This is a genomic window from Collimonas sp. GW821-FHT07E08 (assembly GCF_059418905.1).
This window is the reverse complement of record NZ_JBWKQR010000008.1, coordinates 136,940-193,431: the sequence shown is the minus strand read 5'-3', so window position 1 is coordinate 193,431 and position 56,492 is coordinate 136,940. Positions and strand designations below refer to the sequence as shown.

General features: G+C 60.6%; 53 protein-coding genes and 1 pseudogene (1 of these 54 cut by a window edge). 30 read left to right on the top strand and 24 right to left on the bottom strand.

Going from position 1 to position 56,492, the window contains the following annotated elements:
* The 3 genes in view from AC07RZ_RS12510 to AC07RZ_RS12500 are tightly spaced (at most 18 nt apart) and all read left to right on the top strand, a layout consistent with a single transcriptional unit that may run on beyond the window.
* Positions 1-1,304: the 3' portion of a sensor histidine kinase gene (locus tag AC07RZ_RS12510; protein ID WP_494668125.1), read on the top strand. The gene continues 247 nt to the left of window position 1, outside the view; the window shows 1,304 of its 1,551 coding nt (coding positions 248-1,551); the start codon falls outside the window, past its left edge; its stop codon occupies positions 1,302-1,304.
* Between the two features lie 18 nt (positions 1,305-1,322).
* Complete coding sequence (locus AC07RZ_RS12505) at positions 1,323-1,595, top strand: DUF4212 domain-containing protein (protein WP_494668124.1); 273 nt, start codon at positions 1,323-1,325, stop codon at positions 1,593-1,595.
* A complete protein-coding gene (locus tag AC07RZ_RS12500) occupies positions 1,592-3,631 on the top strand; it encodes a sodium:solute symporter family protein (RefSeq protein WP_494668123.1) in 2,040 nt (679 codons plus the stop codon). The genes AC07RZ_RS12505 and AC07RZ_RS12500 overlap by 4 nt, the downstream gene beginning before the upstream one ends.
* Positions 3,632-3,683: 52 nt before the next feature.
* Here the strand turns inward: AC07RZ_RS12500 and AC07RZ_RS12495 are convergent, their stop codons facing one another.
* From AC07RZ_RS12495 to AC07RZ_RS12475, 5 genes are all read right to left on the bottom strand, one after another.
* A complete protein-coding gene (locus AC07RZ_RS12495; RefSeq protein WP_494668174.1) occupies positions 3,684-5,195 on the bottom strand; it encodes a M20/M25/M40 family metallo-hydrolase in 1,512 nt (503 codons plus the stop codon).
* 87 nt (positions 5,196-5,282) lie between these two features.
* Positions 5,283-6,218, bottom strand: coding sequence for a transglutaminase family protein (locus AC07RZ_RS12490; protein WP_494668122.1), 936 nt, complete (start codon positions 6,216-6,218; stop codon positions 5,283-5,285).
* A complete protein-coding gene (locus AC07RZ_RS12485) occupies positions 6,215-8,761 on the bottom strand; it encodes a circularly permuted type 2 ATP-grasp protein (RefSeq protein ID WP_494668121.1) in 2,547 nt (848 codons plus the stop codon). Before AC07RZ_RS12485 ends, AC07RZ_RS12490 begins: the two co-directional genes overlap by 4 nt.
* Positions 8,762-8,887: 126 nt before the next feature.
* Positions 8,888-12,259 (bottom strand): transglutaminase family protein, encoded by a 3,372-nt coding sequence (locus tag AC07RZ_RS12480; RefSeq protein ID WP_494668120.1) that lies wholly within the window; start codon positions 12,257-12,259, stop codon positions 8,888-8,890.
* An 82-nt stretch (positions 12,260-12,341) separates the two neighbouring features.
* The gene (locus tag AC07RZ_RS12475) at positions 12,342-13,574 is read right to left on the bottom strand and encodes a polyhydroxyalkanoate depolymerase (RefSeq protein WP_494668119.1); all 1,233 of its coding nucleotides are present in this window, start codon (positions 13,572-13,574) and stop codon (positions 12,342-12,344) included.
* 142 nt (positions 13,575-13,716) lie between these two features.
* On the opposite strand from AC07RZ_RS12475, the gene AC07RZ_RS12470 reads away from it, so the two are divergent.
* The 6 genes from AC07RZ_RS12470 to AC07RZ_RS12445 all read left to right on the top strand — a co-directional run bounded on the left by AC07RZ_RS12470 (position 13,717) and on the right by AC07RZ_RS12445 (position 19,308).
* Positions 13,717-14,370, top strand: coding sequence for a glutathione S-transferase family protein (locus AC07RZ_RS12470; RefSeq protein WP_092396895.1), 654 nt, complete (start codon positions 13,717-13,719; stop codon positions 14,368-14,370).
* A 35-nt stretch (positions 14,371-14,405) separates the two neighbouring features.
* Positions 14,406-14,849 (top strand): cupin domain-containing protein, encoded by a 444-nt coding sequence (locus AC07RZ_RS12465; RefSeq protein WP_144739334.1) that lies wholly within the window; start codon positions 14,406-14,408, stop codon positions 14,847-14,849.
* Positions 14,850-15,087: 238 nt separating this feature from the next.
* Entirely contained in the window at positions 15,088-16,503 is a 1,416-nt protein-coding gene (locus tag AC07RZ_RS12460) for a circularly permuted type 2 ATP-grasp protein (RefSeq protein ID WP_342829978.1), read from the top strand.
* A 1-nt stretch (position 16,504) separates the two neighbouring features.
* The gene (locus tag AC07RZ_RS12455) at positions 16,505-17,500 is read left to right on the top strand and encodes an alpha-E domain-containing protein (RefSeq protein WP_144739336.1); all 996 of its coding nucleotides are present in this window, start codon (positions 16,505-16,507) and stop codon (positions 17,498-17,500) included.
* Positions 17,501-17,508: 8 nt separating this feature from the next.
* On the top strand, positions 17,509-18,321 hold the full coding sequence (locus tag AC07RZ_RS12450) for a transglutaminase-like domain-containing protein (protein ID WP_144739337.1): 813 nt from the start codon (positions 17,509-17,511) through the stop codon (positions 18,319-18,321).
* A 114-nt stretch (positions 18,322-18,435) separates the two neighbouring features.
* Positions 18,436-19,308 (top strand): Ntn hydrolase family protein, encoded by an 873-nt coding sequence (locus AC07RZ_RS12445; protein ID WP_144739338.1) that lies wholly within the window; start codon positions 18,436-18,438, stop codon positions 19,306-19,308.
* Between the two features lie 84 nt (positions 19,309-19,392).
* Here AC07RZ_RS12445 and panB read toward each other — a convergent pair whose 3' ends face one another.
* The 7 genes from panB to AC07RZ_RS12410 form a co-directional block, all read right to left on the bottom strand.
* Positions 19,393-20,223, bottom strand: a complete 831-nt coding sequence (panB, locus tag AC07RZ_RS12440) for a 3-methyl-2-oxobutanoate hydroxymethyltransferase (protein ID WP_494668118.1) — start codon at positions 20,221-20,223, stop codon at positions 19,393-19,395.
* A gap of 2 nt (positions 20,224-20,225) precedes the next feature.
* Complete coding sequence (locus tag AC07RZ_RS12435) at positions 20,226-20,873, bottom strand: deoxynucleoside kinase (RefSeq protein WP_342829981.1); 648 nt, start codon at positions 20,871-20,873, stop codon at positions 20,226-20,228.
* Between the two features lie 84 nt (positions 20,874-20,957).
* Entirely contained in the window at positions 20,958-21,458 is a 501-nt protein-coding gene (gene folK / locus AC07RZ_RS12430) for a 2-amino-4-hydroxy-6-hydroxymethyldihydropteridine diphosphokinase (protein WP_494668117.1), read from the bottom strand.
* Entirely contained in the window at positions 21,455-22,846 is a 1,392-nt protein-coding gene (gene pcnB, locus AC07RZ_RS12425; protein ID WP_494668116.1) for a polynucleotide adenylyltransferase PcnB, read from the bottom strand. The genes folK and pcnB overlap by 4 nt, the downstream gene beginning before the upstream one ends.
* A complete protein-coding gene (locus tag AC07RZ_RS12420; RefSeq protein WP_494668115.1) occupies positions 22,843-23,517 on the bottom strand; it encodes a histidinol-phosphatase in 675 nt (224 codons plus the stop codon). The genes pcnB and AC07RZ_RS12420 overlap by 4 nt, the downstream gene beginning before the upstream one ends.
* Positions 23,514-24,215, bottom strand: a complete 702-nt coding sequence (gene hda / locus AC07RZ_RS12415) for a DnaA regulatory inactivator Hda (protein ID WP_144739344.1) — start codon at positions 24,213-24,215, stop codon at positions 23,514-23,516. Before hda ends, AC07RZ_RS12420 begins: the two co-directional genes overlap by 4 nt.
* Before the next feature lie 52 nt (positions 24,216-24,267).
* Positions 24,268-25,350 carry an AI-2E family transporter gene (locus tag AC07RZ_RS12410; RefSeq protein ID WP_494668114.1) on the bottom strand — a complete coding sequence of 361 codons (1,083 nt, stop codon included), beginning with the start codon at positions 25,348-25,350 and terminating at the stop codon, positions 24,268-24,270.
* A gap of 263 nt (positions 25,351-25,613) precedes the next feature.
* On the opposite strand from AC07RZ_RS12410, the gene purM reads away from it, so the two are divergent.
* Positions 25,614-26,666: a phosphoribosylformylglycinamidine cyclo-ligase gene (gene purM / locus AC07RZ_RS12405; protein ID WP_342829986.1), complete on the top strand. Its 1,053-nt coding sequence runs from the start codon at positions 25,614-25,616 to the stop codon at positions 26,664-26,666.
* A gap of 97 nt (positions 26,667-26,763) precedes the next feature.
* On the opposite strand, the gene can is transcribed toward purM, so the two are convergent.
* From can to AC07RZ_RS12365, 8 genes are all read right to left on the bottom strand, one after another.
* On the bottom strand, positions 26,764-27,432 hold the full coding sequence (can, locus tag AC07RZ_RS12400; protein WP_092396921.1) for a carbonate dehydratase: 669 nt from the start codon (positions 27,430-27,432) through the stop codon (positions 26,764-26,766).
* Positions 27,433-27,566: 134 nt separating this feature from the next.
* Entirely contained in the window at positions 27,567-28,166 is a 600-nt protein-coding gene (locus AC07RZ_RS12395) for a chalcone isomerase family protein (protein ID WP_092396923.1), read from the bottom strand.
* Between the two features lie 227 nt (positions 28,167-28,393).
* Positions 28,394-29,518, bottom strand: coding sequence for a molecular chaperone DnaJ (gene dnaJ / locus AC07RZ_RS12390; protein ID WP_494668113.1), 1,125 nt, complete (start codon positions 29,516-29,518; stop codon positions 28,394-28,396).
* A 117-nt stretch (positions 29,519-29,635) separates the two neighbouring features.
* A complete protein-coding gene (dnaK, locus tag AC07RZ_RS12385; RefSeq protein ID WP_092396927.1) occupies positions 29,636-31,570 on the bottom strand; it encodes a molecular chaperone DnaK in 1,935 nt (644 codons plus the stop codon).
* Positions 31,571-31,676: 106 nt separating this feature from the next.
* Positions 31,677-32,216, bottom strand: a complete 540-nt coding sequence (gene grpE, locus AC07RZ_RS12380) for a nucleotide exchange factor GrpE (protein ID WP_144739350.1) — start codon at positions 32,214-32,216, stop codon at positions 31,677-31,679.
* Between the two features lie 494 nt (positions 32,217-32,710).
* Positions 32,711-33,811 carry a ferrochelatase gene (hemH, locus tag AC07RZ_RS12375; protein WP_494668112.1) on the bottom strand — a complete coding sequence of 367 codons (1,101 nt, stop codon included), beginning with the start codon at positions 33,809-33,811 and terminating at the stop codon, positions 32,711-32,713.
* Positions 33,812-33,834: 23 nt separating this feature from the next.
* A complete protein-coding gene (gene recN / locus AC07RZ_RS12370; protein WP_494668111.1) occupies positions 33,835-35,505 on the bottom strand; it encodes a DNA repair protein RecN in 1,671 nt (556 codons plus the stop codon).
* Between the two features lie 84 nt (positions 35,506-35,589).
* Positions 35,590-36,516 (bottom strand): NAD kinase, encoded by a 927-nt coding sequence (locus AC07RZ_RS12365; RefSeq protein ID WP_144739353.1) that lies wholly within the window; start codon positions 36,514-36,516, stop codon positions 35,590-35,592.
* A gap of 46 nt (positions 36,517-36,562) precedes the next feature.
* Between AC07RZ_RS12365 and AC07RZ_RS12360 the strand changes: the two genes are divergently transcribed.
* The 3 genes from AC07RZ_RS12360 (at position 36,563) to AC07RZ_RS12350 (ending at position 38,786) form a co-directional block, all read left to right on the top strand.
* Positions 36,563-37,312 (top strand): HAD family hydrolase, encoded by a 750-nt coding sequence (locus AC07RZ_RS12360; RefSeq protein ID WP_494668110.1) that lies wholly within the window; start codon positions 36,563-36,565, stop codon positions 37,310-37,312.
* 66 nt (positions 37,313-37,378) lie between these two features.
* Positions 37,379-38,401 (top strand): heat-inducible transcriptional repressor HrcA, encoded by a 1,023-nt coding sequence (gene hrcA, locus AC07RZ_RS12355; protein WP_494668109.1) that lies wholly within the window; start codon positions 37,379-37,381, stop codon positions 38,399-38,401.
* Between the two features lie 13 nt (positions 38,402-38,414).
* Complete coding sequence (locus tag AC07RZ_RS12350) at positions 38,415-38,786, top strand: TfoX/Sxy family protein (RefSeq protein WP_144739355.1); 372 nt, start codon at positions 38,415-38,417, stop codon at positions 38,784-38,786.
* Positions 38,787-38,795: 9 nt separating this feature from the next.
* Here the strand turns inward: AC07RZ_RS12350 and fur are convergent, their stop codons facing one another.
* Positions 38,796-39,221, bottom strand: coding sequence for a ferric iron uptake transcriptional regulator (gene fur / locus AC07RZ_RS12345; RefSeq protein ID WP_014007830.1), 426 nt, complete (start codon positions 39,219-39,221; stop codon positions 38,796-38,798).
* A gap of 131 nt (positions 39,222-39,352) precedes the next feature.
* Here fur and AC07RZ_RS12340 point away from each other — a divergent pair, with 131 nt between their 5' ends.
* From AC07RZ_RS12340 to bfr, 17 genes are all read left to right on the top strand, one after another.
* Positions 39,353-39,862: an outer membrane protein assembly factor BamE gene (locus AC07RZ_RS12340; RefSeq protein ID WP_494668108.1), complete on the top strand. Its 510-nt coding sequence runs from the start codon at positions 39,353-39,355 to the stop codon at positions 39,860-39,862.
* 31 nt (positions 39,863-39,893) lie between these two features.
* Positions 39,894-40,700 carry a 4-hydroxy-tetrahydrodipicolinate reductase gene (gene dapB, locus AC07RZ_RS12335; RefSeq protein WP_494668107.1) on the top strand — a complete coding sequence of 269 codons (807 nt, stop codon included), beginning with the start codon at positions 39,894-39,896 and terminating at the stop codon, positions 40,698-40,700.
* A 384-nt stretch (positions 40,701-41,084) separates the two neighbouring features.
* Positions 41,085-42,545 carry a DUF535 family protein gene (locus tag AC07RZ_RS12330; protein WP_494668106.1) on the top strand — a complete coding sequence of 487 codons (1,461 nt, stop codon included), beginning with the start codon at positions 41,085-41,087 and terminating at the stop codon, positions 42,543-42,545.
* A 246-nt stretch (positions 42,546-42,791) separates the two neighbouring features.
* The gene (gene leuS / locus AC07RZ_RS12325) at positions 42,792-45,437 is read left to right on the top strand and encodes a leucine--tRNA ligase (protein ID WP_494668105.1); all 2,646 of its coding nucleotides are present in this window, start codon (positions 42,792-42,794) and stop codon (positions 45,435-45,437) included.
* A gap of 83 nt (positions 45,438-45,520) precedes the next feature.
* Entirely contained in the window at positions 45,521-46,090 is a 570-nt protein-coding gene (locus tag AC07RZ_RS12320) for an LPS-assembly lipoprotein LptE (protein ID WP_494668104.1), read from the top strand.
* A 13-nt stretch (positions 46,091-46,103) separates the two neighbouring features.
* Positions 46,104-47,126 carry a DNA polymerase III subunit delta gene (gene holA, locus AC07RZ_RS12315; RefSeq protein ID WP_494668103.1) on the top strand — a complete coding sequence of 341 codons (1,023 nt, stop codon included), beginning with the start codon at positions 46,104-46,106 and terminating at the stop codon, positions 47,124-47,126.
* A gap of 84 nt (positions 47,127-47,210) precedes the next feature.
* The gene (locus tag AC07RZ_RS12310) at positions 47,211-48,476 is read left to right on the top strand and encodes a glutamate-5-semialdehyde dehydrogenase (protein WP_494668102.1); all 1,266 of its coding nucleotides are present in this window, start codon (positions 47,211-47,213) and stop codon (positions 48,474-48,476) included.
* A gap of 175 nt (positions 48,477-48,651) precedes the next feature.
* On the top strand, positions 48,652-49,074 hold the full coding sequence (locus AC07RZ_RS12305) for a CopD family protein (RefSeq protein ID WP_494668101.1): 423 nt from the start codon (positions 48,652-48,654) through the stop codon (positions 49,072-49,074).
* Positions 49,075-49,093: 19 nt separating this feature from the next.
* Positions 49,094-49,696: a 2-hydroxychromene-2-carboxylate isomerase gene (locus tag AC07RZ_RS12300; protein WP_144739364.1), complete on the top strand. Its 603-nt coding sequence runs from the start codon at positions 49,094-49,096 to the stop codon at positions 49,694-49,696.
* Positions 49,697-49,770: 74 nt separating this feature from the next.
* Positions 49,771-51,006: a THUMP domain-containing class I SAM-dependent RNA methyltransferase gene (locus tag AC07RZ_RS12295; protein WP_494668100.1), complete on the top strand. Its 1,236-nt coding sequence runs from the start codon at positions 49,771-49,773 to the stop codon at positions 51,004-51,006.
* Positions 51,007-51,290: 284 nt separating this feature from the next.
* A complete protein-coding gene (hemP, locus tag AC07RZ_RS12290; protein WP_061541685.1) occupies positions 51,291-51,488 on the top strand; it encodes a hemin uptake protein HemP in 198 nt (65 codons plus the stop codon).
* Between the two features lie 92 nt (positions 51,489-51,580).
* Positions 51,581-51,901, top strand: a complete 321-nt coding sequence (locus AC07RZ_RS12285; RefSeq protein ID WP_041742538.1) for a hypothetical protein — start codon at positions 51,581-51,583, stop codon at positions 51,899-51,901.
* A gap of 99 nt (positions 51,902-52,000) precedes the next feature.
* On the top strand, positions 52,001-52,231 hold the full coding sequence (locus AC07RZ_RS12280; protein WP_092397171.1) for a (2Fe-2S)-binding protein: 231 nt from the start codon (positions 52,001-52,003) through the stop codon (positions 52,229-52,231).
* Between the two features lie 23 nt (positions 52,232-52,254).
* Positions 52,255-52,935 carry an energy transducer TonB gene (locus AC07RZ_RS12275; RefSeq protein WP_494668099.1) on the top strand — a complete coding sequence of 227 codons (681 nt, stop codon included), beginning with the start codon at positions 52,255-52,257 and terminating at the stop codon, positions 52,933-52,935.
* A 67-nt stretch (positions 52,936-53,002) separates the two neighbouring features.
* The gene (locus tag AC07RZ_RS12270) at positions 53,003-53,743 is read left to right on the top strand and encodes a MotA/TolQ/ExbB proton channel family protein (protein WP_144739367.1); all 741 of its coding nucleotides are present in this window, start codon (positions 53,003-53,005) and stop codon (positions 53,741-53,743) included.
* Positions 53,743-54,159 carry an ExbD/TolR family protein gene (locus tag AC07RZ_RS12265; protein WP_144739512.1) on the top strand — a complete coding sequence of 139 codons (417 nt, stop codon included), beginning with the start codon at positions 53,743-53,745 and terminating at the stop codon, positions 54,157-54,159. The genes AC07RZ_RS12270 and AC07RZ_RS12265 overlap by 1 nt, the downstream gene beginning before the upstream one ends.
* Positions 54,160-54,453: 294 nt before the next feature.
* Positions 54,454-54,924, top strand: a complete 471-nt coding sequence (gene bfr, locus AC07RZ_RS12260; RefSeq protein ID WP_014007847.1) for a bacterioferritin — start codon at positions 54,454-54,456, stop codon at positions 54,922-54,924.
* Between the two features lie 73 nt (positions 54,925-54,997).
* Here the strand turns inward: bfr and AC07RZ_RS12255 are convergent, their stop codons facing one another.
* The 3 genes and pseudogenes from AC07RZ_RS12255 to AC07RZ_RS12245 all read right to left on the bottom strand — a co-directional run.
* Positions 54,998-55,318: a DUF167 domain-containing protein gene (locus AC07RZ_RS12255; RefSeq protein ID WP_494668098.1), complete on the bottom strand. Its 321-nt coding sequence runs from the start codon at positions 55,316-55,318 to the stop codon at positions 54,998-55,000.
* Entirely contained in the window at positions 55,315-55,857 is a 543-nt protein-coding gene (locus tag AC07RZ_RS12250) for a YggT family protein (RefSeq protein ID WP_092397173.1), read from the bottom strand. The genes AC07RZ_RS12255 and AC07RZ_RS12250 overlap by 4 nt, the downstream gene beginning before the upstream one ends.
* Positions 55,858-56,203: 346 nt before the next feature.
* A pseudogene (locus AC07RZ_RS12245) lies at positions 56,204-56,492 on the bottom strand (histone); the annotation flags it as partial.

Here is a 56,492-nt window from a genome sequence, read left to right as displayed (position 1 = left end):
GCAAGGTCGTCACGCGCCTGACCACGCCCTCCCGCGATTTCCTGCGCGCCGACGATGTCGACAATGTGTATTACCTGATCACCGGCCCGCACGGCGAATATATCGACGGCGACCGCGACATGCACGTGCCGGCCGCGGAAGACGAACCCGCGCATCCGGGCAAGGTGAAGTTCTGGGACAGCTCCCTGCATGGCAGCGATGTGCGGATTGCCTATACCTATGTCGACCTGCGCAGCGCGGTCGACGCCGGCCGCGCCGCCGACAAGCAGGAGCGGCCGCGGGTAGCGCTGGTGCAGGTCGGCGAAACGCTGGAAAAACGCGCCCGGCTGGCCAATGAAATCATCAAGGGCGTGATCTTGCCGCAATTCCTGATCCTGCCGATTGCATTGGCGCTGATCTGGTTTGCCCTGTCGCGCGGCCTCTCGCCCCTGTCTGAACTGCAGCAGCGGATCCGGGCCCGCCGTCCGGACGACCTGAGCCCGATCGATTCGGGCCAGGTGCCGGAGGAAATCTCGCCGCTGGTGCGCTCGCTCAACGACATGCTGTCGCGCCTGTCGCTGTCGATCCAGACCCAGAAGCGCTTCATCGCCGACGCCGCGCACCAGATGAAAACGCCGCTGGCCGGCATGCGCATGCAATCCGAACTGGCGTTGCGTCAGACCAGCCAGCATGACATCCATCGCTCGCTGGAGCAGCTGGCGAAGAGTTCGGAATCGGCGACCCGGCTGGTCAACCAGCTGCTGTCGCTGGCGCGGGCGGAAAACCAGTCGCAGGAAAGCGCGCCGTTTGTCGAAGCCGACCTGTCCGAATTCGCGCGCGCCGTGGTGCAGGACTGGGTCGAAGCCTCGTTCAGCCAGCGCATCGATTTCGGTTTCGAACAGGCCGACCGGCCGCTGCCGGTATTGTGCAATCCGCTCATGCTGCGCGAACTGCTGGGCAACCTGATCGACAATGCATTGCATTACACGCCGGTCGAAGGCCGGGTTACCGTCCGTGTGCGCGATGACGCCGCGGCAGGATTGGCAATCCTGGAAGTCGAAGATACCGGCCCGGGCATCCCGCCGGCCGAACGCGACCATGTGTTCCAGCGCTTTTACCGCATCCTCGACAGCGGCCGCGGCGGCAGCGGCCTGGGACTGGCGATCGTGCGCGAAATCGCGCAGCAGCATGACGCCCAGGTGACGATTTCCTATAATCCGCGCAGCAGCGAACCGGAATTGCCGGGCAGCCTGTTCCGCGTCGCATTCCGCTTGCTGGAAAAACCCGCGCTCGACATCAATTCCGACTTCCATTACCGCCCCTAACCAGTTACCGGACCAGACATGCGCATGCCGAAAACCCGTCCACATACTCCCCCCAGCCATTGGCAAAGCACCAGGCGGCTGACGCTGGGCCTGCTGCTGGCCTGGTTTATGCTGACCTTCGGCGTCATCTTCTTTGCACGTGAATTGTCCGGCATGCGCTGGTTCGGCTGGCCGCTGTCGTTTTACATGGCGGCGCAAGGACTGGCCCTGGCCTACCTGCTGATTGTCGCGGTGTACACCTGGCAAATGCGGAAAATAGACCGCCGCCAGCCGGACCGCGAGCAGCAATGAAGGACAGCTCTTTTTTCCGGCGCCTGGTCCGCTACTACGCCTGGTACACCGGCGGCTTCATCCTGTTGCTGGTGGTGCTGGCGATACTCGAACAAGAAGGCTTGCCGCGCAGCTGGATCGGCTACCTGTTCATGTTCGCCACCATCGTCCTGTACGCCGGCATCGGCATCATGAGCCGCACTTCGGACGTCTCCGAATATTACGTGGCGGGGCGGCGGGTGCCTGGCCTGTTCAACGGCATGGCCACCGCCGCCGACTGGATTTCGGCCGCCACTTTCATCAGCCTGGCCGGCGGCCTCTACCTGCAAGGCTTCGACGGCCTGGCTTATATCATCGGCTGGACCGGCGGCTACTGCCTGGTAGCCGTGCTGATCGCGCCGTATCTGCGCAAGTTCGGCCAGTACACGATCCCGGATTTCCTGGCGGCGCGCTACCGCGGCCGCACCAGCGGCAATCCGGTGCGGATACTGGCGGTGGCCGCCACGGTGGTGATTTCCTTCATTTACGTGGTGGCGCAAATTTATGGCGTCGGCCTGATCACCTCGCGCTTTACCGGCGTCGATTTTTCGGTCGGCATTTTCCTGGGCCTGGCCAGCATCCTGGTCTGCTCATTCCTGGGCGGCATGCGGGCGATCACCTGGACCCAGGTAGCGCAATACATCATCATCCTGTTTGCCTACCTGATTCCGGTGGTCTGGCTGTCGATGGAACATACGCACAGCCCGGTGGCGCAGGTTTCCTACGGCTCGGTGCTGGCGCAGATCAGCAGCATCGAGAAAAAGCTTGACGTCGATCCGAAAGAAATCGAAGTGCGGGCGATCTTCAAGGCCAATGCCGACGACTACGACGCACGCCTGCGCGACCTGCCGAAATCCTGGGAACAGGGCCGGATCGAAGCGCAGCAGCACCTGGAACTGCTGAAACGCAACAACAGCTCCCTGATCGAGATCCGCGCCGCCAACCGCGCCTTGAACAGCTATCCGAAAACGCCCGAGGAAGCCGAACGCAAATGGCAGCAGGACAAGGCCGGCAACCTGGCGCGCGCCGAACCGCCGCTGCCGCAGGCAACGCCGTTTCCCGGCGCCAACCGCGAGGCATCCGATATCAGGCGCAACAATTTCCTGGCGCTGGTGTTTTGCCTGATGATGGGCACCGCATCGCTGCCCCATATCCTGATGCGCTACTACACCACGCCGTCGGTGCAGGAATCGCGCAAGTCGGTGTTCTGGACGCTGTTTTTCATCTTGCTGATCTATCTCACCGTGCCGGCGCTGGCGGTGCTGGTGAAATACTATATCTACACCTCGCTGGTCGGCTCCGACTATGCGCACCTGCCGGAATGGGTCTCGTACTGGGCCAATATCGACAAGAGCAATCCGCTGGTCAGCATTACCGATTTCAACCATGACGGCCTGGTGCAATTGTCGGAGATCACCCTGGACGGCGACATGATCATGCTGGCGACGCCGGAGATCGCCGGCCTGCCCTATTTTGTTTCCGGGCTGGTGGCGGCCGGCGGGCTGGCGGCGGCATTGTCGACCGCGGACGGCTTGCTGCTGACGATTTCCAACGCCTTGTCGCACGATGTCTATTACAAGATGATCGACCCGCACGCTTCCACCGCCAAGCGCGTCACGGTGTCCAAGCTGCTGTTGCTGGTGGTGGCGCTGCTGGCGGCCTATACCGCTTCGCTGAAGCCGGGCGACATCCTGTCGATGGTGGGCGCCGCATTTTCACTGGCGGCTTCGACCCTGTTCCCGGTGCTGGCATTGGGGGTGTTCTGGAAACGCGGCAACCAGCAAGGCGCGATCGCGGCCATCGTGGTCGGCTTCGGCACGTGCATCTACTACATGCTGCATACCTATCCGGCGCTGGGCGGCTCGGCCGCCGGCCAGTGGTTCCACATCGCGCCGATGGCGGCCGGCATCTTCGGCGTGCCGGCCGGCTTGCTGGCGCTGGTCGCGGTCAGCCTGCTGACGCCGCCGCCAGACCCGCGCGCAATGAAGCTGGTAGATCAAATCCGCGCGCCTTCTTAGGACTGTTGAAGTTGCTTGAGGCGTTGCCAAATCCGGCGTGTGCCAGCCGGGTTCAGGGTTTGCCGCCAAAGGGCTCCGACAGAATACCTACAAGGCTGTTCACGCCAGTGACGTAATTTCCCAATCGCATATTCTCATTGGCGCTGTGCTGATTGTTATCGGCATTGACCAGCGGCACGATCACGAAAGGAACTTTCAGAGCATCGACTAGCGCGCCAGTCGGAACAGTGCCTCCCATCATTCTGATCTGCACCGGTTCCTTGCCGTAGGTCTTGGTCAAAGAGCGGCGCAGCCAATTACTGATTGGCGCATGCAGATCGGTACGAACGGCGCTGCTGGAAGCCGATGCCGACTCGAACTCAAGCGACGCCAGTTTAGGATAACGGGCGCGATCCGCATCGCTCGGTTCGCCATTGACCAGGTGAAAACCCTGCTTCTCCGCAAATCCCTTGAGTAAAGCTGCCAAGGCCGCCGGCTCGGTTTCAGGTACGGTGCGCAGATCCAGTTCGGCGACGGCCATCGCCGGCACGACAGTGCGGGCCTTCTCGCCGACATCTCCAGATTGCATGCCACGCACATTGAGCGACGGATATTGCATCGCTTCCTGATAATTCTGTCCGACCTTATCTGCCACCGCAATCCCGAGGCGCCGGCGCAGCGCCGCTTCGTCGTCCGGCACTGCGCGCATGACACGCAATGAATCGGCGTCCAGCTTGACGCTATCGTAATAACCGGGAACCGTAACCCGGCCCTCGTCATCTTTCATCGATGCCAGCAAACGCGCCATCAATTGCGCCGGGTTGGCGGCATAGTTGCCGTAGTGTCCGCTATGGCTATCTTGCTTCGGGCCATAAACCTTCAAAGTGCCGACAACGATTCCGCGATTGCCGAATACCAATGTCGGCTGATTGCTGGGGTGCATCGGACCGTCCAGCACGACCAGCATATCTGACTTCAACACATCCTGATTCCGCTTGATGACGCTGCCCAATGACGGCGATCCTTTTTCTTCTTCCGCGTCAAGAATGACCTTGAGGTTGATCGCCGGCGCCTTGCCGCCGGCTTTGAGTGCGTCGATCGCAGCCAGCAACATCATGATCGGCGCCTTGTCATCCGCTGAAGCCCTGGCGAACAAACGCCACTCTGGATCGACATCCTTGGCGAACAGCTTGTCCAGCGGCATGGCTTCCCACTGGCCTGCTGCATTGCGCTGCTTCAATACCGGCGTCCACGGGCTTTTCTGCTGCCATTCAGAAGGATTGACCGGCTGTCCATCCATGTGTCCATAAAACAGCACCGTGGGAAGACCGGGACCGCTCTTTGGAAACTCTGCAAACAGCAGCGGCTTGCCGTTATTGGGCAATTGCCTGGTATGGAAACCACGCCGCTGAAAAGCCTGTTCAAACCAGGCGGCATTGCGCTGGATATCGGCGGCTACCGCAGAGTCGTTGGGAATTGCCAGCACCTCGGCCCATTCCTTGAAACTTGCTTGTGCAGCATCCTGCACTTGTGGTGCGATCGGCGGTTCAGCCGCATAAAGAGACGGCGTCGAAAATATGGCCATGGCACAGGCGGCCGACTGGCAGTGCTGGAAGAATGTTTTCATATGTTTTTTTCAGGTGCGATCAAATGAGGTCAGGGTATGCATCGGTCAAACCGCGAATCCGAAGCCTGGCGCTTCATGGGCCGGCATGACGGTGACGGCGACATCCATGGTTTGCTGGCCGCCGCCGATCAGCACGCCGCGCAAGGGCGAAATGTCGAGAAAATCGCGGCCCCAGCCGAGCGTGATATGGCTGGTGTCGGGGAAGATGCCGTTGGTCGGATCGGCATCTATCCAGCTGCTGGCTTGTCCATTGAATCCCGGGCAATACACCGACACCCAGGCATGCGACGCATCGGCGCCGATCAGGCGCGGCTGTCCGGGCGGCGGTTCGGTCAGCAGGTAGCCGCTGACATAGCGCGCCGCCAGGCCGAGGGAGCGCAGGCAGGACAGCATGAAGTGGGCAAAATCCTGGCATACGCCGCGCCGGGTAGCGAATACCTCGGTGACCGGGGTAGAAACGGTGGTAGCCAGCGGGTCGAAGGTGAATTCCTGGAAAATCCGCGTCATCAAGGCATCGATCCCGGCCAGCAAAGGCAGCCCGGGCGTGAACGACTCGGCTGCATACGCCAGGAATTCACGCTTGATCCGCACATGCGCCGACTCAAACAGGTAGCGTGTGGCTTCCAGGTCGTCAGGCAATAAAAACTGGCCGGCCTGGTATGACAGCGCGGCGCGCGCCTGCTCCCAGGACGGCGTGGCCGGCGGCAGCTGGCGCGGCGTCAGCGTGACCCAGGATTCGGCCACGGCGCGCAGGTCGGTATGGTCGTTTTCCAGCGAAAACGATTGCAGCGGATTGCCGAAGCTGTCCAGGAACATGCGCAGGTTTTGCGGCTCCGGCATGATGCTGATGCCGTGCGAAGTGCAGGTTTGCCACGGCAGGGAACGCGGCGTCAGGCGCAGCATCTGGTGCGACAGGCGCACGGCTTGCGAATACGCGTAGTGGGTATCGTGGCGGATGTGATAGGTATGCTCGCTCATCATGACACTCCCTGGCTGACCGGCGCATTCAAGGGCGTAAAGAAATGCCGCGCCAGCTCGTCGGACAGCGAAAAGGCGCCGCCGATGGCGTCGCGCATCAATTGCACCAGGCGCGCATGGGCGTCGGCCACGAACAAGGAATCGTGGCCAAGGTCCTGCAATTCGAATTCGCGCAGCAAGGCCGACAGATGCGCCGGCGTGTCCATGTTCAGGGTGCCGAGCTGTTCCCCGATATCGCTTAAATAGCGCTCCAGCATATGGAACTGGAATGCGATGCCGTGCGGGTTGCTGACGTCGAATATCAGCAGGTGCAGCACCGGCAGCCATTCCGGCGCGCGCCGGTAGCGTACGCGGTAGGTGACCACGCTGTTGGCCGACTCCAGCAGCCACGGCAGCGTCCGGTTCTGGCGCTCCGCCGGCAGCAGCAGGAACTGGCTGAACAGGGCCGCCAGGTGCGTCATGCGTTCTATATGCCGGCCCAGCATCAGGAAATGCCAGCCTTCGTCGCGCGTCATGTCGTCCAGCGCGTGGCCGGCCAGGCCGACGCAAGCCTGGATGACATTGTTGAGCATGTACAGCGCGGCGGCGGGCGTCACGCCGCCGGGGCCGCTGCTGTCGGTCGTCAGGCCTGGCATGCGGTTGAGCGCCTGCCAGTTATCCAGCGATAGATGCTCGCGCACCTGGTAGCCGCAATGATGCAGGTGGCGCAGGTTGCCGGCAATGCCGACGCCGGCGGTGGGATCGGCGATGGCGGCAATCAGCGCCTGCTGCAGGGCGGCGACAGTCGGCCGCGCCGTCGCTGATGCGGCCGGCATGGCAATCCCGAGCCCGCGGCAGATTTCGCACAGCTGGTAGAAGGTTTCACGGGCTTCGCCCTGCAGGTCGGTGCTGCGTTGCAGGGTGGCGCGCAGCAGATGCGCCAGGTTGTCGCAGCGCTCGGCGTAACGCCCCATCCAGAACAGGTTTTCGCCGGCGTGCGATGAAATGTCGACCGTGCTGCGGATGAAATCCAGCGTGCGCTGCCGGCCGTCGCCATCCTCCAGCGGCGCCACCGCCGGCGCAACCGCATCGCCCGCATCGGCGCGCACCGGGCTCAGCACCCAGACATCCTTGCTGGCGCCGCCCTGCTGCATCGACACCACGTCCTTGCGCTGGCGCGGCGCGACCCGCGTCAAGCCGCCCGGCATCACATGGTAGCTGCCGTCGGCGGCGGCGACCACGAATACCCGCAGGCTGACCGCACGGCTCATCAAACGGTATTCGCCGCTGCGCGACAATACCGGCGCCTGCGACAGGCGCACCCATTCCTGCGCCACATAAGCATGCGGCTGTGCCAGCAGGCTCTCCACCAGGCGCTGGCGCGATTGCGCATTCAGGCTATGGCCATAGACCGGCTGCATGCGCATCGACGGGAACGCCGGCATGATCACCAGCTGCTCCAGGTTGGCCAAGGTGTAATCGAGCGCCGGTTTTTCGCCGCACCACCAGGATGCCACCGCCGGCAGCGCCAGCGGCTGGCCCAGCAAACGCTGGCAGATGGCCGGCAGGAAACCATGCAAGGCGCCTGACTCCAGCACGCCGCTGCCGAGCGAATTGGCGATCAGCACATTGCCGAGGCGCGCCGCCTGCACCAGCCCGGGAATGCCGAGCGCGGAATCGGCGCGCAATTCGAGCGGATCGCAATAATCGTCGTCCAGCCGCCGCAGGATCGCATGGACGCGCCGCAAGCCGCTCAGGGTCTTGAGATACACCATGTCGCCGCGCACCATCAGGTCGGCTCCTTCGACCAGCGGGAAACCCAGGGTATGCGCCAGGAACGCGTGTTCGGAATAGGTTTCGTTATACGGCCCCGGCGTCAGCAGCACCACCAGCGGCGTTTCGCCGGCGGCCGGCGCCAGTGCGTTCAGGCTGTCGTGCAGGGTATGGAAAAACTTCAGCAGCGATTGCACATGCATGTCGCGCACCGTCTCCGGCAATGCGCGCGACATGATCTGCCGGTTCTGCAAGGCGTAGCCGGCGCCGGACGGCCCCTGGGTGCGGTCCGACATGACCCACCAGTGGCCATCCGGCGAACGCGCCAGGTCGATCGCGTACAGGTGCAAGTGTATGCCGGCCGGCGGCTCGATGCCGCGGCAAGGCCACAGGTAGCCATGCTGGCCGAACACCAGCGCCGGCGGCAGCAGTCCTTCGGACAGCAGCGTTTGCGGGCCGTACAGGTCGGCCAGCACGGTATTGAGCAGGCGCGCACGCTGTACCACGGCAGCGGACAATATCTGCCATTCGTCGGCGGAAATGATTTGCGGCAACAGGTCCAGTTCCCAGGGCCGGTTGGCGCCCTGCGGATCGGCGTATACGTTGTAGGTCACGCCGTCGGCGGCAATCGCTTCGCGCACTTCGCGCGCGCGGCGGCGCAGGATCTCCGGCGACAACCCTTCGAGCTGGTCGATCAAGGTCCGCCAGTGCGGCCGCAGGCGGCCGCCCGCTTCAAGCATTTCGTCGTAACGATCCGCCTCTGCGGGATAACTCTCGAGTAAACGCCGGTACATAATTGATCGCTTGCATCACCTGGAACAATTTAAATGCAAACCCTGCCGACAGGGTGCCGAAAAACTGCAGCGCAAACCGGAAATAGTTGCGCTGCAGTTCCTTTGCACCGCGGCTGCCGAGCTTGATCAGAAGTGACGTAAGTCTAACGTAAATGGGAACTCGATGGATGCTATCGGTTGCGTTACCTGCATCGGTCCCGGGGTGTGGTTGAGGCGGAAATAACGCCCCAGGCGGCGGCTTTCCGCCTCGAAAGCATTGACCGGGAAGGTCTCGTAGCTGCGCCCGCCAGGGTGCACCACGTGATACTGGCACCCGCCCAGGCTGCGGCCGTTCCAGGTATCGACCAGGTCGAAGGTCAGCGGCGAGTCGATGCCGATGGTCGGATGCAGGGCCGACGGCGGCTGCCAGGCGCGGTAACGCACGCCGCTGACGAACTCGCCGACGCGTCCGGTCGGCTGCAGCGGCACCGGCACGCCGTTGCAGGTCAGCACATAACGATCCGGCGCCATGCCGTTCACCTTCACCTGCAAGCGCTCCAGCGAGGAATCGACGTAACGGGCGTTGCCGCCGGAACGGCTTTCCTCGCCCAGCACATGCCAGGGTTCCAGCGCGGTGCGCAATTCGAGCCCGATGCCGTTGATCGCAAAATCGCCGATTTTCGGGAACCTGAACTCGAAATGCGGCGCGAACCATTCCGCTTTGAGCGCGTAGCCGGCCTGCTGCATGTCGTCCATCACATCGCAGAAATCCTGCCAGATGAAGTGCGGCAGCAGGAAACGGTCGTGCAGCTCGGTGCCCCAGCGCACCAGGCGCCGCGGCTTGTACGGCGTCTTCCAGAAGCGCGCCACCAGCGCCCGCAACAGCAGCTGCTGGGTCAGGCTCATGCGTGCATGCGGCGGCATTTCAAACGCGCGCAATTCCAGCAGGCCAAGGCGACCGGTGCTGCTGTCGGGCGAATACAGCTTGTCGATGCAGAATTCGGCGCGATGGGTATTGCCGGTGACGTCGATCAGCAGGTTGCGCAGCAGCCGGTCCACCAGCCACGGTGCACATTCGCCGCCGGCCAGCTGGCGCTCCATTTCGGTAAACGCCAGTTCCAGTTCGACCACCGCATCGTTGCGCGCTTCGTCGACGCGCGGCGCCTGCGAAGTCGGGCCGATGAACATGCCGGAGAACAGGTAAGACAGCGCCGGATGGTTGTGCCAGTAGCTGATCAGGCTGCGCAGCAGGTCAGGCCGGCGCAGGAACGGCGAATCGCTGGTGGTGGCGCCGCCCAGCACCAGGTGGTTGCCGCCGCCGGTGCCGGAATGATGGCCGTCGAGCATGAATTTCTCGGTGGTGAGCCGGGTCTCGCGCGCCACGTCGTACAGGAAAGTGGTGTTGCTGACCAGTTCGCCCCAGCTGTGCATGGGCTGGATATTCACTTCGATCACGCCAGGATCGGGCGTGACGCTGAACTTGCCCAGGCGCGGATCGTGCGGCGGTTCATAACCTTCCAACAGCAACGGCTGCTCCAGGGCTTGCGCCGTCGCTTCGATCGCCGCCACCAGTTCCAGGTAATCCTCGAGCCGCGCCAGCGGCGGCATGAACAGGTACAGCACGCCCTGCCGCACTTCCGCGCACAAGGCGGTGCGGGCAATCTGGTCGGCCGATTCGAACGGCGCCGGCGCAGCTTGCGCTTCGCTGGCGAAAGCCGCGCTGTACGAGGTTGAGCTGTACGAGGTCGAGCTGTACTTGAGCGCATCCGCCGCGGTGGCCTTGCTAGTGGCGGCAGCCGGCGTCGCCAGTTGCTGGCGGATTTGTTGTGTTACCGGCAGCGGCTGGAATTCCTGGGTCGGGTCCTGCTGGTGCACAAAGGGGTAATCGGCTTTCTTGACCCATGGCTGCGAATCCAGCGGCAGGCGGTAGCCCAGGGGAGAATCGCCCGGCAGCAGGTAGCAATGTTCGCCGCGCAAATACCAGCTGCTGCTTTGCCAGCCGCGCTCATCATCGGAACGGACCAGCGGCAAAACGTAGCCGGCGACTTTGCGCAAGCCTTGCGAAAAGACCCGCGCCAGCCGCGCCCGTTCCTGCTTGTCGTCCAGCCGCGCATCGGAGGGATCGACATTGATCGCCAGGCGGCGTTCGCGCCACAGGTAGTAATAGATATCTTCATAGGCGGCGAACACATACTGCCGGTCCAGCATCAGGCGCGCTGCAACTCCCAGCAAGAAACGTTCGGCGATAGTGTCGTCGGTGGTTTGCTTCTTTGTTTCGTCGGCAATCAAGGCCGGCGTCGACCAGATCGGCTCGCCGTCGCGGCGCCAGTAGCAGTTGAGCGCCCAGCGCGGCAGCTGCTCGCCGGGATACCATTTGCCCTGGCCGAAATGCGGCAAGCCTTGTGCCGCATACTGCTGGCGCAGCCGGTGGTAGAGCTCGGCTGCCAGCGGCTTCTTGGTAGGCCCCATGGCGGCCGTGTTCCATTCCTCGCCTTCGGGATCGTCGAGCGCGACGAAAGTCGGCTCGCCGCCCATCGTCAGGCGCACGTCGAGTTCGTCCAGGTCGTCGTCGATGGCATGGCCCAGCTCTTCGATTTCCTCCCACTGCTGCTCGCTGTATGGCTTGGTGACGCGCGGCGATTCCCAGATGCGGCGCACGCTCATCGCATGCTCGAATTCGACTTCGCATGGCTCCACCATGCCGCTCACCGGCGCCGCCGACGACGGTTCCGGCGTACAGGACAGCGGGATGTGCCCTTCGCCGGCGAACAAACCGGAAGTAGGATCAAGGCCGATCCAGCCGGCGCCCGGCAGATAGACCTCGCACCAGGCGTGCAGGTCGGTGAAATCGGTTTGCGGGCCGGAAGGGCCGTCCAGCGATTTCTGGTCGGCCGTCAGCTGGATCAGGTAACCGGAGACGAAACGCGCCGCCAGCCCGAGATAGCGCAGTATCTGCACCAGCAGCCACGACGAATCGCGGCAGGAGCCGGAACCGAGGCTCAAGGTCTGCTCCGGCGTCTGCACGCCCGGCTCCATGCGGATGGTGTAGCTGATCAGTTGCGCCAGCTGCTGGTTCAGGCTGACCAGGAAATCCTCGGTGCGGATTCTTTCGCGCGGCACCTGGTCCAGGAATTTTTGCAGCAGCGGCGTCAGCGGCAGCTTCTTGCGGTACGGTTCCAGCTCGTTCTGCAGCTCAGGCGCGTAGGAAAACGGCACTTTCTCGGCATACGGCTCAAGAAAGAAATCGAAGGGGTTGAGCACGGACATTTCCGCCACCAGGTCGACCTCGATGCGGAATTCGCTGGCCTTTTCCGGAAACACCAGGCGCGCCAGGTAATTGGCTTGCGGGTCCTGCTGCCAGTTGATGAAATGCGGCTCCGGCAGTATCCGCAGCGAATAGCTGAGGATGCGGGTGCGGCAATGCGGCGCCGGCCGCAGGCGGATGATCTGCGGGCCCAGGCTGATCGGACGCTCATAACGATAGGTGGTGAGATGATTGAGTGCTACGTGAATTGACATGGATATCCTCTGCGACAATCAATAATCATTCAGTGCATGAACTTCTGCAGCTGCCACAAAACCAGAATTACTGGTACTGATATTACTGGTACTGATGATGGCTGTGGATGAAATCACGCAAGCGCGGATAGATTTCATTGTCCCAGCGGCGGCCGTTGAAGACGCCGTAGTGGCCGACGCCGGTCTGCACATGGTGCGATTTCATGTACGGCCGTATGCCGCTGCACATGTCCTGGGCCGCCACGGTCTGGCCTACTGCGCAAATGTCATCCTTTTCTCCCTCCACGGTAAACAATGCGGTACGCCGGATTGCCGCCGGCTCTATCGTACGCCCTAATGCCTGCATTTCACCAAGCGGCAATGCATGATCCTGGAACACGCTTTGCACGGTTTCCAGGTAGAACTCCGCGGCCAGGTCCGACATGGCGAAATATTCGGCGTAAAACGTCTTGATGGCGTTGGCTTTTTCGTCTTCGCCATCGACCAGGTAGTTGTACAGGTTCTGGAAAGCCTTGAGGTGACGTTCCAGGTTCATGCTCATGAATGCATTGAGCTGCAGGAAACCGGGGTAAACCTGGCGCTGGCTGCCGGCGAAACGGCCGGGCACGGTGCTCACCAGGTTTTTCTCGAACCAGTCGATCGGCTTGCTTTTGGCCAGCTGGTTGACCGCGGTCGGATTGATGCGGGTATCGATCGGCCCCGCCATCAGGGTCATGCTGGCAGGTTGCGCCGGGTGCTTGTCAGCCGCCATCAGCGACACCGCCACCAGCGCCGCCACGGTCGGCTGGCAGACTGCCACTACATGCGCGCCGGGGCCGATCTTCTCGATGAAACGGATCAGGTGGGCGACATATTCGTCGAAACCGAAACGGCCATCATTGAGGGCCACGTCGCGGGCGTTGTGCCAGTCGGTGATATACACGTCATGGTCGCGCAGCAGGGTATTTACGGTGCCGCGCAGCAAAGTGGCGAAATGCCCGGACATGGGCGCAACCAGGAGGATGCGCGGCTGCGCGGCCTTGGTTTCCTTGCGGAAATGCAACAAGGTGCAGAACGGCGTCTGGTCGGCGATTTCTTCGTGCACCGAAACCGTGCAGCCACCCTCTTCCACGCTGTCGATCCCGAATGCGGGGCGCTGATGCGTCAAGCGGGTGCATGAAAACACTTCGCAGGCGGCAGCCAGCTTGCGCAGCGCCAGACCGTCGGGCCAGCCGGGAAAACGGTAGCCCAACATCGGTGCGGCAGCGCCAGCCCATGCACGCATCGGATCGCTGAAATCCGCATAGCCCTGATATGCCTGGTAAATTTTAGTCATGGGACTACCCTGTTATTGGAATGCCGGCAAACACGCTAGGTGCAATATCCATGCCCATATCTCTGGCACGGCCTTTGCTCAGTAGACATCAAACGGTTTGCCAATCAAAAACGCTTTCGATCCAATACGGAAGAATATTGCCATGCCTAAGACCACCCTGAGCATCACCAGTAAAAACTATTCGTCGTGGTCCTTGCGCGGCTGGCTGCTGACCCGGTTCTCCGGCCTGGAATTCCAGGAGAACCTGATCTCGCCGGACGACCCGGATGCGCGCGCCGAAATCCTGCTGCTGTCGTCGTCGATCCTGGTGCCCTGCCTGTACCACGGCAACATCGTGGTGTGGGATACCCTGGCCATTGGCGAGTACCTGCACGAGATCCGGCCCAAGGCCGGGCTGCTGCCGGCGGACCGCGCCGCGCGCGCGCACTGCCGTTCGATCTGCGGCGAAATGCATTCCGGCTTCAGCGCCCTGCGTTCAGCGCTGCCGATGAACATCAAGGCGCATTTCCCCGACTTCAAGGTGTGGTCGCGCGCCGAAGCCGACATCAAGCGCATCACCACCATCTGGAAACAGTGCCTGGCGACCTATGGCGGCCCCTTCCTGTTCGGCGAGCGCTCGATGGCCGACGCCATGTATGCGCCGGTGGCGACGCGCTTTCTGACGTACGATGTAAAACTGGATTCCGTCTGCAGCGCCTACTGCAAGCGCATCATGGCGCTGCCGGAAATGCAGGAATGGATCAAGGCGGCCAAGCTGGAGCCGGACGATATCAATGAACTGGACGTGGAATTCTGAAAACGATTTCCGATGCCAAGGAAAGGATAGCTGCAATGGACACCAAGACTGAAACGGGACCCAAGACCGTGTTCTCCCATGTGCGCGAAGGCGACACCGAATTCGAATCGGGCGGCCTGCGCGATTTTTTCCTGTACCGCGACCTCGGCATCGCCGCCGCTACCGGCGGCCAGGTGGTGGCGCACCTGGTGAAGGCCAACATGGCGCCCGAAATCGGCACCGGCTGGCACCGGCATGAAGCCAATTTCCACATCGTCTACATGCTCAAAGGCTGGGCGCGCTTCATGTACGAGGACAAGGAAACGCTGGTCAAGGCCGGCGACTGCGTGCACCAGCGCCCGGGCATCGTGCATTTTTTATTCGACTACTCGGAAGACATGGAGTATCTTGAAATCGTTAGCCCGGCGGCATTCACCTCGATCGACATGCCCGCACCGTGCGCCGTCCCGGCGCCGGCGCCATGGAGCAAGGCGGGTTGAGCGGCATTTCACATGGCTGTTTTTTGCAATCCAAACATGACGGAGGACGCCACCCAGATTAAGCAAAATTTGCTAAGAGCTGTCCTGGCAATACTGAAAATAAAGCCTATTCAACAAGCAAGACCGCATGTTAGTCTTTAATTAAGACAATGCTTAATAGGCAACCAGCAGCTTGCTACGGGCACGCTTCTTGATAGCTACTTGATAGTTTCCGATCAAACCACAGCAAAGCAAGATCATGGCAAATTTTTTCGATGAAATGTACTCCGATGGCAATTCGTCGGTGCGCCCGCACTACAGCGAATTTTCCAATTGGCTCAACGCTCAGACTGCTGAAACGATCGCCCGCAAACGGGCCGAAGCCGACCTGATTTTCCGCCGGGTCGGGATTACCTTCGCCGTGTACGGCAACGACGCCGGCACCGAACGCCTGATCCCCTTCGACATCATTCCGCGCATCATCCATGCGCAGGAATGGGCGGTCCTGGAAGCCGGCCTGATCCAGCGCGTCAAGGCGCTCAACATGTTCATCCACGACATCTACCACGACCAGAACATCGTCAAGGCAGGCGTGATCCCGGCCGAACAGATTTTCCGCAACGCCCAGTACCGCCCCGAAATGCAAGGCATCTCGGTGGCTTCGGATATCTATGCGCACATTGCCGGCGTCGATATCGTGCGCGCCGGCCAGGGCGAGTTCTATGTGCTGGAAGATAACCTGCGGGTGCCGTCGGGCGTGTCCTACATGCTGGAAAACCGCAAGATGATGATGCGGCTGTTCCCCGAGCTGTTCCTGCGCCACAAGATTGCGCCGGTCGACCATTATCCCGACATGCTGCTCGATAACCTGCGCTCGGTGGCGCCGGTCGGCGTGACCGATCCGACGGTGGTGGTGATGACGCCGGGGATGTACAACTCGGCTTACTTCGAGCACGCTTTCCTGGCCCAGCAGATGGGCGTGGAGCTGGTCGAAGGCCAGGATCTGTTCGTCAACGACAACCACGTCTACATGCGCACCACGCGCGGCCCCAAGCGGGTCGACGTGATCTACCGCCGGATCGACGACGACTATCTCGATCCGCTCGCCTTCCGCCCCGATTCGTCGCTGGGCGTGCCGGGCTTGCTGTCGGTGTACCGCGCCGGCAATGTGACGCTGGCCAACGCCATCGGCACCGGCGTCGCCGACGACAAGTCGGTCTATCCGTTCGTGCCGGACATGGTCCAGTTCTACCTGTCGGAGAAGCCGATCCTGAACAATGTCCCGACCTTCCAGTGCCGCAAGAAAGAAGACTTGCAGTACACGCTGGACAACCTGAAGGACCTGGTGGTCAAGGAAGTGCATGGCGCCGGCGGCTACGGCATGCTGGTCGGCCCGGCCTCGACCAAGCAGGAAATCGAGGATTTCCGCCAGCGCGTGATCGCCAAGCCGGACGGTTATATCTCGCAGCCGACCCTGGCCTTGTCGGCTTGCCCGACCTACGTCGAATCCGGCATCGCACCACGCCACCTTGACCTGAGGCCGTTCGTATTGTCCGGCAAGAATGTCTCCCTGGTGCGCGGCGGCCTGACCCGCGTCGCCCTCAAGGAAGGTTCGCTGGTGGTCAACTCGTCCCAAGGCGGCGGCACCAAAGATACCTGGATTCTGGAGAAATAACATGCTCAGTCGCACCGCCGATCATTTATTCTGGATGTCCCGCTACACCGAGCGGGCAGAAAACACCGCACGCATGCTCGACGTGCATGTGCAAACCGGGCTGCTGCCGCAGTCGATCGAAGACGTTGAAAAAGGCTGGCGCGCCGTGCTCGGCATTTCCGAGCTGACCCACGCCTACGACAAGAAATACAGCGTCGTCACGCAAAAAGACGTGATCGATTTCATGGTGCGCGATCCCAGCAATTCTTCTTCGATCGCTTCCTGCCTGAAGCAGGCTCGCGAGAATGCGCGTGCGGTGCGCGGCGCGCTGACTACCGAAGCATGGGAAATCCAGAACGCCACCTGGATCAAGATGCAGGGTTACCTGCAGACCAACGCGCTGGAGCAAAACCCGAGCGAGTTTTTCGAATGGGTCAAGCACCGCTCCCACCTGTCGCGCGGCGTCACCATCGGCACCATGCTCAAGGATGAAGCATTCCACTTCATCCGCCTCGGCACCTTCCTGGAACGGGCCGACAATACGGCGCGCATCATCGACGTCAAATTCCACGGCGCCAAGGAAGGCGCCTACACCAAGAACCTGCAAAACGGCCAGCGCCAAAGCCAGGAGCAGGATTCCATCGCGGATCCGCAGATCGACTTCTACTACTGGGCGGCGATCCTGCGCTCGGTGTCCGGCTTTGAAATCTACCGCAAGGTGTACCGCGACGTGATTACGCCGGCGCGCGTGGCCGACTTGCTGATCCTGCGGCCGGACATGCCGCGTTCGCTGCTGTCTTGCATGGAGCAGGTGGTCGGCAACCTCAAGCATGTGCACAACGACACCTCCTCCGATACCGAACGGTTCGCGGGAAAGCTGCATGCCGACCTGAAATTCAGCAACCTCGAGGAGATCCTCGACGCCGGCCTGCATGACTACCTGACCCGCTTTTTCGAACGGATCTTCGAGCTTGGCAATCGCATCAGCCGCGATTTCCTGGTGCCCCTCAACACCTGACGCCTGACATGCTACTGACCATCCGGCATGAAACGGTTTATCACTACACCGCGGCGCTCACCTACACCATCCAGCAGCTGCGCCTGTCGCCGCGGGCGGAAGCGCAGCAGCGCACGCTGGCCTGGCATATCAGCAGTTCCGGCAACCGCCATCCGTACATCGATGCGTTCGGCAACCTGAGCCATACGCTGACTGTCACCAAGCCGCACCACGAGGTGCGCATCATCGCCGAGGGCACGGTCGCGGTGACGCCGCTGCAGCAAGGCCGGCTGCCGCAGGCGGGAGAATTTTCGCCGCTGGTGTTTACCGTGCCGACCCAGCTGACGCAAGCCACGCCGGCAGTCATGGAATTCGCCCACCGGAACCTGCGCAGCGGCGCCGACAGCAGGCAGCTGCTGGAGCTGGCGCAGGCGATCTGCGCGGCGGTGGCCTACCAGAGCGGCTCGACCGCGGTAACCAGCAGCGCCGACGATGCGCTGGCGCTGGGCCAGGGCGTGTGCCAGGACCATGCGCACCTGTTCCTGGCTTGCTGCCATATAGCCGGCATCCCGGCGCGTTATGTATCGGGCTATATCGATCCCGGCAACACCAGCCACGCGGAAAGCCACGCCTGGGTCGATGTCTGGGTGCAGGAAAGCGGCTTTGCCGGCTGGATCAGCATCGATGTCACCCATGCATGTTTTGCCAGCGACAATTATTGCAGGCTGGCAATTGGACGCGACTACGACTCTGCCGCACCGGTGCGCGGCGTGCGGCGCGGCGGCGGCGAAGAGACCCTGACTGTGCAGGTCAACGTTTCTGCTTTACCATCCGATCAGTAAGCGGCTTACATCAACTTACAATAAATTGTCGTATTATTAATGCAAAACCCAATCTGATCGAGAAACCGCCTTGGCTTCCTGTAAAATCGCCACTTTGTATTTTCCTTCGACACCATGACTTACTGCGTTGCCCTCCGCCTGGAAACCGGCCTGGTTTTTCTCTCCGACTCGCGCACCAATGCGGGCGTGGACCATGTCGCCACGTCGCGCAAGATGAGCGTGTTCGAAAATCCCGGCGAGCGCCTGATGGTGTTCATGACCGCCGGCAACCTGTCGATCTCGCAGTCGATCAAGGAAATCATCGGCGAACGCGTGAACGCCGCCGGCAAGACCATCTGGACCGTGGACTCGATGTACGAAGCGGCGCAGATCGTCGGCGAAGCGATCCGCTCGGTGTATGAACGGGAAGCGCAGGCGCTGGAGAAATTCGGCATCGATTTCAACGTCAGCATCATTTTCGGCGGCCAGATCAAGGGCGAGCGCTGCCGCCTGTTCCAGATTTATTCGGCCGGCAATTTCATCGAATCGCACAATGAAAACACGTATTTCCAGATCGGCGAATCGAAATACGGCAAGCCGATACTCGACCGTGTCATCACGCCAGCCTCTTCGCTGGACGAAGCGGCAAAATGCGCGCTGATTTCGATGGACTCGACCCTGCGCTCGAATGTTTCGGTTGGCTTGCCGCTGGACATGCTGCTGTATGAAAAAGATACGCTGGCGGTCACGCGCTTTGTCACCATCGGCGAGAAGAACCAGTACTTCCAGATGATCCGCGAAAACTGGGGCAAGCAGCTCAAGAGCGTATTCGACGGCATCGCCGATCCGGTCTGGAACGCCAATCCTGAAACCACCTCGAACGTGCTGTCGGCACAAGGCTCGCGCAGCGAACCGCTGGTGGTCACGCCGCCGCAAGGCATCGGCAACGACAGCCAGCCGGCGCCGCTGCAAACCTTGGCGCAAGGCGGCAACGGCCAGCAGCACTAAGCCTGATAACAAAAAACGGCGCCCGATTCTCGGCGCCGTTTTCAATTCAGGCGCCGGACCGGCGCCTGCCGTGGCCGGAGTTTCTCAGAAACAGTGTTCCGGCGCCGGAAACGACTTGTCCTTCACCGCGCGGACATAGGCCTGCACAGCGGCATCGATGCTGGTCTGCCCGTCCATGAAATCTTTCACGAAACGCGCCTTGTGGCCGGGGAAAACGCCCATCAGGTCATGCATCACCAGCACCTGGCCGGAACAGTCCGGGCCGGCGCCGATGCCGATGGTCGGGATCGTCAGCAGGTCGCTGACTTCCTTGCCCAGCGCCGCCGGAATCGCTTCCAGCACCAGCAGGCTGGCGCCCGCTGCCTGCAATGCCAGGGCGTCGGCCTTTAGCTGTTCGGCAGCCGCGTGCGACTTGCCTTGCACTTTGTAGCCGCCCATCTGATGCACCGACTGCGGCGTCAGCCCGAGATGAGCGCAGACCGGGATCGCGCGTTCGGTAAGGAAGCGTACGGTCGGCGCCAGCCACGTGCCGCCTTCGATCTTGACCATCTGCGCGCCGGCCTGGATCACCGGCACCGCATTCTCGAATGCGCTTTCCGGCGTGGCGTACGTGCCGAACGGCAGGTCCGACAGCACCAGCGCGGTACGGTTGCCGCGCGCCACGCTGGCGGTGTGGTACACGATGTCTTGCAAGGTGACCGGCAAGGTCGAGCTGTGGCCTTGGCACACCATGCCGAGCGAATCGCCGATCAGCAGGGTTTCCACGCCGCAGCGGTCCATCAGGGCGGCAAAGCTGGCGTCGTAACAGGTCAGCATGGTGATCTTTTCACCCTTGTCGCGCAAGGCTTGCAGCGCCGGGATGGTGATCGGCTTGTTGCGTGCCGCCGGGTCGCTGCCTTGTAAATATCCTGCCATTGTCATTCTCCACGATTGAAAAATTCGCGCTTGCCGCGCATGCCGTCGATGCGCGCCAAGAGCAAGCTGAAATCGGCATCGCTGCCGGCCAGGTCCAGGTGTTCGTTATTGACGATCATCAGCGGCGCTTCCTCGTAGTGATAGAAGAAGCGGCTGTAGCTTTCACACAGGCGCGCCAGGTACTCCGGCGAAATGCTTGCTTCCATCTCGATGCCGCGCTTCCTGATGCGCTCGATCAGGGTTTCCGGCTCGGCCTGCAGGTAAATCACCAGGTCCGGCGTCGCTGCCTGCGGCCGCAGATGATCGTACATCTGCCGGTATAGCTTCAACTCCTCGTCGGCCAGCGTCAGGCGGGCGAAGATAGGATCCTTGGCCAGCAGGAAATCGGCGACCAGGTGGCCCGGGCTGTCGAACATGTCGTTCTGCGCCGAATCGCGCAGCTGGTTGATGCGCTGGAACAGGAAGAACATCTGGGTCGACAACGCATAACGCGGCGCATCGCGGTAGAACTTTTCCAGGAAGGGATTGGCTTGCGGCTGCTCCAGCAAGACCTTGCCGCCCAGGTGCATGGCGATCTTGTTGACCAGCGTGGTCTTGCCGACCCCGATCGGCCCTTCGACGACGATGTACTTGTAGCTGTCTAGATTCATGTTTGAGAGATGTGCTGCATGCGTGAAAGGATCAGTGTGCCAGAAGCTGGCGCATCCGGCAGGCTGTCCTCATAAAACGGATTCTTATATCTTGCGGATGGCCTGGTCCGCGACTTGCGGGGCAAACTGGTGCGCCGGCCCCTGCTTGGGAATGACGACGAAAGGATCCAGCTGCAGCAGCGGAATCAGGACGAAAGCGCGTTGCGTCATGCGCGGGTGCGGTACGGTCAGCACCGCATCGGCGAATGTCGACTGGCCATATAACAGCAGGTCCAGGTCCAGCGTGCGCGGGGCGTTGGGATAGGGGCGCTGGCGGCCGAAATCCTGTTCGATCTGCTGCAAGCCTTGCAGCAAGGCATGCGCGCTCAGGCGGGTTTTGATGCGCGCCACGGCGTTGGTGTAATCGCCGCCGCCGGCATCCAGCGGCGCCGTGCAAAACAGGCTGGACTGCGCATCCAGGCTGGTGTCGGGCAATTTGCCCAGCTGCAGGATGGCGCGCTGGACCTGGCCGCTGGCGTCGCCCAGGTTGGCGCCGATGCCGATATAAGCGGTGACCGCTTCGGCGGCAGGAGAAATCCCGGTCATTGACCACCTTGATCGTCGTTGCCGCGGCCGCCCGCGCTGCTGCTTGAACCCGCATCCTTGGCGCCGCTGCGCGAGCCGCGCCGGCGCGGACGCTTTTTGGCGGGAGCCGCTTCGGCTGCAACCTTCGGCTTTTGCGCCAGCAGCAGTTCGCGCTCGGCGCCGTCGCCTTCCATGAAGGCGGTCCACCACTCGCCGATTTCGCCGTCGATCTCGCCGGAGGCGCAACGCAGCAGCAGGAAGTCGTAGCCGGCGCGCAGGCGCAGGTGCTCCAGCAGCTTGTACGGCGCCTTGCCGACCCGGCGCTCAAAGCGCGGCTGCATGGCCCAGATGTCGCGCATGTCGGAAGCGATCTTGCGCTGCAGGGCCAGCTTGTCGGTTTGCGCTTCCAGCACGTCGTCGGCCGCCAGGTGCAGCGCCGGGATAGGGAATTCGCCGGCGGCTTTGTAGGCAGTCCATTTTTCCAGCACCTGGTGCCACAGCAGGGATGCAAACAGGAAGCCAGGGGAAACCGGCTTGCCCTGCTGCACACGGACATCCGTATTGGCCAGCGCCAGGGTGACGAATTTTTCGCCCAGCGGCTGCTCCAGCACCACGTCGAGCAAAGGCAGCAAGCCGTGATGCAAGCCTTCCTTGCGCAATTGCTGCAGGCAGGCCAAGGCGTGGCCGCTCATCAGCAGCTTCAGCATTTCGTCGAATACCCGCGCCGCCGGCACATTGTCGATCAGCGCCGCCATCACCGGTATCGGCGCGCGGGTGGCCGGGTCGATCGTGAACTTGAGCTTGGCGGCGAAACGCACGATGCGCAGCATGCGCACCGGGTCTTCGCGGAAGCGCGCTTCCGGTTCGCCGATGATGCGCAAGGTCTTGGCGCGGATATCGTCGATGCCGCCGTGATAGTCGAGCACGCTTTCGGTGGCCGGATCGTAGTACATGGCATTGATGGTGAAATCGCGCCGCACCGCATCTTCGTGCTGCTCGCCGAAGGTGTTGTCGCGCAACACGCGGCCATGCTCGTCTTTCGGCGAGCCGTCGGAGGAAGCGCCGCGGAAGGTGGTGACTTCGATCAGTTCCTGGCCGAACATCACATGTACGATCTGGAACCGCTTGCCGATGATGAAGGCGCGCCGGAACAGGCGCTTGACCTGCTCCGGCGTGGCGTTGGTGGCGACGTCGAAATCCTTGGGCTTCACGCCCAGCAGCAGGTCGCGCACCGCACCGCCGACGATAAAGGCCTTGAAGCCGTTATCCTGCAGGGTCTTGGTGACCCTTACCGCATTCGGCGATACCAGCTGCGGATCGATGCCATGCTGTTTAGGGCCGAGTACCAACGGTTGGGTGGGATCTTTTTTCTTTTTCCCAAGGATGGAGCGAATCAGCTTCTTGATCATTGCGCGTCGAATAAGTTCAGGATGGGCCAGCCGTGGGCAATTGCATGCTCTTTCAAGCGGGCGTTCGGATTGGTGGCGATGGGGTCGGTGACCAGCGCCATCAGCGGCAGGTCGTTGTGCGAATCGCTATAGAAAAAACTGCGCGGGAAGCTGGCCAGCGTCATGTCCATGGTCGCCAGCCAGGCATGGGTGTGGATCACCTTGCCGGGACCGTAGGTGGGCGTATCCAGCAGCTTGCCGGTGATCTCGCCGTCGCCGGTGGTTTCCGGATCGGAAGCGATCAGGAAATCGACGCCGAAGGCCTTGGCGATCGGCTCGGTGACAAAGCTGTTGGTGGCGGTCACGATCGCCACCAGGTCGCCGGCGTCCTGGTGTTTCTGCAGCAAGGCGCGCGCCGCCGGGGTAATCTGCGGATGGATCACTTGCGCCATGAACTGCTCATGCCAGGCATCAAGCTGCTTGCGCGGGAATTTCGACAAGGTGCCGAATGCGAATTCCAGGTATTTGACCGGATCCAGCGTACCGGCCTGGTATTGGGCAAACCACTCGGCGTTGCTCTTTTCAAAGGCGTCGGGATCGACTGCGCCGATGCGCACCAGGAACTGCCCCCATTCATAGTCTGAGTCGACAGGCAGCAGCGTATGGTCAAGGTCGAATAGGGCCAGGTTCATAGTGATTGTTTATCTTCGGATTCGAGTTGCAGCAGGCTGCGCAGCAAAGGCAGCGTTATCGGGCGCTGGGTTTCCAGCGAATAGCGGTCGAGCTCGTCCAGCATGGCCGACAAAGAACGCATGTCGCGCCGGAAATGCGTAATCAGGTAGGGTAACACGCCGCTCGACAGGTGCAGGCCGCGCGCTTGCGCCGCGTGCGTCAGGGCGGCGATCTTTTCTTCGTCGCTCAAACCGTGCAGCTGGTAGATCAGGCCCCAGCCGAGGCGGGTCCGCAAGTCTTCGCGCACGCTCAGCTCGGACGGCGGCAGTTCGCCGCTGGTGACCAGCCAGCCGCCGTGTTCGCGGATCTGGTTGAACAGGTTGAAGGCTTCGATCTGGTCGCCGGCCGACAATTTGTCGCAGTTGTCGATCAGGTAGCCGGCTACGTCCGGCGAAAAACTGAAGGCGCCGGCGTCGTCATTCGGGCCGTGGATCAGGCGCGCGCTGGTGCTGCTGGCCAGCGCCTGCAGCACATGGCTCTTTCCGGCGCCGGCCTGGCCCCACAGGTAAACGAAGCGGTCGCCCGGCGCGGTGAGGGATTTCGCCGATGGCGCGACCAGACGCTGCAAGAACTGTAAGGCTTCTTGGTTCTGCCCGACCACGAAAGTAGCCAGGGTCTGCGGCTCGTCCGCAGTAATGTCCAGCGTTAGCTGCCTCATTCTTGTTTCTTCACTTGTTACTTAAACTCAATCAATTGGAGAGCATTATTGCTTAGGTATTATAAAAACTGCTGTCCAGGTAATGTGCGCGCACATGCTTGACCACCACCGACATGATCGCCGAACACGGCAGCGCCAGCAGTATGCCGACAAAGCCGAACAGCTGGCCGAAGGCCATCAAGGCAAAAATCACCACCAGCGGATGCAGGCCGATGCGCTCGCCTACCAGACGCGGCGTCAGGATAAAGCTTTCCAGCACCTGGCCGATGCCATACACGATGGCGACCGCAATCAGCCCGTGCCAGCCGCTGAACTGCAGCATCGCCGCGATCAGCGCCAGCCCCAGCCCGAGGCCGAAGCCGACATACGGGATGAAGACCAGCAGGCCGGTAATAATGCCCACGGGCAATGCCACGTCAAAGCCCGCGATCGCCAGCCCGGTCGAATAATAAATCGCCAGAACCAACATTACCAGCAATTGGCCGCGCAAATACTGCGCCAGCAGGCTGTCTACCTCCTGCGTCATGTTGCCGGTCTTGCCTTGCCAGCGGCGCGGCACCAGCCGGCTCGCGCGCGCGACGATCGCATGCCAGTCCTGCAGCAGGTAGAACAGCACAACCGGCACCAGCAGGATGGTGGCGAGCCAGCCCAGCACCGCAGTGCCGCCGACCTTGACCGAAGCCAGCACCGAGGTCCAGATCTCGTCGCCGCTGGTGGCCAGTTGCTTGGTCAGCATCTCCTTGATGCCGGTGCCGTCCAGCCGTACATTGATGCCGAAATCCTGCAGGTGCGGGCCGATCACGCCGTCCAGCTTGTTGAGGAAATTGGGGATCTGGTCTTGCAGCAAGGGAAACTCCTTGCGCAACACCGGCACCACGATCAGGATCACCGCCAGGATCGCGAACACCAGCAGCAGTATCACGATCAGCACCGCCAGCGCGCGCGGAAAGGGAAACTTGCCGATCTTCCTGCGCGCCAGCCAGTCAACGCCGGGATTGAGCGCGTAGGCCAGGATCGCGGAAGCGATGAAAGGCGTCAGGATCGGTCCCAAGGCCACCATCAGCGCTATCAGCAACAGGCCCAGTCCTAGCCATAATGCGGTTTGTTTTTGTTCGTCGGTAAAAGAAAATGGCATGGAATCGAAAGTTTGATGGATCGGTTTGATAAAATACCGCTTTTACCGCGCAATAACCTGGCCGAAACCAAGCGATTGAAAAGTTAAAAACAAGCTGAAAACAAGACAAAACCCGTGGAAAAGCCGTATTCTCCACTGATTTACCCCTTGTTTGGCTGTTTTTGGCCGGTTATTTGACCTGACAGGCAACGCTGATGCAGCGCTGAATCTCAGGTGCGTGGCCGAATTCCCCCTATTTTACCGCCTCTGCCGCCAATCACATCATGACTTCCACTTCAAACGTGTCCAACGTTCCTCTCTCTTACCGCGATGCCGGTGTTGATATCGACGCCGGCGACGCCCTGGTCGAGGCCATCAAACCCTTTGCAAAGCGCACCATGCGCGAAGGCGTGATGGGCGGCATCGGCGGTTTCGGCGCCCTGTTCGAAATCAGCAAGAAATTCAAGGAGCCGGTGCTGGTGTCCGGCACCGACGGCGTCGGCACCAAGCTGAAGCTGGCTTTCCACCTGAAGCGCCACGATACGGTCGGCATCGACCTGGTGGCGATGAGCGTCAACGACATCCTGGTGCAAGGCGCCGAGCCGCTGTTTTTCCTGGATTACTTCGCTTGCGGCAAGCTTGACGTGCCAAGCGCCACCGACGTCATCAAGGGCATCGCCAAAGGTTGCGAGCTGGCAGGCTGCGCCCTGATCGGCGGCGAAACCGCTGAAATGCCGACCATGTACCCGGACGGCGAATACGACCTGGCCGGCTTCGCGGTCGGCGCGGTAGAAAAATCCAAACTGATCGACGGCACCAAGATCACCCCGGGCGACGTGGTGCTGGGCCTGGCGTCCTCCGGCGCGCATTCCAACGGCTATTCGCTGGTGCGCAAGATCATCGAAGTCGCCCAGCCCGACCTGGACGCAGACTTCCACGGCCGCAAACTGGCCGACGTGCTGATGGAGCCTACCCGCATCTACGTCAAGCCGTTGCTGGCGCTGATGGAGTCGATGGAAGTCAAGGGCATGGTGCACATCACCGGCGGCGGCCTGGTGGAAAACATTCCGCGCGTACTGCAGGACAACCTGACGGCCGTGTTGCACAGCGACAGCTGGACCATGCCGCCGCTGTTCGCCTGGCTGCAGCAGCACGGCAAGGTGGCTGACGCAGAAATGCACCGCGTCTTCAATTGCGGCATCGGCATGACTGTCATCGTCGCCAAGGAAAACGCCGACGCTGCCGTTGCGCAACTGCAAGCCGCGGGCGAAACCGTCTACCGGATCGGCGAAATCCGCGCCCGCGCCGAAGGCGAAGCGCAAACTATCGTGGTGTAACCGCGCTACGGCCTGCGCCAAAAGAAAAAGACGACCATTGATTGGTCGTCTTTTTTTTGTCCGATGATTGTCAGGCGCCCGGCAATCTCAGGCAGTTTTAATCTTCGTAGCGCTTCAAGCTGGCCGCCATGCCCTTTTCCAGGTCGGACATGCAGCTGACGGTCACTTCCAGGTCGCGCAGCAGGCCGTCGCGCACGCCATACACCCAGCTATGGATGGTCAGCGGCTGGCCGCGGTCCCAGGCGTCCTGGACGATGGTGGTGCGGCAGATGTTGGCGACCTGCTCCATCGAATTCAGTTCGCACAGGCGGTCGTGGCGCACGGTTTCCGGCAAGGCTTCGCCCAGGTAGCGTTCATGCTTCTGGTGCACGTCTTCGACATGGCGCAGCCAGTTGTCGGCCAACCCGACGCGACGCTTGGTCAGCGCCGCATGGACGCCGGAGCAGCCGTAATGGCCGACCACAAAAACGTGCTTGACCTTCAATACGTCTACCGCAAACTGCAGCACCGACAAACAGTTCAGGTCGCTGTGCGCAACCACGTTGGCGATGTTGCGGTGAACGAACAGCTCACCCGGCAGCAAGCCCAGCAATTCATTTGCCGGCACCCTGCTGTCGGAACACCCGATCCAGAAATACTCCGGCGCCTGCTGCGACGCCAGTTTTTTGAAAAATTCCGGATCGCGGGCGGTAATTGCCGCCGCCCACTCGCGGTTTCTCTGGAAAAGGTCTTCTCGGGTCAGGGATTGCTTGTTGTTTGCTGTCATCGTTTTCTATTCAATAAAGTTCCATCTGCATAGTGTTTTTACAACACATGCGCGACATCCTGGGCCTTATTTTATAGAAAGTTGGATATTGCCATCGGCTTTTATCCGATATGCAGCATTCCCTTTGGCGCAACCTATCCTGTCTGGCCCAGCAACAAGAGCTTCAGCTTGCTGTCCGCCGGCTTCTCGCCCAGCCAGATTTTCAGCAGAGCGTTGTAGAACACCAGGTCAGGCAACGTCTCCGATACCGGCTTGCCGTTGAAGTGGATCTGCGTGCCGACGCCTGGAATCCAGTCGGTGGTCATCACATCGCCTTTTTTCAGCTCCGGGATCGAGGCGAACAGTTCGCCGAATTTCAGCAGCTGGTTGACGATCTTCGATTTGTCCGCCTTGTCCACGTTGTTCTGGATGCCGCTCATGAAAGCGCGGCTGAAATCTTCGCTGCTGACGTCGCGCAGCATCACCAGTTCGATCCGGCGCGCGCCCGGCGCTGCCAGCACGTCCGGCACCGTGGTTTTCTTGTCGGATAAATATAAGGCTGCGGTATAGACCTTGAAAATGACCTTGTAGCGGATCCCGGCGCCGTTGAGCTTCAGGTCCTGGTTGCCGACCTTGGCGGTTTCTTCGATCTTGACGCCGGCAACGTCTACCGCAAATGCACCCTGCGCCAGGAACAACGCAGACAACACGCAGGCGCAAGCCCCTGCACGCTTCAAACGAGCAACTATCTTCATGTCTCCCCCTATGTTTGTATATGGAGTTTGAGTTTGTATCGACCGCAAATAAAAGAACGATCGTTTTATTATTACCCTATACAGAATAGTGAGCTGGACAAAATTATGCAATAAAGAATTTGTTAACGATGATTGGGCAGCGTGTCCATGCCTATGGGGGCCGCCCATGAAAAAAGCCGCCAACCTTGTACGGTTGGCGGCTTTCGCGAGGCTCAGGGTAGTCCGGCTTACTCGAAGAACTCTTTCACCTTGTCTTTCCAGGACTTGCTCTGCGGGCTGTGCTTGGCGCCGCCTTCGCTGGTCAGCTGCTCGAATTCCTGCAGCAGCGCTTTCTGGCGGTCATTCAGTTTGACTGGAGTCTCGACCACGACATGGCAGAACAGGTCGCCGGCATAACCCGAGCGCACGCCCTTGATACCCTTGCTGCGCAGGCGGAAAGTCTTTCCGGACTGGGTGCCGTCAGGGATCGTGAAGGAAGCCTTACCGTTCAATGTAGGCACTTCGATTTCACCGCCCAGGGCGGCTTTGGCGAACGAGATCGGCATTTCGCAATGGAGGTCGTCGCCTTCGCGCTGGAACACCGCATGCGGCTTGATGTGGATTTCCACGTACAGGTCGCCGGTCGGTCCGCCGTTCATGCCTGGCTCGCCGTTGCCGGAAGAGCGGATCCGCATGCCGTCGTCGATCCCGGCCGGGATCTTCACTTCCAGCGTCTTGTTGCGCTTGATGCGTCCTGCGCCGGCGCAGGATGGGCATGGCTCCGGAATGATCTTGCCGCTGCCGTGGCATTTCGGGCAAGTCTGCTGGATGCTGAAGAAACCTTGCTGCATCCTGACCTGGCCGTGGCCGCCGCAGGTTGGGCAGTTGATCGGCTCGGTGCCGGGTTTGGCGCCGCTGCCGTGGCAGGGCTCGCACTCGTCCCAGCTTGGCACCCGGATGGTGGTGTCGAAACCGTGCGCCGCTTGTTCCAGCGTGATTTCGAGGTTGTAGCGCAGATCGGCGCCGCGGTATACCTGCGGTCCGCCGCCACGGCCGCCGCGGCCACCGCCGCCGCCGAAGATGTCGCCGAAGATATCGCCGAAGGCGTCGGCAAAACCGCCGCCGCCACCGCCGCCGCCCATGTTCGGGTCAACCCCGGCATGGCCGTAACGGTCGTAGGCCTCGCGCTTTTGCGGATCGGCCAGCATTTCGTAGGCTTCTTTCGCCTCTTTGAATTTTTCTTCCGCACCCTTGCTGTCCGGATTGCGGTCCGGATGATGCTTCATTGCGAGCTTGCGGTACGCCTTCTTGATTTCGTCATCAGTAGCGTTTTTCGCAACACCCAGTATTTCGTAAAAATCACGCTTCGCCATCTTTTTGCACCCAGTTGTTTAAGCGAAAACGCCGAACAGAGCTGCAATAGCATCTGCCCGGCGCATCTTCGCGCTGGTTCGCCGATATGAAGCGGCAAACCAGCGCTGACGAAGATCTTACTTGTCTTTTACTTCCTTGAAGTCGGCGTCGACCACGTCGTCTTCCTTCGGCTTGGCTTCCGCACCTGCTGCGCCGGCTTCAGCGCCGCCGGCGGCAGCTTGCTGCGCCTGCATGTCAGCGTACATCTTTTCGCCGAGCTTTTGCGCGGCAGTGGTCAAGGCAGCGGTCTTGTTGTCGATGGCAGCCTTGTCGCTGCCCTTCAACGCTTCTTCCAGTTCCTTGATTGCTGCTTCGATGCTCGCCTTTTCGCCGGCTTCCAGCTTGTCGCCGTATTCCGCCAGCGACTTCTTGGTCGAATGGACCAGCGCGTCGCCCTGGTTATGGGCTTCGGCCACTGCCTTCAGGCGCTTGTCTTCTTCGGCATTCGCCTCGGCGTCGCGCACCATCTTCTGGATCTCTTCTTCGGTCAAGCCAGAGTTAGCCTTGATGGTGATCTTGTTTTCCTTGCCGGTAGCCTTGTCCTTGGCGCCTACGTGCAAAATGCCGTTGGCGTCGATGTCGAAGGTCACTTCGATCTGCGGCGTGCCGCGCGCTGCCGGCGGAATGCCTTCCAGGTTGAATTCGCCCAGGCCCTTGTTGCCGGCAGCCATTTCGCGCTCACCCTGGAACACCTTGATGGTCACGGCCGGCTGGTTGTCGTCGGCTGTCGAGAACACCTGGCTGAACTTGGTCGGGATGGTGGTGTTCTTCTGGATCATCTTGGTCATCACGCCGCCCATGGTTTCGATACCCAGCGACAGCGGCGTCACGTCCAGCAGCAGCAAGTCCTTGCGGTCGCCCGACAAGACCGAACCCTGGATCGCAGCGCCGACGGCAACCGCTTCATCCGGATTGACGTCCTTGCGCGGATCCTTGCCGAAGAATTCCTTCACCTTTTCCTGCACCTTGGGCATGCGGGTCATGCCGCCGACCAGAATGATGTCGTCGATGTCGGAAACCTTGACGCCGGCGTCCTTGATGGCGATGCGGCAAGGCTCGATGGTCTTGGCGATCAGCTCTTCCACCAGCGATTCCAGCTTGGCGCGGGTCATCTTCAGGTTCAGGTGGATCGGCGCGCCGTTGGCCATGGCGATGTAAGGTTCGTTGATTTCCGTCTGTTGCGAGGACGACAGCTCGATCTTGGCGCGTTCGGCCGATGCCTTGATGCGTTGCAGCGCAATCGCATCCTTGCCCAGGTCGATGCCGTTGATCTTCTTGAACTCGTCCAGGATGTAGTCGATGATGCGCTGGTCGAAGTCTTCGCCGCCGAGGAAAGTGTCGCCGTTGGTGGACAGCACTTCAAACTGCTTTTCGCCATCGACATCGGCGATTTCGATGATCGAAACGTCGAAGGTGCCGCCGCCCAGGTCATACACGGCAATCTTGCGGTCGCCTTTTTCCGCCTTGTCCAGGCCGAATGCCAGCGCAGCCGCGGTTGGCTCGTTGATGATGCGCTTGACGTCCAGGCCGGCGATACGGCCGGCGTCCTTGGTGGCCTGGCGCTGTGCGTCGTTAAAGTAAGCCGGCACCGTGATCACGGCTTCGGTCACTTCTTCGCCGAGGTAGTCTTCGGCAGTCTTTTTCATCTTGCGCAGCACTTCCGCCGAGATTTGCGGCGGCGCCAGTTTCTGCTCGCGCACCTGGACCCATGCATCGCCGTTGTCGGCCTTGATGATCTTGTAAGGCATCAGCGCGATGTCTTTCTGCACTTCTTTTTCGTCGAATTTGCGGCCGATCAGGCGCTTGGTTGCATACAGCGTGTTGGTCGGATTGGTGACCGCCTGGCGCTTGGCTGGAGCGCCGACCAGGATTTCGCCGTCTTCTTGATAAGCGATGATGGAAGGCGTGGTGCGCGCGCCTTCCGAGTTTTCGATCACTTTCGGCTGGCCGCCTTCAATGACCGAGACGCAAGAATTGGTGGTACCCAAGTCAATGCCGATAATTTTACCCATGGTGTGTGTCCTTTACTGAATATCTGGTTAATGTTTTGATGGTCTGAATATAGGGAGAAAAGCGGCGCTTTCAAGCGCTGGCACGCTTATTCCTGGCGTTTTTTTTCTATTTTCCTTGCGCCACGACGACCAGCGCAGGCCGCAGCAGGCGGTCGGCGATGGCGTAGCCCTTCTGCAGCACAGTCACCACGGTATTGGCTTCCTGCTCCGCCGGCACGGTCGAAATTGCCTGGTGTTTCATCGGGTCGAGCTTGTCGCCGACTTGCGGCGAGATTTCCGTCAGGCGGTTTCTTTCAAAGGCGGAAGACAGCTGTTTCAGCGTCATTTCCACGCCTTCCTTGAGCGACTCCAGCGATGGCGTTTCGATTTTCAGCGCCATTTCCAGGTTGTCCTTGACCGGCACCAGGGCTTCGGCAAAACCTTCGATCGCAAATTTGTGAGCACGGGCAATATCTTCCTGAGCGCGGCGGCGAACGTTTTCCGACTCAGCCTTGGCGCGCAGGAAAGCATCCTGCATTTCAGCGATCTTGGCTTGTGCTTCCGACAACTGGATTTCCAGCGTCGTTTCAGGAATTGCCGTTGCATCTTCCGCAACCGAGGTCTTTTCCGTTTGCGCCTGTTCGTTCTGATTTTCCATGTGTTCCATTCAAAAATCTCCAACAATCAATAACTTACTAAGTATAGGAAGCCAAATGAGGCTATGCCCTTACTTTTTCAAGGGTTAAAAAAAATGCGCCCTGATTTGGCTGCGAGCCGCGGTTCAATCGCCGGGAAATGATCAAACCCGGCAACAATTTGAAACAAGATTTACCAGCCAGGGTTTGCTGCAACGCGGCATTGGAACTAAGCTGTAGGTGCGGGCTCCAAGAAATGAATGTTGCCCTGTCCCAACAAACAAAAAAGGAAATATCGTGAAACTGCCGTTAATTTCCGCATTTCTGGTCGTTTATATTTTGCTTGCAGCAAGCTGGATCAGCTATTCGCAACTGATCGCATTATATTGACTTTGGCTATTCGCCTTTGCAACTTGCAAAACAAGCAATAACCGTCCATTAGCACCCGGCATCGGGCGCTCATTATAGTTGTGCCTAGCCGCAGCGGCGCAAGAACACTCAAATTTTCTAGACCGGCCAGGCCGCTTTATTGGCTGGCGCCCAGGCGCATTGCCTGTTGCCGCGACGCTTCAGCCTGCTGCTTCAATTCTTCCCGTTCACTCTCTGTGGTAGGCCAGCCGATCAGGTGCTCCTCGGCCAGCGAAGCCATGCCCGCTATCCAGGCCGGCGCCTGGTTCAGGCAGGCGATGAAGTGGAACTCCTTGCCGCCCGCCCTCAGGAAATCCTGTTTCGCCTCTATCGCAATTTCCTCCAGCGTCTCCAGGCAATCACTGGTGAAACCCGGGCACATCACATCAACCCGGCCGACGCCCTGCTTGGCCAGCTTTTGCAGGGTCGGCGCGGTATACGGCTGCAGCCATTCGGCCTTGCCGAAGCGCGACTGGAAGGTCAGTTGGTACTGCTCGGGCCCGAGGCCCAGCTGCTGCGCCAGCAGGCGCGCGGTTTTCTGGCATTCGCAATGATAGGGGTCGCCCAGCAGCAGGGTACGCTTGGGCACGCCATGGAAACTCATGATCAGCTTGTCGGGCGTGCCGTGCATCGCCCAGTAAGCAAGCACTGACTCCTTCAGCGCCTGGATATAAGCTTCGTGATCGTGGTAATGCTTGATGAAACGCAGCTCGGGGACGTTGCGCACCTGCGCGTAGTGCGCAAATACCGCGTCATAGATCGATGCCGTGGTGGTTGCCGAATATTGTGGATACGCGGGCAAGACCAGGATCCGTTCGCAGCCGTCGGCTTTCAACTGCTCCAGCACTTCCGGTATCGAAGGCGAACCGTAGCGCATCGCATAAGCTACCTGCACTTGATGGCCGCGTTGTCCCAGGTAACCGCGCAACAGGATCGCCTGTTTGCTGGTGTGGACTTTCAGCGGCGAGCCTTCGTTGCTCCAGATGGAAGCATATTTATGCGCCGACTTGCTGGAGCGGAACGGCAGGATCACGCCATGCAAAATCAGCCACCACAGCGCCCGCGGTATTTCCACCACCCGCGGATCGGACAGGAATTGCTTCAGGTAGCTGCGCACCGCCTTGGTGGTAGGCGCATCCGGCGTGCCCAGGTTGACCAGCAGGATTGCGGTCTTGCCGGCCTTGCCATGGGTGAAGGGAGGTTCTTTACGGAATGCCATGCGAACAGATCCAGGAAACAGGGTTAGAGCGCCAGCAGTTCACGCGCATGCTTGCGCGTGGTTGCGGTAATCTCAAGGCCGCCGAGCATGCGGGCGATTTCTTCGATCCGGTTCTTGGCGTCGAGGCCGTCGATCGCCGACACCGTCTTGTTGCCCTGGCTTTGCTTGCTGACCTGGAAGTGCTGGTTGGCCTGGCTCGCAACCTGCGGCAAATGGGTGACGCACAGCACCTGGCGATCCTGTCCCAGGCGCTTCAGCAAGCGTCCGACCACTTCCGCCACGCCGCCGCCGATGCCGCTGTCGACTTCATCGAAAATCAAGGTCGGCGTTGCGGTAGAACTGGAAGTAATCACCGAAATCGCCAGCGCTATCCGCGCCAGCTCGCCGCCCGAGGCAACTTTGGCCAAGGGCCGCGGCACTACGCCGGCATGGCCCGCCACCAGGAACTCCACCTGCTCGACGCCATAGCTGGCTGCCTCGCAAGGATTGAGCGCAACCGCAAAACGGCCGCCACTCATGCTCAAATCCTGCATCGCCGCAGTCACCGCCGAGCCCAGCGCCTGGGCCGCCTTGGTCCGCGCTTTCGACAGCTTTTGCGCCAACCCCAGGTAGGTTGCTTTCAGCTTTTCTTCCTGCGCCTTCATGGCGTCGAGATCGCTGGCGTCCGCCAGCTGGCGCAGCTGCTGCGACAAGGTTTCCAGCTCCTGCGGCAGTTCGTCCGGCGCCAGCCGGAATTTGCGGCCGGCCGAATGGATCGCTTCCATCCGGTCTTCGACCTGGTGCAGGCGCGCCGGATCGAGCTCGACCCGGCTCAGGTAATCGTTCAGCGCGTAGACCGCCTCCTGCAGCTGGATGCGCGCCGGCTCGAGCGCTTCCAGCACCGGCTTGAGGCTGCTGTCGACATCGACCAGCTTGCCGATCTTCTGGTTCAGCGCCGACAGCTGCGACAACATCGGCGGGCTGTCGTTGGCGTCGTTTTCGGAAATCACGCTGAGCGCTTCCTGCGCTCCCTCGATCAGGCTGGCGGCATGCGACAGGCGGCTGTGCTCGTTGGTGATCTCATCCCATTCGCCTGGCTTGACCGCCAGCTTTTCCAGTTCGCCGACCTGCCACTCCAGGCGTTCCCGTTCCAGCAGCACGTTCTTGGCATTGGTTTCAAATTCTTCACGCTGGCGCGCCAGCGAACGCCAGCTTTTGAAGGCGCCGGCCACGGCCAGCAGATCGTCCTGCAAGCCGGCTTGTCCATCCAGCAACAGCCGCTGGGCGTCGCTCTTCAGCAGCGACTGGTGTGCATGCTGGCCATGGATGTCGACCAGCATTTCGCCCAGCTCGCGCAACTGTCCCGCGGTTGCCGCCACGCCGTTGATGAACGCCTTGGAACGGCCGGCGTTGTCGATCACGCGCCGCATCAGGATCACGCCGTCTTCGCTGGCGAATTCATTCTGCTCCAGCCAGCCGCCGACTTCGCCATCGGTCTCGCCGGCCAGCGCGAACTCCGCCGTCACATCCGCCTTGGCCGCGCCTTCGCGCACCACGCTGGCGTCGCCGCGGCCGCCCAGCGCCAGCGCCAGGGCGTCGATCAGGATGGATTTGCCGGCGCCGGTTTCGCCGGTGAATACGGTAAAGCCGGCGGCGAACTCAAGCTCGATGGCATCGACAATGACAAAATCGCGGATGGAAAGTGTGCGCAGCATGGGAGGGCTCGAAATAGGTGTAAATACAACGCTGGCCTGGCAGCGCCAGGCGATGCCGGCCAGCATAACAAAATCGGCGGCAGCTTACTTGAGCTGCCCTTCCGCCGACGGATATTCGTTCCAGTGCAGCTTTTGCCGCAAGGTGTCGTAATAACTCCAGCCGGCCGGATGCAAAAAGGTGATGGTATGTTCGGAGCGCCGTATCAGGATGCGGTCGCCATGCTGCAGGCTGGCCAGCGACTGCATGTCGAAATTGGCGCTCATGTCGCGGCCGTTGACGATTTCGATCACGATTTCGCTGCTGTCAGGGATCACGATAGGCCGGTTCGACAGCGCATGCGGCGCAATCGGCACCAGCACGATGCCGCCCAGCGAGGGATGCAGCAAAGGGCCGCCGGCGGACAGGGAATACGCGGTCGAGCCGGTCGGCGTCGCCACGATCAGGCCGTCGGAACGCTGGTTGTACATGAAGCGGCCGTCGACCTCGACCATCAGTTCCGCCATGCCCGATCCGGCGCCGCGCGCCACCACCACGTCGTTGAACGCCAGCGCGCTGAAGATCTGCTGGCCGTCGCGCATGACCGAGCCTTGCAACAGGCTGCGCCGTTCCGATTCGACTTTACCGTCCAGCATTTCGCCCAGCACCGGCAGCATGCGCTCCAGCGAGATATCGGTGATGAAACCGAGGCGACCCTGGTTGATGCCGATCAAGGGCACATCGTAAGGAGCCAGCTGGCGCGCAATGCCCAGCATGGTGCCATCGCCGCCGACAATGATCGCGGCGTCAGCCTGCTGGCCGATCTGGGCCGGCGTCATCGCAGCGATCGGCAGCGCAACGTTCTGCGCAGTCTCGGTCTCCAGCACCACATGGTGGCCGCGTCCTTGCAGGAAATCGGCGATTTCAGTCAGCGACTCGGAAATGCCGGCGGCGAAATACTTGCCGACGATCGCAATGGTTTTCGGCATAGGTTCTAGCAAAACCGCTTGAGAAGGTAATTTTATAGGCCACATGCTGGCGATTAGACCATAATTTAGGCTTGCAATGAAGGATACGCACATGGCCCTGACGAATAATTCAGCTATCTTCCCTGGTTTCCGGCCCGGCAAATCGCCGGCCGTCAAAGCGGTGCTGTTCGACCTCGACGATACGCTGTGGCCGATCGTGCCGGTGATCGCGCGCGCCGAACAACTGCTGTTCGACTGGCTGCGCCAGAATGCTCCCGCGGTCGCCCGCGAGTTCACCATCGAGAGCCTGCGCCGGCAGCGCATGGAACTGGCGGCGAGCAACCCGGTGTTCAAGTTCGACCTGTGGCGGCTGCGCCATGCGGCGCTGACGATTGCTTTCAACAGCGTCGGCGAAGACGCCGGCAAAGTGGATGCGGCGATGGCGGTATTTTCCGAAGCGCGCCACGCGGTGACGCCGTTCGCCGACGTCCAGCCGGCCTTGGTGCGGCTCAGCCGGCGCCTGCCGCTGGGTACGGTCTCGAACGGTTTCGCCGATCTTGGCAAAATCGGCCTGGCCCAGCATTTCCAGGCATCGATCGCGGCCCACAGCTTCGGCTGCGCCAAACCCGATCCCAGCATTTTCCATGCGGCTTGCGCAGCGCTGAACGTGGCGCCGGAACAAGCGGTGTATGTCGGCGACGACCCCTTGCTGGACGTGGCCGGCGCCCAGCAAGCCGGTTTGCAGGCGGTCTGGATCAACCGTTTCGAGCGCGTGCTGCCGGCCGGCATCAGCGCCCAGGCCAGCTGCGCCAGCCTGCTTGAGCTGGAGGCGTGGCTGGAACAAACCGCGGTTAGCCGCTAAAACAGTGTATAAGTGCATGCATAAGCCGCTGGCACGCAAGCCCGGCGCTCGCTAAAATACAACCATATGCAACTAGATAATCGCGCTCAAACCCTGCTCAAAGCCCTGGTCGAACGGTATATCGCCGACGGCCAGCCGGTTGGCTCGCGTGCCTTGTCCAAGATCTCGGGCCTGGAACTGTCGCCGGCGACGATACGCAACATCATGGCGGACCTTGAGGAAATGGGCTTTGTCGCCAGTCCCCACACCTCTGCCGGCCGGGTGCCTACCCCGCGCGGCTACCGCATGTTTGTCGACACCCTGCTGACGGTCGAGCCGATTGACGAAACCGCGCTGGAATCGAAGATGCAGGCGCGGCTGCAGCCAAATTCGCAACAAAAGATCATTGCCAATGCGGCACAAGTGTTGTCATCTCTATCGCATTTTGCGGGAGTGGTGCTGTCGCCGCGGCGCGAATCGATTTTCCAGCAGATCGAATTCCTGCGGCTGTCGGAAAAACGCATCCTGCTGGTGATCGTCAGCCCCAACGGCGACGTCCAGAACCGGCTGCTGCTGACCGATGTCGACTACAGCCCGGCCAAGCTGGTGCAGGCCGCCAATTACATCAACCAGCATTACGGCGGGCTCAGCCTGGACGATGTCCGCCTGCGCCTGCAGGGCGAACTGCGCAAGCTGCGCGACGACATGACCTGGCTGATGCAGGCCGCGGTCGAAGCCGGCAGCGACGCCATGACCGACAACAGCGACGAAGTGGTGATTTCGGGCGAACGCAACCTGCTCAGCGTCACCGACTTGTCCTCGAACATGGATTCCTTGCGCAAGCTGTTCGACATGTTCGAGCAAAAGACCGGCCTGATGCAGCTGCTCGACATCTCGGGCAAGGCCACCGGCGTCCAGATTTTCATCGGCGGCGAATCGCAGCTGGTGCCGATGGACGAAATGAGCGTGGTGACCGCGCCCTACGAGGTCAACGGCAAGATTGTCGGCACGCTGGGCGTGATCGGCCCGACCCGGATGGCGTATGAACGCGTGATCCCGATCGTCAATATCACCGCCAAGCTGCTGTCGAACGCCTTGAGCCATAGCTGAACCCGCCTGGAACATGTCCCGCAACGACGCCGTCATCGACTATATCCGCGAGCTGCTGGCGCCGCTGGGCGCCATCAGCGCGCGCAGGATGTTCGGCGGCTACGGCGTCTACCACGATAGCGTGATGATCGCCCTGGTTGCCGATGGCGTCCTGTATCTCAAGACCGACGACCAAACCCGGCCGCAGTTCGCCGCCGCCGGATGCACGCCCTGCGTCTTCGAAAGCAAAGGAAAAACCATTGAGATGAGCTACTGGTCGGCGCCTGAAGACGCGATGGATTCAGCTGCGGCGATGACGCCCTGGGCGCGCCTGGCCTATGCGGCAGCGGTGCGCAAGGCTAATGCCAAGCCGGCGCCGAAGGCGCGCAAGCGCAAGGCAGCGTAAGAACTGGCATCAGCCTTTTTTCTTGCGGCAATCGCGGCAATGGCCGTACAGCGCCAGCGCATGGTCGGCGATTTCGAAACCGTGTTCCTTGGCGACGATTTTCTGGCGCTTTTCAATTTCTTCGTCGTAAAACTCTTCCACCAGGCCGCAATCCAGGCAAACCAGATGGTCGTGGTGCGAGCCTTCATTGAGTTCAAACACGGCCTTGCCGGTTTCAAAATGATTGCGCTGCAACAGCCCGGCCTGCTCGAATTGGGTCAGTACGCGGTACACGGTCGCCAGGCCTACATCGAGGTTGTCGCTCAGCAGGATTTTATAAACGTCCTCGGCGCTCAGGTGGCGTACTTCGCTATTCTGGAAGATTTCCAGGATTTTGAGGCGTGGCAACGTGGCTTTGAGGCCGCTGGCTTTCAGTTCGGATGGATTGTTCGGCATGTTTTGGTCACAAATGGATGATCTGCTTTATCATATAGCGTTTTAGCACAGTTGCTCAATCAATTGAGATCCTTATGCGAATGTTGCTCTCCCCTGTCCGTACCTCCGCTTTGACCGCTGCAGTTGTCTTCATGGCCGCCCTGGCCGGCTGCGCTTCAAAAAAACCCCTGCTCGACCAGCCCGCCGCCAGCGCAGATCCGGCGGCGGCCCCTGTGGTCACCGATACCAGCGGGGTGCAAACCGTCAAGCATCGGCGCTTCCTGGGCATCTTCTCTCCTTACCGGATCGACATCCAGCAGGGAAATTTTGTCTCGAAAGAAATGTTGGCACAAGTTAAAGAAGGCATGACGCGGGAACAAGTGCGTTTCGCGCTCGGCACGCCGCTGCTGACCGACCTGTTCCATGAAGATCGCTGGGACTACGTGTTCCGCCTGCAAAAAGGCAATGGCGAAATCACCACCAGCCGGGTCAGCGTTTTCTTCAACGGCAACCTGCTGGCGCGCGTCGACGGCGGCAACCTGCCTACCGAGAACGACTACTTGGACCGGCTTTCAGGCGGCGCGGCAGAAGCCAGGAGGAGCGTCAAGAATGTGGAAATCGCCCCAACCGTGCCTAGCGCGCCAGGCCCTTCCAAGAACTGATTTATAAATTGTCCAGATCGTCGAATTGATAATGACTCAGATGAAAATAGCCGTTGCAGGCGCCTCGGGACGCATGGGACGCATGCTGGTCGAGGCGATCCAGAACGCCGACGACGCGCTGCTGGCCGGTGCGCTGGGCGTGCCGGGCACGCCTGAATTGGGAACCGACGCTGCGGCGTTCCTGGGCAAGCCTGCCGATGTCCTGATCGAAGCCGATCTGGCCAAAGGCTTGGCGCAAGCGGCCTACCTGATCGATTTCACCCGTCCCGAAGGCACGCTGAAACATCTGGAGTACTGCGCCGCCCATGGCATCAAGATGATTATCGGCACCACCGGTTTCGATGAAGCCGGCAAGGCTGCGATCGCGGCGGCGGCGAAAAAGACCGCCATCGTGTTCGCCTCCAACATGAGCGTCGGCGTCAATGTCACGCTGAAATTGCTGGAAATGGCAGCCAAGAGTTTCTCCCATGGCTACGACATCGAAATCATCGAAGCCCATCATCGCCATAAGGTCGACGCCCCCTCCGGCACTGCGCTGATGATGGGTGAAGTCGTCGCTGACGCGCTCGGGCGCAAGCTGGACGACGTCGCAGTCTATGCCCGCGAAGGCATCACCGGGGAACGCGATCCTTCCTCGATCGGTTTTGCCGCCATCCGCGGCGGCGATATCGTCGGCGACCATACGGTGCTGTTTGCCGGCATCGGCGAACGCGTAGAGATCACGCACAAGTCATCCAGCCGTGTCACTTACGCCCAGGGCGCCTTGCGCGCGGCACGTTTCCTGCGCGACAAGAGCAGCGGCCTGTATGACATGCAGGATGTACTGGGCCTGCGCTGACGCCGGCCTGCAGCAAACTCCTCTCTCCAAGTAATTCACTGAATCCGGCGGGGCCGCCTGGCCTCGCCGGTTTTCCCCCTGGCCTCCGCGTCCTTCCCGCAGTTTCCCTTCGCTAGTCCGCTGTACCGCTTCCGCATCAGCACTTTCCTCTTGGCAATTCAATAATTCGATCAAATCACTCCAGCTTGCAAGTTTGCATGTAACATCCTATTTTTATTTGTATCTTAATGTGTCGACGAGTAACAAAACCGGTACAGCCCTGCAAAACATATATTTTTAGCACTACTTTCACCCCCATTCTGATCGCCCACGCATATGACTTTGTCCTCTTACAATCACCTTTTGTGGTCGGCGGGCCCTCCCGGGTATATCGGAATTCCGTTCATGCTGGCGCTGGCGATCGCAGAATGGGGCGTCTACCTGGTGCCGACCAGCCTGGTCGGCTTGTGGATCAGCGGTGGCAGGGCTACCCGCCGGCTTTCCCTCAAGGCAATCGTCACGACCGCCGCAGCGGTACTGGCCAGCAAACTCATCCCGCCGCTCTGGGATACCCTGGTCCCGGCCGCATGGAATGACTACCTGTACCAGGCTAAAAGCACGCATTGCGTCTCGCCCAGCGTGACGATTGCCATCATCCTGGCCACCGGCCTGACACTATGGACGGCAAAAACCATCAAGATCAAATGGATAGGCGTATTGCTGGTGATGCTGTCGCTGGCCGTCAGCTGGGCCAAGATTTTCCTTGGCGTGCACTATCCGCTGGATATTTTTGTCGCCGGCCTGGTTTCCCTGGCGATGATGCTGGCCATGAACAGCCGGTATGGCAAAGCCATCAGCCTCGGCGCCGTGCGGCTCCTTCACGGCCGCCTGCAAAACCTGGCGTTGCTGTCGGAAATATCCCTTTTCTTCTTCCCCCGGCCAGCCCTGCCCCGCGCCGGCAACAGCAGTCCGCGCATTACTCTGCACACCTGCCTGAAGCACTCGCCGCGCGGCCTGTCGTATTTCGCCAAGCAGATCAAGCTGAGCGCCCGCACCGTGATCCACTACCAGCAGACGCAGCGCTGGCTGGCCTACTGGAATGCAACGCCGATGCACGCCAAACTGGCGCAAGCCACGCCCAGGCTGCTGCAAAAAATCTATCGCCCCTACCAGTCGCTGCGCCTGCGCAGCCAGGACCGGATGAATATCCTGGTCAGCCACTACGATTTCATTTTCCGGCAAGGCCTCGGCCCCCTGGTGCTGAGCGCGGCGCACGCGCCGCTGCTGCTAGGCAGTTTCAGCGGAAAATCCGGCGCCATCTATGAAATCCAGCTGTCGGCGATTGCCACGCTCGACCGCGAAGGCGAACTGGCGCTCGACCTGTACAGCGACCAGCAGCGCCTGTTCTCGGTAGCCTTCACCTTTTACGGCAGTGAACTGGTCCCCTGCGTCGGCGTCGGCTGCCTGCAAGGCCCGCGCGGCAGCAATGCCCAGGAGCGGGTGCGCAACGCCACCCGCGACATGTTCGGCCTGCGCCCGAAAGGCTTGATGCTGCGCCTGGTGAGGGAAATCGGCCGGGCTTACGGCTGCAAAAAGCTGATCCTGGTAGGCAACCGGAACCGGGTCTTGTTTCATCAGATCCGCACCGGCAAGGTGCTCGCCGATTATGATGATTTTTGGCAAGAAATGGGGGCGACCCGCCGTCCCGACGGTGAATACCAGCTCTGCTGCGAGGCGATTCCCGTCCCCAACCTGCAGGAAATCCCGTCACACAAGCGCTCGGAAGCGCGCAAACGCATTGAGCTCACGGAACGCGCGGTCGCGGCTACCCTGAACGGCTTTGCCGGCCCCCTCAACGCCATCTGAAACGCCGCGGCCGGCCGGTATTGCGCACGCATAGCGCTACTCCACCCCACCTATACGCTAAAGCAGCATCCGAACCAGTATAATCACTGGTTCGGATGCCATGAGTATTGGCTCAGCAAGTTCACATTCCGATTCGCAGCGACCAAGATGCTTGAATTCGTCCCGGCCGACGTTTGATCTCCAGCCGACGATGCGGCGCCTTGTTCTTTTGCAAAGCGGAATAACATTCACCTTTTAGCTCCCGTCATGCAAGAAAAATACAGCCCGACCGACGTCGAAAAATCAGCACAAGACCACTGGCAATCCATCGACGCCTACAAGACCGTCGAACATGCCAAGGACCAGCACGGCCAAGAGAAAAAGAAATTCTATGCCTGCTCGATGCTGCCTTACCCTTCAGGCAAGCTGCATATGGGCCACGTGCGCAACTACACCATCAACGACGTGATGTACCGCTACCTGCGGATGAACGGCTACAACGTGCTGATGCCGATGGGCTGGGACGCGTTCGGCATGCCGGCGGAAAACGCCGCGATGGCCAATAACGTGCCGCCTGCGCAATGGACCTACGCCAACATCGAGCACATGAAGAAGCAGATGCAGGCGATGGGGCTGGCGATCGACTGGTCGCGCGAAATGACTGCCTGCACGCCGCAATACTACAAGTGGAACCAGTGGATGTTCCTGAAGATGCTGGAGCAAGGCATCATCTACAAAAAGACAGGCACCGTGAACTGGGATCCGGTCGACCAGACCGTGCTGGCCAATGAGCAAGTGGTCGACGGCCGCGGCTGGCGCTCCGGCGCGCTGATCGAGAAGCGCGAAATCCCGATGTACTACGCCAAGATCACCGACTACGCCGAAGAGCTGCTGGAGCACGTTGAAACCAAATTGCCGGGCTGGCCGGAACGGGTGCGCCTGATGCAGGCCAACTGGATCGGCAAGTCGACCGGCGTGCGCTTTGCGTTCCCGCACAAGATCGCAGAAGACGGCAAGCTGATCCAGGACGGCAAGCTGTGGGTATTCACCACCCGCGCCGACACCATCAAGGGCGTGACCTTCTGCGCTGTGGCGCCGGAACATGCGCTGGCCACCTTTGCCGCCAAGACCAATCCCGAGCTGGCGGAATTCATCGCCGAATGCAAAAAGGGCAGCGTCATCGAAGCCGACATGGCGACGATGGAAAAAAAAGGCATGCCGACCGGCTTGCACGTGTCGCATCCGCTGACCGGCCAGCTGATCGAAGTCTGGGTCGGCAACTACGTCTTGATTACCTATGGCGACGGCGCCGTCATGGGCGTGCCGGCGCACGATGAGCGCGACTTTGCGTTCGCCCAGAAATACGTGCTGCCGATCCGTCCGGTGATTGCCGTCGAAGGCAAGACCTACTCCGAGGAGAGCTGGCACGACTGGTATGCCGACAAGGAAAACGGCGTCTGCGTCGATTCCGGCAAATACGATGGCCTCCACTACCAGGAAGCCGTCGATGCGGTCGCCGCCGACCTGGCGGCGCACGGCCTGGGCGAGAAGAAAATCACCTATCGCCTGCGCGACTGGGGCATTTCGCGCCAGCGTTACTGGGGCACGCCTATCCCCATCATCCACTGCAGCGATTGCGGCGACGTGCCGGTGCCGGAAAAAGACTTGCCGGTGATCCTGCCGGAAGACTGCGTGCCGGACGGCAGCGGCAATCCACTCAACAAGCACGAAAAATTCCTGCATGTGGACTGCCCTCAATGCGGCAAGCCGGCGCGGCGCGAAACCGACACCATGGACACCTTCGTCGACTCGTCCTGGTATTACATGCGTTATTGCTCGCCAAACAGCAACGACGCCATGGTCGACTCGCGCAACGATTACTGGATGCCGATGGACCAGTACATCGGCGGCATCGAACACGCCGTGCTGCATCTGCTGTACGCCCGTTTCTGGACCAAGGTCATGCGCGATTTCGGCCTGATCAAGTTCGACGAGCCGTTCACCAACCTGCTGACCCAGGGCATGGTGCTCAATGAAACCTATTTCCGCGAAGACGCCAGCGGCAAGAAGACCTGGCACAACCCGGAAGATGTGGAACTGACTTTCGACGACAAGGGCCGGCCGCTCACCGCCACCCTGAAAACCGACGGCAAGCCGGTGGAGATCGGCGGCACCGAAAAGATGTCGAAGTCGAAGAACAACGGCATCGATCCGCAAGCCCAGATCGACCAGTACGGCGCCGACACCGCGCGCCTGTTCACGATGTTTGCCTCGCCGCCGGAACAGACCCTGGAATGGTCGGGCACCGGAGTTGAAGGCGCCAACCGCTTCCTGCGCCGGGTGTGGGCCTTCAGCCATGCCCGCGCCGCCAATATTGTGCCGAGCGCAGCAGGGGATTTTTCCGGCTTGAACGATGTGCAGAAAACATTGCGGCGCGAAGTGCACAAGATTTTGCAGCAAGCCGACCATGACTTGAAGCGGATCCAGTACAACACCGTGGTGTCGGCCTGCATGAAAATGCTGAACACCCTGGAAGCGGCCAAGCTCGACCAGTCGCCGGCCAGCAATGCGGTATTGACTGAGGGCCTGTCGATTTTCCTGCGGGTGCTCAATCCGATAGCGCCGCACATCACCCACGCGCTGTGGCAGGAGCTCGGCTTTGCCGCCGTGCACGGCGACATCCTCGACGCCAGCTGGCCGCAAGTGGACGGCAAGGCGCTGGAACAAAGCGAAATCGAAATGATGATCCAGGTGAACGGCAAGCTGCGCGGCAGCATCACTGTCGCCAAGGATGCCGACAAGGCCAGCATCGAGGCCGCTGCGCTGGCGAACGAGAGTGTCCGGAAATACCTCGAAGGCGCGCCGAAGAAAATCATCGTGGTGCCGGGAAAACTGGTCAATATCGTCGCCTGACCTCGCGTATGGCCGGACCACCAGGTCCGGCCTCGAATCTTGAAACAAGGAATGCCCGAATGTTGAATAGAATGCCTCTCAGAATGCCCGCCGATTCCCGCAACTGGCTGCGCTGGCCGTTGATACTGGCCATGACCGCGCTGCTGTGCGCCTGCGGCTTCCATCTGCGCGGCACGGCCAACTTGCCATTCAAGTCGCTATACATGACCTTTGGCGCCAACTCGCCGCTGGGGATCGAGCTGAGGCGCAATATCCTGGCCAGCGGCAATACCCAGGTGCTGAGCTCTGCCGAGGGCGCCGAGGCAACGCTGGATGTGCTGGCCGAGACGCGTGAAAAAGTCATCCTGACCACCAACAGTTCGGGCCGGGCCAGCGAGTACATGCTGTATTACCGGCTGACTTTCCGGGTTATCGACGCCCAAAAGAAGGAATTGCTGCCGGCCACCCAGATCACGCTGAAACGCGATATCAGCTACAACTCGTCGCAAGAACTGTCGAAGGCAGCGGAAGAAGTCCTGCTGTACCGCGACATGCAGTCAGACATGGTGCAGCAGATCCTGCGCCGCCTGGCCGCCATCAAGACTGCCCAGCCGACCCAGCCTGAAACCGTGCCGGCAGCAACTCCGGCGCCGGTTCCGGCTCCCTCCAAATAACCAGGGCCGGTGCATGCAACTGCGGCTTGACGCGCTGGACGGCCATTTGGCGAAAACCCTGGCGCCCTTGTATGTGATCACCAGCGACGAGCATCTGCTGGCGCTGGAGGCATCCGACAAGATTCGCAAGAGCGCGCGCAGCAACGGTTGCAGCGAGCGCGACGTGCTGGTGGTCGACCGCAGCTTCAAATGGGGCGAGCTGCTGGCCGCCAACCAGTCGCAATCGCTGTTCGGCGATAAAAAACTGATCGAGCTGCGCATCCCTACCGGCAAGCCGGGCAAGGATGGCGGCCAGGCTTTGCAAAACTATACGGCAACGCTCAATCCCGACAACGTCACCATCATTACCCTGCCCAAGCTCGACTGGGCGACGCAAAAGGCAGCCTGGGTCGCCACCCTGCAACAGAGCGCGGTGTATATTGATATTCCGCTGGTGGAACGGGCGCATTTGCCGAACTGGATCGGCGTGCGGCTGGCGGCCCAGCAGCAAAGCGCCGACCGCCAGTCGCTGGATTTCATCGCAGACCGGGTCGAAGGCAACCTGCTGGCGGCACACCAGGAAATCCAGAAACTGGCTTTGCTGCACCCACCCGGCAAACTGAGTTTTGAACAGTGCCACGATGCGGTGCTCAACGTCGCGCGCTATGATGTATTCAAGCTCAACGAAGCGATGCTGGTCGGCGATGCGGCGCGCCTGGTGCGGATGATGGATGGCTTGAAAGGTGAAGGCGAAGCGCTGCCGCTGGTGCTATGGGCGGTTTCAGAGGAAATCCGCACCTTGCTGAAATTGAAATCGGCAGCCAGCCAGGGACGGCCGATTCCCGCGCTGCTGAAGGAATACCGTATCTGGGGGCCACGCGAGAGGCTGATGGAACCGGCGCTGCGGCGCCTGAGCCTGGCGACGCTGGAGGCGGCCCTGAAGGATGCGGCGCAAATCGACAAGATGGTGAAAGGCTTGCGTGCAAAAGCCTTTTCCGGCGATGCATGGGATGCATTGCTGCAGTTGGAATTAAAACTAATTGGGGACAGAGTTTAAGAGGCGCCGCCGTGCGCCGAATTACTCTGTCCTCAACTAACTAGACAGACGAAACGCGTAAATTGCAAAGAAGAATTTAGGCATATGAACATTCAACAATACATGACCGAAGTCGGACAACGGGCACGCGCCGCATCGCGCGCCATGGCGCGCGCCGATACCGCGGTCAAGAACCGCGCACTGAGCCTGATCGCCGCCGCCATCCGGCGCGACGCCGACCTGCTGCGCGCCGCCAACCAGGTCGATCTCGAAACGGCGCGCGCCAACGGCCTGGCGCCGGCGATGCTGGACCGCCTGACGCTATCGGAACAGGCTATCGCCACCATGGTGGCCGGGCTCGAACAGATTGTCGCCCTGCCCGATCCGATCGGCGAAATTTCGAACATGAAATACCGTCCCACCGGCATCCAGGTAGGCCAGATGCGAGTGCCGCTGGGCGTCATCGGCATCATTTACGAAGCCCGGCCGAACGTCACGGTAGATGCCGCGGGCCTGTGCATCAAGAGCGGCAACGCCACCATCCTGCGCGGCGGCTCCGAAGCCCATCATTGCAACCAGGCGCTGGCCAGGCTGGTGCAGGAGGGGCTGGCCGGCGCCGGCCTGCCGCAGGACGCGGTGCAGGTAGTCGACACCACAGACCGTGCCGCGGTCGGCGCCCTGATCACCATGCCGCAATATGTCGACGTCATCGTGCCGCGCGGCGGCAAGGGCCTGATCGCACGCCTGATCAAGGAGGCCACGGTGCCGATGATCAAGCATCTCGACGGCATCTGCCACGTCTATATCGACGACCAGGCCGATCTCGACAAGGCCGCGAAGATTGCCTTCAATGCCAAATGCCATCGTTATGGCACTTGCAACACCATGGAAACCCTGCTGGTGGCGCGCGCGGTTGCGCCGCAGGTCTTGCCGCAGCTGGCCAAGCTGTACCAGGGCAAGGAAGTCGAACTGCGCGCCGACGACGAAGCCCGGGCCATCCTCGCCGGTTATCCCTACCTGGCCGCCGCCAGCGAGGAAGACTGGCGCACCGAATACCTGGCGGCGATCCTGTCGGTCAAGATCGTTGCCGACGTGGATGAGGCAATCGCCCATATCAACACCTATTCCTCGCAGCACACCGACAGCATCGTCACCGAGAACCACTCGCGGGCCATGCGTTTCCTGCGTGAAGTCGATTCCGCATCGGTCATGATCAATGCCTCGACCCGTTTTGCCGACGGTTTCGAATTCGGCCTGGGCGCCGAGATCGGCATTTCCAACGACAAGCTGCATGCGCGCGGCCCGGTCGGCCTCGAGGGCCTGACCTCACTGAAATATGTCGTGTTCGGGCACGGCGAAGTACGCGAATAAAATGCAGCATGCGGCGGGTGTGCCGATACTGCCGCCGCCGGTTCTTTGTTTGCGGACCAGGGCAAGAAGCCCTGGTCCCGTTTAAGCTATTGCCCGATATCCGCAGCGCCGGTTTGCATTGGCGTTGCATGCAGCACCAATCACCCTTCCCGCAATAATCAAAAAAAGGAACGCCATGCTTTGGATCAAATCGCTGCATATTGTCTTCATCGCATCATGGTTTGCCGGCCTCTTTTACCTGCCGCGGATCCTGGTCAACCTGGCACAGGAAACCGATACCGCAGCCACCGGCAGATTGCTGCTGATGGCGCGCAAGCTGTATCGCTTCACGACCATGCTGGCGCTGCCCGCCATCGTATTCGGCGCGTGGCTGTGGCTCGGCTATGGCATAGGCAAAGGTCCAGGCAACGGCTGGCTGCATGCCAAACTGTTCCTGGTGATCCTCGTGATCGGCTACCACCACGCCTGCGGCAGCCTGCTGAAGAAATTTGAAAACGGGGCGAATACCCGCAGCCATGTCTGGCTCCGCTGGTTCAATGAAGTCCCGGTCCTGCTGCTGCTCGCCATCGTTATCCTGGTGGTTGTCAAACCGTTCTAAGCCCATCCGAGGACCAGCCATGAGCAAGCTCTGTGAATATTATTTTGCGCCGCATTCGCCATTCGCCTACCTGGGCCATGCGCGCCTGGTGGCGCTATCCCATCAATACGATGTCAAGATCGCATTAAAACCCTGCGACTTGTCCAAGGTCTTCAACACCTCCGGCGGCTTGCCGCTCGCCAAACGGGCGCCCCAGCGCCAGGCTTACCGGCTGGAGGAGCTGCGGCGCTGGAGCGAATACCTGCAGGTGCCGCTGAACCTGCACCCGACTTTCTTTCCGGTGCAGAGCGACGACGCCGCAAAACTGATCATCGCCAGCCAGCTTGCGCACGGCACGGAAGCCGCCCTGGCGCTGACCGGCGCTATAATGCGCGCAGTCTGGGCCGAACAGCGCAATATCGCTGACCACGCCACCCTGGCAGCGATCGCCTCGGAACTGGGGCACGACGGCAAGACCTTGCTGAAATCGGCGGAAACCGCCAGCGTCCAGAGCGAATTCGACCGTTTTACCGAGGAAGCCATTTCCGCCAACATCTTTGGCGCGCCCTGGTATGTAGTCGACGGCGAAGCATTCTGGGGCCAGGACCGGCTGGACTTCGTAGAGCGTGCATTCGCCAGATAAATATATTTTTCTTACCGCCTGGCTAGTCAAGGTAGCCAGGTGCAACCGCAGTATCAACGGATAAAGGGTACCCCATGTCACATCTATCAACAGATTCGCATTCCTATTTTTGCCCCTGCCCGCGCGGGCTGGAAGCCGCGCTGGCTGAAGAACTGAATGAAATAGCGCAGTTCAGCGCACCCGCCGTCACCCTCAAGGTCCATAACCAGGTGCCGGGCGGCGTCCACTGCTCCGGCCTGCTGAGCGACGCCTGGCGCATCAACCTGCACTCGCGCATCGCCAGCCGGGTGCTGCTGCGCCTGACACATGGCGCGTACAAGAACGAAAACGATATCTACGACATGACGCTGGAACAGGAATGGGAAAGCTGGTTTCCGGTCAGCCATACCATCCGGGTTGACGTCACCGCGGTGAAATCGCCGCTGCGCAGCCTGCAATTCACCACGCTCAAGATCAAGGATGGCATTTGCGACCGTTTCCGCGACCTGTGCAATGAACGACCTTCGGTAGACACCGGCACGCCGGACATGCGTATCGTCGGTTTCCTCGATGCCCATAACTTCACCCTGTACCTGGATACCTCCGGCGAAGCCCTGTTCAAGCGCGGCTGGCGCGCCGAAACCGGCGATGCGCCGCTGCGCGAGAATCTCGCCGCCGGCCTGCTGCGCACCTCCGGCTGGAAGCCAGGCACCGTTTTGTTCGATCCCATGTGCGGCTCCGGCACCATCCTGGTGGAAGCCGCCCAGATCCTCGCCGGCATCCCGGCTGGCGCCCGGCGCCGCTTTGCCTTTGAAAAATTCAACGATTTCGAGAGCGCCAAATGGCTGGCGATCAAAGGCAGTTTCAAGCCGAATCCTTTGCCGGCCACGCCGACCATCTTCGGCAGCGACATCTCCGGCGACATGGTGCAGATCGCGGCGAACAACCTGCGCAATGCCGGCATCCTGTTTGAAGTGCCGGTCAAGCAGATCGAAGCGCAAGAGGTCAAACCGCCTGCCGACGCAGAACACGGCATCATGCTCACCAATCCGCCTTACGGCGAACGGATCGGCGTGCGCGGCGACAGCACCCTGAGCAGCGACGACTTGCTGACCGCTTTCTTCAGCGCGTTCGGCACCACGCTGAAGCAGCGCTTTGCCGGCTGGAGCATCTTCCTGTTTTCGGCCGACCTCGGCTTGCCCAAGCTGCTGCGCCTGAAAGAAGCGCGCAAGACGCCTTTCTTCAATGGTGCGCTGGAATGCCGGCTGTTCCGCTTCGACATGGTGGCAGGCTTCAACCGGCGCGAAGCGGCCAAGCCAAAAGCAGAATGACCGCCTGCCTTCCTTGACAAGGTTTCAATAAAACAAGCGCAATCTTTGCGCTTGTTTCACGTCTGGCCGCCTAGGCTCTCAGCCGCTATTCCCATCTCCCCCCAAAATTCAGCCTCCTTGGAAACAACCTTGCCTACGTGCATCGTCGGCAAGGCGCGGCTGATATTTCCCGCTCGGCATCTTTTCCAGATTACGCCAACGGATGCGCTAAAAACGCTTGCATTCCCTGCTCAGGTGACGAATAATACAAATACGAATTGTTCGCATTTACAGAAAGGACTATAATGAGCCAGACGATCCGACGCGAAACACAAGTTGAGAAAACCCCTGTGTCCAGCATCACGAAGTCAGTTGCATCAGCAGTCACGCGAATCAAGAGCCAGGATCTGTTCAAGCAAATGCGCGAACTGGAAATCGATCACGGCGGCCGGATTTACAAGCTGCGGCTGACGCAACTGAACAAGCTGATCCTGACCGCTTAATTGGAAACTTGAGCACGGCGTTTTTTAATTGGTCCAACACCAGCCCGCCCGCAGCAAGCGCCAGCCAGCGAGATACTGATATAGGAGTGCTGATGGTATCGGAGAAAATCAATCCGGCTTTTGTGGAGCCAAACGGCGCGCCGGCACAGCCGGAACTGCTGGTCTCGGCGGTGCTGCACCTGATGTCGCAGTACACCGCCAACAGCCAGGAAATCAGCGGTTGCGTCAAGCTGGCCTCGGTGATCGAGCGGCATCTTAAGGCGCTGGCGGATTTGCCGAACCTGGCGCCGGTATTACGGGCAACCTGCCTGCAGTTGTCGGAGCAGTGGGGCACGGTAGTAGAGAGCACGATGCCGCGGCCTGAGAAATACAGCCTGTTCAGCAGGTTCGGGACCGCAAGCCGGGTCTGTTAAAGAAGCATCGCGCAATAATAACCAACCGCCGCAAGGACATCTCTGTCGGCGGACTTTTATTTCTTAATCTGCCTTTTAACCATGGCAGTGAGGTACAAAATGATCGTTTGTGTTTGCAATAACGTGTCGGATCGGAAAATCCGGCAGGCAGTCGATTCGGGCATGTCTTCCATGTCTGAATTGCGCGAGAACCTGGGGATTGCCACCTGCTGCGGGAAATGCCATTCCTGCGCGAAGAGCGTGTTGCGCGAATGCCTGGATAACCGCGCTCCGGCTGCCTTGCGTCATGTTCAAGCATTGGTATTCCAACAAAACATACAAGCTGCCTAGTACCCGGCAGGATCAGCGCAACCATGTCGTCAGCAACAATCAGTTCCCCTGCGCTTGCGTGGAAAAAGATCAAACGCATCGGCCCCCTGGGCACGATCCTGCTGCTTCACGTCGCATTTTTCTGGGCATTGAAAAGCGGCCTGATCCACCAGGCCGCGCAGGCCGTCCCAAAAGAAATCTTCGCCAGCTTCGTCACGCCCGAAAAGGCGCCTGAGCCGACGCCGGCCGCACCTACGCCGGTCGCACCAAAAACCGTCGCCGTCGTAAAGAAGAACATTGCACCGCCGCGCCCAACGCCGGTCGTCAACACTACGCCGTCGGAAACCGCCATTTCGGCGCCGACGCCGGCGCCGCAGCCGCCGCAGCATGAAGAACCGGCCGCAGCAGCGCCACCGGCGCCCCCCGCCGCCCCGCCCCAGCCGCGCACCATCACCTCCGGCGTCGAATACCTCCAGCCGCCCGATGTGAAATATCCTGCCGTCTCCAAGCGCATGGGCGAGGAAGGCAAGTCGGTCATCCGCGTCCTGATCAATGAAAAAGGCCGCGCCGAGCGCGTCGAGGTGCAAAAATCCTCCGGCTCCAGCCGTCTCGACGACGCCGCCAAACAAGCGGTGATGCGGGCTTTGTTCAAACCTTATATGGAAGACGGCAAGCCGCTGCCGGTGTTTGCCATCGTGCCCATCAATTTCCAGCTATCCAATTAATCAATGGCGCTCTTGGCGCTCCGCCGAGGCAGCCGCACTCAATTCACAGATACAAGGGGAGTTCATCATGGAAGTAAGTCCTTACGGATTGGAAGCGCTCTGGAGCCAGGGCGATTTCGTCATCAAAAGCGTCGCCGTGCTGCTGGTGGCGATGTCGATTGCGTCCTGGTACGTCATCCTGACCAAGGCCCTGCAAATCCTGCGCTTCCAGCGCGCGGCGCACGCCGCCGGCCACCAGTTCTGGGATACCACCAGCCTGCCGGAAGGCATCGCCACGCTGGGCACGGAGAATCCGTTTGCCGAAGTAGCCCAGGCCGGCGTCTCCTCGATGCGCCACCACGCCGCCCACAAGGGACATTTGCACGATCAGCTTTCGGTCAGCGACTGGGTCACCCTCTCTCTGCGCCAGGCCATCGACGAGGTTTCAGGCAAATTGCAGGCCGGCATGGCAGTGCTGGCTTCGGTCGGCTCCACCGCGCCTTTTGTCGGCCTGTTTGGCACTGTGTGGGGGATTTATCATGCGCTGGTGTCGATCGGCACTTCCGGCCAGGCCAGCATCGACAAGGTCGCCGGTCCGGTCGGCGAGGCGCTGATCATGACCGCCCTCGGCCTGGCCGTGGCGATCCCTGCTACCTTCGGTTATAACGCCTTGGTGCGCGGCAACAAGACCATCATCGCCAAGCTGAACAAATTCGGCTTTGACCTGCACGCCCTGTTCGTTACCGGCTCCCGTTCCAGCAACAACGAAACAGACCATGGCAACGGCTCGAACAATGGCGCCAAGCTGGTCGCCGTGAAAGGTGCATGATGGGCATGGGCTCCTTGTCCGATTCGGACGACGATTTCAATCCGGAGATCAACACCACGCCGCTGGTCGACGTGATGCTGGTGCTGCTGATCATCTTTATCATGACCATCCCGGTGATGAACCACGCGGTGAAGATCGATTTGCCGCGCGCCGCCAACCAGCCCGACCAGACCAAGCCGGAAAACATCAACCTGTCGATCGACGCCGACGGCAAGCTGTTCTGGAACGATGAAGTGGTTGACCGCAACGAACTGAATGCGCGGATTGCCGTTGCAGCGCAAAAGCAGCCGCAGCCGGAGCTGCATTTACGCGCGGCGCGCACGGTGCAGTATGAAAAAGTGGCCCAGGTGATGGCCGCGGCCCAATCCGGCGGCCTCGGAAAAATCGGCTTTGTCACCGATCCGGAGGCCAAGTAAGCCGATCGCTGGATAAGCGTTCGCGGCTACCAAACGCCGCCTCTGCAAAGGCCTGCGCATGTCGCCATGCGCAGGCTTTTTTCTTTCCAGCGCTATCGCGTTGATGCACAAATCACAATGAAAATGATTCGCGCTACCCAATGATGAAAAAGCTTATCGCATGCGCTATCATGGCTGCGATTTCGGTCGCATATCGTTTTAGCGACGCGCCGATCACGTGAGAAGCCGGAATACAGTCCAGAAATCCCCGACTTTATCCCTGAGCGCTCCGCATCCCATCACAGCGAGGTCCCCATGCAAGGCGAAAAACAAATCATCACGCTGCTCAACGCGCAGCTGACCAACGAACTGACAGCGATCAACCAGTATTTCCTGCATGCCCGCATGTACAAGCACTGGGGCCTGGAAAAACTCGGCAAGAAGGAATACGAAGAATCCATCGGCGAAATGAAGCACGCCGACAAGCTGATTGACCGCATCCTGATGCTGAACGGCTTGCCGAACCTGCAAGCGCTGCACAAGCTGATGATCGGCGAATCGACGCCGGAGATGCTGCAATGCGACCTGAAGCTGGAGCAAGGCGCGCAAAAGACCGTCAAGGATGGCATCGCTGCCTGCGAAAAAGCGGGCGATTATGTGTCGCGTGAACTGTTCAAGGAAATCCTTGAAGATACCGAAGAACATATCGACTGGCTGGAAACCCAGCTCGACCTGATCGACAAGGTCGGCCTGCAAAACTACCTGCAAAGCCAGATGGACGCCTGACCCGGCATCCATCCGGGCATACGGCTCACGGCTTCCGACTCACCATCGGAAGCCGTTTTTCCTTCCTCGGCGCTTACTGCGTCGATGCCAGCAAACGACGCATGACGGCTTCGGCAGTCAATGACGGACCATGCGCTTCGACGATTTTGCGCTTGCTGGTATGGCCGTGGGTAATGACGATCTTGCTGCGCGGCACATCCAGCAGCTCCGCCAGGTAGCGCACCAGCGCGTCATTCGCCTTGCCCTCGATAGGCTGCGCCTGCAAGCGCAGCTTGAGGACATTCTCCAGCGGGCCGATGATCTGGCTTTTCTTGGCGTTAGGCGTCACCTGCAGCGCCAGCCTGACGCCGCCGGCAACATCGGAGCACCATGCGGCGCCCGCCTTTTGGTTCATGCCACCGACATGATCAGGTAAATTACCAGCTGGTGCACCACCCGCAGCAGTATCAGCGCCGCCAGCGGCGACAGATCGATATTGCCGATCAGCGGGATAATCCTGCGCAAAGGGCGCAGCAGCGGCTCATTCAGCGCCCGTACGAAGGGCGCCAGTGGCGCATTCGGATTCACCCAGCTAAAGATCGCCTCGATGATCAGCAATGCGATCAGTCCATAGAATACCCACTGGAAAAACAGCAGCGCCGACAAGCTGAAGATCAGCGAAGCACTCAGCGCCGACCTGACGCCCAGTTCCAGCAGGATGCAGATGACAGCGACCACGACCGCGCCTATCAGGCTGGCCCAGTCATAGCCGCCTACCCCCGGCAACAAGCGCCGCATCGGCCGCACGGCCCAGTCGGACAAGGTGAAAATGAATTGCGCCAGCTGTTGCGGCGGCCGCACCCGCACCGCCTGGATCCAGAACCGAAGCAACAGGACACCGCCCAGGACGCTGGCGATAGTTTCGATAATCAAGGTGAAAATGTTCTGCAACACGACGTGTTTCCCTTTCCAGATGAAGCAGCGATTCAGGCGGACCGGCATCGGCGCCAGTCCATATACTGATAACTTACCCGAATTCGGGCGCAAGATGTAAGTCGGGAATGCGGACGAACGCCACAGTTCAAGGTTTAAGAAAAGAACGGACCGCCAGCCGGCTATCGTAGCAGTAATTTCCGAGAGGCTGGCGACCCGCTTGCACGAGCATATGCCGGCTGCCGGACGCACAGCGCTACCCGCCCTCTGCGATAACCGCCGCCACAAATAAAAACCCGCTGCAGGGCGCTAGGCCATACAGCGGGCGATATGCCTGAACTTAATCAGGCAAGCCGGCAAACGCTAATTACGGGCGTGTGCCAGTTGGGAACGGCCAAGCTGCTGCCGGGTTCAGCACTGTTGTTGCTGCTGGTGCTGCTGCTGGCTTTGCCGCTGGCTTCTTGGCTGCAGGTTTCGCTGCGGCCTTTTTAACAGCTGGCTTGGCGGCAGCAGGTTTCGCTGCTGCTTTAGCTACCGGCTTTTTTGCTGCTGGCTTAGCCGCGACTTTCTTAACTGCCGGCTTTTTTGCCGCTGGTTTCGCTGCTGCCTTAGCAACCGGCTTCTTGGCTGCTACTGCTTTCTTGGCTGCTGGCTTT

What these genes read in the sequence shown, in the direction of transcription:
- AC07RZ_RS12505 (WP_494668124.1), top strand. Translation starts at nt 1,323, where the DNA reads ATGCGCATGCCGAAAACCCGTCCACATACTCCCCCCAGCCATTGGCAA.
- AC07RZ_RS12500 (WP_494668123.1), top strand. Translation starts at nt 1,592, where the DNA reads ATGAAGGACAGCTCTTTTTTCCGGCGCCTGGTCCGCTACTACGCCTGG.
- AC07RZ_RS12495 (WP_494668174.1), bottom strand. Translation starts at nt 5,195, where the DNA reads ATGGCCATATTTTCGACGCCGTCTCTTTATGCGGCTGAACCGCCGATC.
- AC07RZ_RS12490 (WP_494668122.1), bottom strand. Translation starts at nt 6,218, where the DNA reads ATGATGAGCGAGCATACCTATCACATCCGCCACGATACCCACTACGCG.
- AC07RZ_RS12485 (WP_494668121.1), bottom strand. Translation starts at nt 8,761, where the DNA reads ATGTACCGGCGTTTACTCGAGAGTTATCCCGCAGAGGCGGATCGTTAC.
- AC07RZ_RS12480 (WP_494668120.1), bottom strand. Translation starts at nt 12,259, where the DNA reads ATGTCAATTCACGTAGCACTCAATCATCTCACCACCTATCGTTATGAG.
- AC07RZ_RS12475 (WP_494668119.1), bottom strand. Translation starts at nt 13,574, where the DNA reads ATGACTAAAATTTACCAGGCATATCAGGGCTATGCGGATTTCAGCGAT.
- AC07RZ_RS12470 (WP_092396895.1), top strand. Translation starts at nt 13,717, where the DNA reads ATGCCTAAGACCACCCTGAGCATCACCAGTAAAAACTATTCGTCGTGG.
- AC07RZ_RS12465 (WP_144739334.1), top strand. Translation starts at nt 14,406, where the DNA reads ATGGACACCAAGACTGAAACGGGACCCAAGACCGTGTTCTCCCATGTG.
- AC07RZ_RS12460 (WP_342829978.1), top strand. Translation starts at nt 15,088, where the DNA reads ATGGCAAATTTTTTCGATGAAATGTACTCCGATGGCAATTCGTCGGTG.
- AC07RZ_RS12455 (WP_144739336.1), top strand. Translation starts at nt 16,505, where the DNA reads ATGCTCAGTCGCACCGCCGATCATTTATTCTGGATGTCCCGCTACACC.
- AC07RZ_RS12450 (WP_144739337.1), top strand. Translation starts at nt 17,509, where the DNA reads ATGCTACTGACCATCCGGCATGAAACGGTTTATCACTACACCGCGGCG.
- AC07RZ_RS12445 (WP_144739338.1), top strand. Translation starts at nt 18,436, where the DNA reads ATGACTTACTGCGTTGCCCTCCGCCTGGAAACCGGCCTGGTTTTTCTC.
- panB (WP_494668118.1), bottom strand. Translation starts at nt 20,223, where the DNA reads ATGGCAGGATATTTACAAGGCAGCGACCCGGCGGCACGCAACAAGCCG.
- AC07RZ_RS12435 (WP_342829981.1), bottom strand. Translation starts at nt 20,873, where the DNA reads ATGAATCTAGACAGCTACAAGTACATCGTCGTCGAAGGGCCGATCGGG.
- folK (WP_494668117.1), bottom strand. Translation starts at nt 21,458, where the DNA reads ATGACCGGGATTTCTCCTGCCGCCGAAGCGGTCACCGCTTATATCGGC.
- pcnB (WP_494668116.1), bottom strand. Translation starts at nt 22,846, where the DNA reads ATGATCAAGAAGCTGATTCGCTCCATCCTTGGGAAAAAGAAAAAAGAT.
- AC07RZ_RS12420 (WP_494668115.1), bottom strand. Translation starts at nt 23,517, where the DNA reads ATGAACCTGGCCCTATTCGACCTTGACCATACGCTGCTGCCTGTCGAC.
- hda (WP_144739344.1), bottom strand. Translation starts at nt 24,215, where the DNA reads ATGAGGCAGCTAACGCTGGACATTACTGCGGACGAGCCGCAGACCCTG.
- AC07RZ_RS12410 (WP_494668114.1), bottom strand. Translation starts at nt 25,350, where the DNA reads ATGCCATTTTCTTTTACCGACGAACAAAAACAAACCGCATTATGGCTA.
- purM (WP_342829986.1), top strand. Translation starts at nt 25,614, where the DNA reads ATGACTTCCACTTCAAACGTGTCCAACGTTCCTCTCTCTTACCGCGAT.
- can (WP_092396921.1), bottom strand. Translation starts at nt 27,432, where the DNA reads ATGACAGCAAACAACAAGCAATCCCTGACCCGAGAAGACCTTTTCCAG.
- AC07RZ_RS12395 (WP_092396923.1), bottom strand. Translation starts at nt 28,166, where the DNA reads ATGAAGATAGTTGCTCGTTTGAAGCGTGCAGGGGCTTGCGCCTGCGTG.
- dnaJ (WP_494668113.1), bottom strand. Translation starts at nt 29,518, where the DNA reads ATGGCGAAGCGTGATTTTTACGAAATACTGGGTGTTGCGAAAAACGCT.
- dnaK (WP_092396927.1), bottom strand. Translation starts at nt 31,570, where the DNA reads ATGGGTAAAATTATCGGCATTGACTTGGGTACCACCAATTCTTGCGTC.
- grpE (WP_144739350.1), bottom strand. Translation starts at nt 32,216, where the DNA reads ATGGAACACATGGAAAATCAGAACGAACAGGCGCAAACGGAAAAGACC.
- hemH (WP_494668112.1), bottom strand. Translation starts at nt 33,811, where the DNA reads ATGGCATTCCGTAAAGAACCTCCCTTCACCCATGGCAAGGCCGGCAAG.
- recN (WP_494668111.1), bottom strand. Translation starts at nt 35,505, where the DNA reads ATGCTGCGCACACTTTCCATCCGCGATTTTGTCATTGTCGATGCCATC.
- AC07RZ_RS12365 (WP_144739353.1), bottom strand. Translation starts at nt 36,516, where the DNA reads ATGTGGCCTATAAAATTACCTTCTCAAGCGGTTTTGCTAGAACCTATG.
- AC07RZ_RS12360 (WP_494668110.1), top strand. Translation starts at nt 36,563, where the DNA reads ATGGCCCTGACGAATAATTCAGCTATCTTCCCTGGTTTCCGGCCCGGC.
- hrcA (WP_494668109.1), top strand. Translation starts at nt 37,379, where the DNA reads ATGCAACTAGATAATCGCGCTCAAACCCTGCTCAAAGCCCTGGTCGAA.
- AC07RZ_RS12350 (WP_144739355.1), top strand. Translation starts at nt 38,415, where the DNA reads ATGTCCCGCAACGACGCCGTCATCGACTATATCCGCGAGCTGCTGGCG.
- fur (WP_014007830.1), bottom strand. Translation starts at nt 39,221, where the DNA reads ATGCCGAACAATCCATCCGAACTGAAAGCCAGCGGCCTCAAAGCCACG.
- AC07RZ_RS12340 (WP_494668108.1), top strand. Translation starts at nt 39,353, where the DNA reads ATGGCCGCCCTGGCCGGCTGCGCTTCAAAAAAACCCCTGCTCGACCAG.
- dapB (WP_494668107.1), top strand. Translation starts at nt 39,894, where the DNA reads ATGACTCAGATGAAAATAGCCGTTGCAGGCGCCTCGGGACGCATGGGA.
- AC07RZ_RS12330 (WP_494668106.1), top strand. Translation starts at nt 41,085, where the DNA reads ATGCTGGCGCTGGCGATCGCAGAATGGGGCGTCTACCTGGTGCCGACC.
- leuS (WP_494668105.1), top strand. Translation starts at nt 42,792, where the DNA reads ATGCAAGAAAAATACAGCCCGACCGACGTCGAAAAATCAGCACAAGAC.
- AC07RZ_RS12320 (WP_494668104.1), top strand. Translation starts at nt 45,521, where the DNA reads ATGCCCGCCGATTCCCGCAACTGGCTGCGCTGGCCGTTGATACTGGCC.
- holA (WP_494668103.1), top strand. Translation starts at nt 46,104, where the DNA reads ATGCAACTGCGGCTTGACGCGCTGGACGGCCATTTGGCGAAAACCCTG.
- AC07RZ_RS12310 (WP_494668102.1), top strand. Translation starts at nt 47,211, where the DNA reads ATGAACATTCAACAATACATGACCGAAGTCGGACAACGGGCACGCGCC.
- AC07RZ_RS12305 (WP_494668101.1), top strand. Translation starts at nt 48,652, where the DNA reads ATGCTTTGGATCAAATCGCTGCATATTGTCTTCATCGCATCATGGTTT.
- AC07RZ_RS12300 (WP_144739364.1), top strand. Translation starts at nt 49,094, where the DNA reads ATGAGCAAGCTCTGTGAATATTATTTTGCGCCGCATTCGCCATTCGCC.
- AC07RZ_RS12295 (WP_494668100.1), top strand. Translation starts at nt 49,771, where the DNA reads ATGTCACATCTATCAACAGATTCGCATTCCTATTTTTGCCCCTGCCCG.
- hemP (WP_061541685.1), top strand. Translation starts at nt 51,291, where the DNA reads ATGAGCCAGACGATCCGACGCGAAACACAAGTTGAGAAAACCCCTGTG.
- AC07RZ_RS12285 (WP_041742538.1), top strand. Translation starts at nt 51,581, where the DNA reads ATGGTATCGGAGAAAATCAATCCGGCTTTTGTGGAGCCAAACGGCGCG.
- AC07RZ_RS12280 (WP_092397171.1), top strand. Translation starts at nt 52,001, where the DNA reads ATGATCGTTTGTGTTTGCAATAACGTGTCGGATCGGAAAATCCGGCAG.
- AC07RZ_RS12275 (WP_494668099.1), top strand. Translation starts at nt 52,255, where the DNA reads ATGTCGTCAGCAACAATCAGTTCCCCTGCGCTTGCGTGGAAAAAGATC.
- AC07RZ_RS12270 (WP_144739367.1), top strand. Translation starts at nt 53,003, where the DNA reads ATGGAAGTAAGTCCTTACGGATTGGAAGCGCTCTGGAGCCAGGGCGAT.
- AC07RZ_RS12265 (WP_144739512.1), top strand. Translation starts at nt 53,743, where the DNA reads ATGGGCATGGGCTCCTTGTCCGATTCGGACGACGATTTCAATCCGGAG.
- bfr (WP_014007847.1), top strand. Translation starts at nt 54,454, where the DNA reads ATGCAAGGCGAAAAACAAATCATCACGCTGCTCAACGCGCAGCTGACC.
- AC07RZ_RS12255 (WP_494668098.1), bottom strand. Translation starts at nt 55,318, where the DNA reads ATGAACCAAAAGGCGGGCGCCGCATGGTGCTCCGATGTTGCCGGCGGC.